The following is a 57,671-nucleotide window of genomic DNA, read 5'->3' on the forward strand; positions in this document are numbered from 1 at the left end:
ACCGCATCTTAACTTTAATCGCTAAATCACTTTGTAAATACGTGGATTCCATATAAGGAAAGGGGCAAAAATGAGCTAGCCAACCTGCTAATTTAGAAGATCGAGCCGACAATACGGACTGTAAGTTTCTGGCCTAACTGATTTATAAATTATCACCTCTACATTAAAACAACCCAAACACATTATTTTTCCCATCTTGTTCAAGGCATTTGATCTGATGGTGCTTTGGTTCTCCACCAAACAATAAAATATACAACTTCCGGTCTTGATACGTCCCCACTACATAGTGGTCTTTTTGTATCACGTACTCGATAGTTTCGGCTTCTTCATCAGTACACAGATATTTAATATCGACCAGCTTCACCCACTTCAAACCGATCACGTTTTCAGCTTCTATAAACCCACCAAATGGTGCCGTAAAGCGATTACCTAGTTTCAAAACCGCATCAATCACCCCTTGGTTCTTCTTACTTACTCCAATTGGACCATCACTGTTGATTTTGAAATGACTGTAGCCAGCAGTCACATGAATTGATTGATACACAGCAATAACCTATTAGCTTTCTTAGCACTTTGAGATAGGAGCCTAACCTGTGCTTTTTGTCCGATATAAAACATTGTTCTACGTTTCAGCTCTAATTATGCTGTTTTTACATACAGTGATTTTAGGCTTTATTATGTCTATCCGCAATTTAAAAGATGGTTCTACCAAACCTTGGCTCTGCGAATGTTACCCGAATGGGCGAACGGGGAAACGTGTTCGTAAAAAGTTTACGACTAAGGGAGAAGCAAAGGCTTTTGAGCTTCACACGATGAAGGAGATTGACGATAAGCCATGGATGGGAAGTAAAACCGATCACCGTAGAATGAGCGAACTGTTAGACACTTGGTGGACCATACACGGTCATACGTTGAAATCGGGTAAACAAGCTCGGGAGCTAATAGCCAAGACAATTGAAGAATTAGGGAATCCAATTGCCTCCCACCTTAAAGAACGAGACTACTTAGACTATCGTGCAGCGCGAATACCCTACCGTGGCAAAAATAAATCTATTAAGATTTCACCAACAACACATAACACGGAATTGATTTATCTAAAGGGAATGTTCAAGAAACTGATTAAGTACAATCAATGGAAATACCCCAATCCACTTGAAGCTATCGAAACAATCAAAACAAGTGAGAAGAACCTAGCATATCTAACCAAGCCACAAATTGAAGAGTTCTTAGTTAACCTGAAAAATTTCAACCGAGTCATTACAGTCTCGATTCCGCAGCTCATTGTAATTTCTAAGATTTGCTTAGCCACCGGTGCCCGTATAAGTGAAGCTCTAACTCTTACCCGTTCACAGGTAGCTGAATTTAAACTGACTTACACCGAGACAAAAGGTAAGAGGAATCGAAGTGTGCCCATCTCACCAGCTTTATATCAAGAGATCTTAGATATCGCCGTGAGCGACCATGAAATTTTTAACACGAGTTACAAGGACGCCTGGCGCTACATTAAAAAAGCTTTACCAGAGCACGTTCCGAGTGGGCAAGCGACGCATGTTCTACGGCATACCTTTGCTTCGCATTTTATGATGAACAAAGGGGATATCTTGGTGTTACAGCGTATTCTTGGGCATACTAAGATTGAGCAGACAATGGCGTATTCTCATTTTGCTCCAGAACATTTGATACAAGCTGTACACCTCAATCCATTAGAGAATTAATGGCGACAAAGTGGCGGCAGACACTGTAATCGACCGTTATTTAGCGGTTTTATTCGTAAAAAAGGCGACATTTTCACTGTCGCCTTTTGCTATTTAGAGCCTAATTTTTTCTATTCCCAATCAAGGATAACCTTGCCAGAAAGCCCACTACGCATAGCATCGAAGCCAGTTTGGAAATCATCAATTTTAAAGTGATGAGTAATGATTGGTGATAGGTCTAACCCTGATTGAATCAAACTTGCCACTATATGAAAAAACAAAAATAACCACTAAATATCAATAGTTTAAATTAATTATCAATTAAGAATGGCGACAAAAAAGGCAACAGTTTTACCTGTTGCCTTCTGATATTCAAAACCGGTAGTATCCTACTCCCAGTCTAAAATTACCTTACCAGACATACCAGATCGCATCATGTCGAAGCCTTTCTGGAAGTCGTCCACTTTGTAGTGGTGAGTAATAATTGGTGTTAGATCTAGGCCAGATTGAATCAAAGAAGCCATCTTGTACCAAGTTTCGAACATCTCACGACCGTAGATACCTTTGATAACCAAGCCTTTAAAGATTACTTGGTTCCAGTCTACTGCCATATCTGATGGTGGAATACCTAGTAGAGAGATCTTACCGCCGTGGTTCATGTTAGTCAGCATGCTGTTGAACGCAGATGGGTTACCAGACATTTCTAGGCCTACATCGAAGCCTTCAGTCATGCCAAGATCAGACATTACGTCTTCAAGCTTCTCTTCCATCACGTTTACTGCGCGAGTCACACCCATTTTCTTAGCAAGATCTAGGCGGTACTCGTTTACATCAGTGATTACAACGTGACGAGCACCAACGTGCTTAGCAACAGCTGCAGCCATGATACCGATTGGGCCAGCACCAGTAATTAGCACGTCTTCGCCAACTAGGTCGAAAGAAAGTGCTGTGTGTACTGCGTTACCAAACGGGTCAAAGATTGAAGCTAGATCGTCAGAGATTTCTGCAGGGATCTTAAATGCGTTGAACGCAGGAATCACAAGGAACTCAGAGAACGCACCAGTGCGGTTAACACCAACACCTGTTGTGTTACGACAAAGGTGAGTACGGCCGCCACGACAGTTACGACAGTGACCACATGTGATGTGACCTTCGCCAGATACACGGTCGCCGATTTCAAAACCACGAACTTCTTGGCCAATGCCAACAACTTCACCCACGTATTCGTGACCTACTACCATAGGTACTGGGATTGTGTTTTGTGACCACTCATCCCAGTTGTAGATATGTACGTCAGTACCACAAATTGCGGTTTTCTTAATACGAATAAGAAGATCATTATGACCCATTTCAGGTTTTTCAACCTCGGTCATCCAAATGCCTTCTTCAGGCTTTAGCTTAGAAAGTGCTTTAATTTTCATAATGTTACCTAGTTCATCTCGCCTAACTGTAAGGCGAGAATCAAAAATCTATATATTCTACTGGGTGTTGCTCTATCTAATTAAAGGATGCTCGTGGCATCCCTTTAAAATTAGATGATACCCATGTCTTTACCAACTTGAATGAACGCATCGATTGCGCGGTCTAGTTGCTCACGAGAGTGTGCAGCAGACATTTGCGTACGGATACGAGCTTGACCTTTTGGTACTACAGGGAAAGAGAAACCTACAACGTAGATGCCTTTCTCTAGTGCGCGCTCTGCGAACTCAGCCGCTACTTTTGCATCACCAAGCATGATTGGGATGATTGCATGGTCAGCACCACCCATAGTGAAGCCCGCTTCTTCCATGCGAGTACGGAAGTGAGCAGAGTTTTCCCATAGTTGAGTACGTAGGTCGCCAGATTCCGCTAGAAGATCTAAAACGCGGATAGACGCAGATACGATTGCAGGTGCAACAGAGTTAGAGAATAGGTATGGACGAGAACGCTGACGTAGCCAGTCGATCACTTCTTTCTTACCAGAAGTGTAACCGCCTGAAGCGCCACCCATTGCTTTACCTAGCGTACCAGTGATGATATCGATACGGTGTACAACGTTGTGGAACTCGTGAGTGCCCGCGCCGTTTTCGCCCATGAAGCCCACTGCGTGAGAGTCATCAACCATTACTAGTGCGTCGTACTTGTCTGCAAGGTCACAGATAGCAGGAAGGTTAGCCACTACGCCGTCCATTGAGAACACACCGTCAGTTACGATTAGTGTGTGACGAGCGCCAGCTTCTTTAGCAGCGATAAGTTGCTGCTCTAGCTCTTCCATGTTGTTGTTCGAGTAACGGAAACGCATTGCTTTACACAGACGAACGCCATCGATAATAGATGCGTGGTTTAGTGCGTCAGAGATGATTGCGTCTTCTTTACCTAGAATTGTTTCGAACAAACCAGCGTTTGCATCAAAACAAGATGTGTAAAGGATAGTGTCTTCTTTACCTAGGAACGTAGAAAGCTTTTGCTCTAGTTCTTTGTGAGAATCTTGAGTACCACAAATGAAACGTACTGAAGCCATACCAAAACCGTGCTGATCCATACCATCTTTAGCTGCTTCGATAAGAGCTGGGTGGTTAGCAAGACCTAAGTAGTTGTTTGCACAGAAGTTTAGTACTTCTTCACCAGTCGAGATAGAAACCGCTGCTTTTTGTGCAGAAGTAATAATGCGCTCAGACTTGTAAAGACCTTCTTCTTTAACTTCTTCGATTTGAGTTTGAATCTGTTGGTAAAATGCAGAAGACATTGTCTCATTCCTTCCTAGTTATTATTTAGCAGCATCGCGCGCCGCTTTATGTAGGGATGTAAACGATCTCAACACGATCATTTACACTGTAAAACTTATGCCTATATTCTAGTTGAACATCCCCGTTCCGATTATCCCTTTAGTTGGAAAAACATTAATGAATCACAGGCACTAATAATAGTTCATCCCAGTGACATAGGGCACATTAACGCCCTTCACTTGCTTTTTTAAACGCCAAATTAGCTATAATTTCCGTCTAATTTCGCTTTCATATCAAATCTCAATTTTTCATCTCAGAATGCGCAGCAGCAACGCCGCTATACAGATGAGCTTCAAACACAACAACCTATCAGAGCAATCACGTCAATCAATTAATGAAATTGATTCACAAATCAAAGTAAATCGCTCACAATGACCATTAAGTTCATCGTTGAAACTAGCTTAACTGGATACTTATGATTAACCCAAAACTCATCGCCCTGCTTCCGGATCTCGCCTCGTTCATTTTGGTGGTTAACGAAGGTAGTTTTACGGCTGCAGCAAAACAGTTAGGCGTGACACCATCAGCCTTGAGTAAGCTCATCACCCGCTTGGAAAAAGCGCTATCGGTGAAACTGTTTGAGCGTACCACTCGTACCCTTATCATTACGCAAGCGGGTCAATTGGTTTATGATCAGAGTGTGGTGATGATCAACGCAGCGCAACAAGCCGTTGAACTGTCTACCTCCGACCATACCGAACCTGCAGGCTCGATAACGGTAGCGGCGCCTGAAGCCTTCTTGAATTCGGTATTGCAGCCTTTCGTTGTTCCATTCTTAAATCAGTATCCAGAAATCCAACTTAAATTGAGAGCGGCTGACGGCGACATCGATATTTTACGTCAAGGCATCGACATTGCTTTCCGCCTGACTGATAAGCCCGACGAAAGCTTAGTATTGAAAGAGTTAGGAAAAACAAACCTCGTGTTGTGTGCAAGCCCTGACTATTTAGATGCCAAGGGGATTCCTCACCACCCTACCGAGCTGTCTGAACACGACTGTTTGTATCTTGCAGAGACAGACAAAGATCACATTTGGGATTTTCTTAAAGATGATGAATTTCACACAGTACCCGTCAGTGGACGTTACGCAGTTAACCACTCGCAGATGCGACTGAAAGGTGTGAAAGAAGGTCTAGGCGTCGGTATTTTCCATGACTTCGTGATTCAAGATGCGTTGGCTGAAGGGTCTGTAGTACAAGTGTTGGAAGATTGGACCATCAAGAGTAATTACCATGGTGCGATTGCGATGCAGTTTGCTCAAACCAAGTACATGCCCGCTCGACTGCGTGTATTCATTGATTACGCCATGAAGCACTTAGGTGACAAGTTGGCAGGAGAAATAAACTGATGCTGAAAGGAATACACCACGCGGCCATAATCTGTTCAAACTACGACGCGTCGAAACACTTTTACACTGAGATTTTGAAACTTGAGATAATTGCTGAAAACTATCGTGAGGCTCGCCAGTCGTACAAACTTGATTTAGCGCTACCTAATGGTGCTCAAATAGAACTATTCAGCTTCCCTAACGCGCCAGAAAGGCCTAGCTTTCCTGAAGCTCAAGGGCTAAGACACTTAGCTTTTTGTGTTGATGACGTTCAACAAATCAAAAGCTATTTGGAAGAACAAAGAATCGAAGTCGAACAGATCCGAATTGATGAATTTACAGGTAAAGCATTTACTTTTTTTGCCGATCCTGACGGGCTTCCGTTAGAGCTTTATGAAATCTAGAGCTTTATCAAATATAGAGCTGTACAAGTCTAACGTCTTCTTAATAAACAGAGCATGTCATCTGAATAATGAAACTGACCTCCTCAAAAAGGAGGTCAGTTTGTATATCAATTAACTCAATGCCGTCTTGAATTTCTCAACGCGTGAAAATAGTAACCAATCCAGCAGCATTGCTGTCACGATCGTCGCTCCCGCCAGTGGAAACAGTACTGAAATAACTATCACGATCACTAAACCTGTCTTCCAAAGCCCTGCATCGCCAAACTTCGGTGGCGTGCCAAGCTTTCTTTGACCTGAAGGTCTACGTATCCACCACATCACACCGCCAGTCACGGACACAACAATGAACGCCAAACAAAACAAAGCATTTAGAAGCTTGTTAATGATGCTGATGTCACCTTGATGCAATGAAATACCTACCGCTAACGTTTTGGCAATGAAGTTATAATCTTGCCATGTCACCTCACCCAGAATACGACCTGAGTATTGGTCGAGGTGCGTAGTACGATCCTGCGTTGGATCGATGATGTCACCGCCCATAGTGTTGGCTGTGACCGTGTAAACACCTGTTTCTGAACGCGGGAAATTCACCTTGTATTGAGTGAAACCAAGTGAGTGCGCTTTTTGGATAACATCATCAATCCCGAAACTGCTTGCTGACATCACATGTTGAGAGTGGTCTTCGCCCATCTTAGAGTGATCATGAGGTTCAGATGCCTCTTCCACGTGATGTACATGTTCTGCAGGCTTATCTTGAGACAACGGCAGCGGTGTTTGTTCTAGATTCCATGGAAGTTCTTCCTCTGAGCCATGGTTAAGCGATGTGTGCGTCTTATCAGACAGCGGAATATCGTCCCACATTTGAGCAGGGAAAGTGCTCCATGCTTGAACAAGCTTACCGCCCCAAAAACCTGTCCATGCCAATCCAGACAGAATAAACAACAACAGAACGAGCGATAACACACCTCCAATGTTCGCATGCAGATCACGCATTAAAATACGCGTTCCTGAACCAAATCGAAGCTTAAGAAAACCAGCGCGGCTCGCGTTATCTCTAGGTAACCATAAGTAAATACCACTGATGAGCAACAGAATAGACAAGCTTATTGCGACTTCAATTAGATAATCACCCCAATCACCAATCAACAAAGTGCCGTGAATGTCATTCGCGAGTTGGTACAGGCTGTCGCTACGCGGAATCTCTCCGACCACTTCGCCCGTATATTGATTTACCGTGGCGAAGACCGATGTGCCGTCTACAAGTGCTACCGAAAAGCGGTTAGCCAGATCAGGAGCTTTGCTCGGAACAAACTGGGTAACCGAACCTTGTGGGTATTGAAGTTGTACTGCAGCTAACTGTTGTGACACTTTAATCGGCTCGCCCGATGCAACAATCTCTAGGGCTTCGTGGTGGAAAGTCAATTCGATTTCATCATCAAACAGCATCACCAAACCTGTAATGCTCAGCATTAACATAAACGGGATAACAAATAGCCCAGCATAGAAGTGCCAGCGCCATGTGAGGAAATAGAGGGTTTTATTGCGGTCTTTGCTTTTTATATTGGTTTCCGAACCGGTTGTTGCACTGCTTTTAGACTGCGAAGTTGCTTGTGCTTTCGCAGGGGTTTGAGATTCATTTCTCAACATTATAATTTCCTTTGACACACGCAAACATACCTTCTGAAAAATCAGAAAGTAATCTGAGCATGTTTAACTTTACTTAATACTTTATTTTTTAATTATTTTAATGGGTTAGGTTTAAGCAATAACAAAGGGAGGGCCGCGCGGGGCTTGCCTCGTGTAGCGTTCGCTTAGAGCCAAAAAAGCGTAGCTGTCGGAGACAATAGAACTCAGTCGAGTTGTCAGTAGTGTAGTGGGAAGTTCATCTTGGTGAAACGTGGAAAAATGGCTAAACGGACACGGCTTTCCTTTATGAGTATTAGGTTCGCCTTCTTCGATTTGAACCAATTCAAAGCCATTGACCGTACATAACGACGCCCATACTCCCGCACTATTACCATGAGCATTGATAACAGGCATTAATGTCACTAGCGCCCAGCTTAATGCTGTTGCAAGTAACATGAAGAAGTTGAACGAGGTTCGGCGCATTATTCCAAGTCTTTATAAATTTCCCTTATTATGAGGGACTTGGAATATAGGTAAACGTAAAGATTAACAGCAAGTTAAAAAATTGAAGCTAACGCACACTCTTTTTCGTTAAATACTGGTTACAACACTAAAGCTAAGAAAGTAATACTCATCTCTTTGCAGCAGGCTTTCGATAAAAGAGACAATAAAAACGCCGCCTTACACCTTCCTCGAAAGAGGGTAATGTAAGGCGGCGTTTTAGAAATCGAATCTTGAGGTTTGCTCTTTGTTACCTATCTAGCAAACGTTCATGATTAACGAATTAACCGAAGATCTTGCTCCAGATGCTTGGGTTACGCTTCTCATGGTACTCTTCACGAAGGCCATCAATAGTACGAAGTTCTTGCTGTGCCGACGCTAAGTCACCTTGGTCTAGCTTCTGCTCAATGCTATCCAGTGATGCACTGATCTTTTTGAAGCCTTCCATGAAGTTGTCTTCTTTCTCGACTGGGTAAACACCCGTTTTCAGCTCGGCCACTAGCGTATCTAAACGAACGATAGGCTTTTGCATCTCATCAATGCTTTGAGCTTCTGCCGCTTGTTTGAACGCAAGCTTCATTTCTTGCATGTTTTTCTTAAGGTCTACATTAGCAAATGCGTTGCCAGACAATACTGAAGCAGCGATTAAGCCAGATAAAAGGATTGAGCGAGTTTTCATTGTTTCTCCAAGTGAAGCGGTGTATTTGAAGTTAGAGCCGTCATTACTGTGGCACTTCGACTTTATTATTTTCGGCTAGTGTATACAAAAATCTTTCAGGCACAAAAATTGATTGTGTCGAAATGCAAACCCGCCGACATTCTCTTAAACAAGATCTGAATATTCTGGGATTTCATTACGACCGCGCAAGGCCAAAAAGGCTAGGAACTGCTTTGGCGAATGGGTAATCACTTTACTCGAATCTACGCCCACTTCATCTAACAATGCTGCGACTAAGTCTAAGCCACCGACATCTAAACAGAAATGCGCATCGCTGCCTGTTGTAATAAATGCACCCTTCGCTTTCGCTATTCTTGCAATCTCATAGCAGCGGTCAACACTGCCAACTCGGCTATTGCCTTTGAGTGTGGTGTTGTTGATCTCAATCGCCACGTTGTTCTCAACCGCACATTGAATAACGGCTTCGAAATCGAAATCAAAATTAGGATTGCCTAAGTGACCAAGCACATCAATTCGACCGCCCTTAATCACATTCAACAATGCTTCTGTATGGGTAGCGACATCCGATGGGCGAAATACTGGCTCATGAAAACTCGCGATCACCCAATCCAAGTTCTTATCCACACTCGGATGAATGTCGATTTCACCCTGTGTGTTCATGATGTTTGACTCAACACCTCGAATAATTGCGACATCTTCAATAAAACGAGGGAGCACACGCTGATTGCTGAAGAACCAATAGTGTGGCGCGCCCGGCATTGATTCTGAATGATCAGTAGTACAAAACATGGCTAAACCATTTTGCTTTGCCGACTTGGCGTTTTCGATCAATGTGCTGTAAGCATGACCACTTGCGTATGTGTGGGTGTGAGTATCTACTTTGAGTTCCATGAATCAATGCCCTCTTCGCTCGGTCAAAATACGTTTTTCAGAAAGTAACTCTGAATCTCTTTCAGGAAAAGAATACTTCAGAAAATGAATGCCTAATGGCAACAATTCGGCCAGTTTATCAGCTGAAAGTGACAATTAGCACCCAAACATAAAGGTTTATTACTGGTTCATTTACACGACACGGGAATACGTGGCTAACCAGAGCCAGCCAGCGCTTGGTCTTATCTAAGTCGAACCGCACACACTCGGTAATTGCGCCAATTTTTTGCAACCTACCCAAGTTCGTCAATACTTAAACTAGCCTACAAACTGGAGTGTTAGATGAGAAGAAGACGATATCCGCTGAGTATCCACATCACTAGCCTTTTCCTAATTTTGACAACACTTGTCGGTGCGGTATTGATTTCGATTAGTTATCGGCACTCCCAAGAGCTGCTGCTAGGCACAGTGCGCGAGATCAGTAATGAGCACCGCGACAAACTGGAATCAGTATTTAAACAAGCCATTGCCCCTGTTATCACAACCTTAAATGTGATGGCGGTGAGCCCGTTTGTTGCTCATCAAGCTTCCGCTGTCGAAAAAGACTCTTGGCTTGCTTCGGTCGATATCATCTTCAAGCAAAACACCAATTTGGTCGCTCTATTTTATGGTTCTGAAGATGGTGACTTCAGAATCTTTCGTCCATTAAGCACCAATAAACAGAGAGCCGAAAACAGCGCGCCCGCTAAAGCGACCATGATGGTCAGCAGCACCAATCTAGACGGTGAAAACTTTATTACCTATCTTGATGGCGCACATCAAGTGATCAGTACTCGACAAGCAGAGAGTAAGTTCAACCCCACCACTCGTCCTTGGTTTCGTAACGCAAAGCCTGATGGCTCAATACAACTCTCTGAGCCCTATCTATTCTATTTCCTGCAAACCAATGGCATTACACTCTCTAGGCGTTCTGCCGATGGCAAGCATGTGGTTGGTGCCGACTTTACGTTGAGTTCCCTCTCTTCTCAGATCAGTGAATTAGCTTATTCTCCGCAAACCCGACTCGCCTTGTTCGATCAACATTTTAATCTTCTCGGTCAGCATCAACTTGAGCTATCAGTACCCAAGCCTGACTCCCAATCTGATGACACAAGTAAAACTGAGCAAACGAACAACCAAACGACGGGGAATCTCTCTGGCAGTGAGCAAGACCAAAGCTTCTTTAATGTGCCCAAACGTGAACAGATGGAAGCATTGAAAGCGTCCGTTATTGCGCCGCTTATCTCTGATGAAGAGAAGTTTAACCTCAATCTAAAAAACGTTGAGTACAACTTAAACACTTGGGCACTAACGCTAACGCCGGTTCAACTGACTCAAAATGTCACCTTATACTTGGCAGAAGCGACGCCACACAATGAGCTGCTCGCTGATCTTATCTCGATGCGAGACAAGCAAGTTGCGGTTGCGATTGGGATGTTGTTCATCTGCTTCGCTATCGTATGGTTTGTTGCTAATCGACTGTCTCAGCCGCTCAATACGCTGATGCAACTCACCGACAACATCGCTCGGTTCGACTTCAGGCGTACTCATTATCCCAAAAGCATGATTCAAGAAGTGGCTAACCTCGCCCACTCGATTGAGCTAATGGAACACACGCTTCATGATCTGATTACCCTACTTCGAGACACCGCCGGGAATCAGGAGTTTTCGATCTTAGCCAAGAACATTGCTCATCAAAGCTATTTAATTACCAAAGCAGAAACCATTGTCCTTTTCACTCAATCCAAAGAGAAAGACGTGTTTGATACGGCAGCCAACCTTGCCATTCTTCCTTTTAAGGCCGACATCAATGACTTCATCAAACACACACCTTGGTTGCTGTGTCAGCTTAAATCTGGTGAGACGATCCATTTGAACAGAGAAGACAATGTTCTCAACTATTACCAAGATTCGCTCTTCAATTCAGACCTGTACCTATTTCCACTATTAAACCGAGAGAAACTGTTGGTAGGGATTGTGGCAATTGGCTATGAGAGACCAATTACCAAGATGCAGGCAGACAAGCACGCCTTTTTAAGAGAGTTGCTCAGCTTTGCGGAAATAGCGAAAGACAACATCGACCAAATGCAGCAACAAAAAGACATGCTTAATGCCTTTATTGAGCTGATTGCATCGGCGATTGATACCAAGTCACCTTATACGGGCGGGCATTGCCAACGAGTGCCTGAGCTCACCAAATGGCTAACTCAAGCAACCATAGATGATGACCGCTATTACCCGCAATTCTCATTGGACAGTAAACAGTGGGAAGAGTTGATGCTCGCCGCTTGGCTTCATGACTGCGGCAAGGTGACCACGCCTGAATATGTGGTAGATAAGGCAACAAAACTGGAAACCATTTACGACCGAATCCACGAAGTGCGAATGCGTTTTGAGTTGTTGAAACAGCAAGCGGAAACCGATTACTGGAAAGCGATGGCGAACGGTGCACTACAAGAAGAACAACTCAAAATACTCGAACAAAGCCTGTCTGAACTGGATGAGGAGTTTGCCTTCGTTGCTGAGTGTAATCTTGGCGGCGAATCTATGACGGAAGAGCAGCTAGAACGCTTAGATCAAATAGCCAAACGCCAATGGAAACGTACACTGGATGATCAATTGGGTTTGTCTTGGTCTGAAAAAGAGAGATTTAATACCCAAAAAGAGTCGGTTGAGAAAGAGAGAACTGAGCCAACAAGTCAGGAAAAGGGTTTGCCTGTCATGGAGCCTCTGCTTGCAGACAAACCGGAGCATAAAATACCTTGGGACAATGGCTTTAACCCTGCCGATGTATGGCAAGAAGCGTTTGTACTTAAGCCCGGAGAAGTTAAATACAACCAAGGTGAACTGCACAATTTGAAAGTACGCCGTGGTACGCTAAACGATGAAGAACGTTTCATGATCAACGATCATATTATCCAAACCTTCACCATGCTCAACAAGTTGCCTTACCCGCCTTACCTTCAAAACATTCCGGATATCGCCAGCGGACACCACGAACGTATCGACGGTAAGGGATACCCAAGAGGCTTAAACGAAGACCAGTTACCTCTGCCGTCCAGAGCAATGGCAATTGCTGATGTCTTTGAAGCGCTCACCTCTAGTGATCGCCCTTATAAGAAAGGTAAACTCTTAAGCGAATCACTCAACATCATGACCGACATGGCCACCAGCGGTCATATCGATCCCAAGTTGTATTTACTGTTTTTGGAAAACAAAATCTACGATAAATACGCTGAGCGATTCCTAGAAATGAACCAACGCTGCGAGATTGACCCGCACGAACACATCGACCGAGTAAAAGAATACATACGCTCATTGTTCTAAGTTTTAAATTAACCATTCAGAGGATAAGCCATAACTCAATGGTTAGCTTTTAGCTGCCGAGTCCAATACCGCAACGTCCACTACAGTCGCTACAGCCACTGTGGTGTGCGGTTTTTGTTTGGCTTTCGCCTTGCTGTGTCTTTTTGCCAGCAATGTATTGGTGATGCTCGCCACGACAATCAGGTTAATGCCAATCATCTGCTGTGTAGAAAACACATCATCAAAGAACAAGCCCTGCCAAAGCGCGCTAAACAGCATGTTAGTAAAAATCAGAGGTGCCAACTGGGAGCCACTGTCTGCAAGCTTATACGCCTTGGAACGGAAGATTTGGGTATTGATGGTAAACATTGCAAGACCAAGTGCTCCGAGAACAATCCAACGTAAGTCATCGAAAGACCACAACGCCGATAAGCTACCTGAGCTTTCAACTACATCAGGAACCGCAGACACTGAAGTAAACACAACCATAGGAATCACAATGATTGCCGCAACTAAAAAGGTCCACGCGTTAAGCTCTGCTGGTGTCAGGCTAGTTTTAGACGCTCGGTACAAACTCACTTGCGAGCCAGAATTAAATACCCCAGCGAGAAGCCCAAGAAGAAGCGCAGGTCTAAAGAACTCCGAACCCAACTCAAACTGCGACCAATCCCCCGCCATCATAACTACGCCAACAAAGGTGACAGCTAAACACACGATCGTCGTTGTATGAATCTTGGTTCTAAATATTAACTTTTCTAACAATGGAATAAACAGAGGACCAGTACTGAACAACACGACCCCTTCAACTAGCGTTAAGGTTTGCAGTGAAGTAAGGAAACACCACTGACACGCCACCATAAAGATCGCCCGCATCACCAAAGGTTTCCACATTTCTCGTGTCGGCTTGCTGATTTTGTAAAAGGTCAGGAAAAGAAATAAAAACAGACTGGGTAACAAAAAACGCACAAAACTGAGTAACGAAGTGGGCATCACTTCAGATAGATACTTGGCCATCAAGCCACTTAAAGACAAACTGAACGTCGACAACAACATGAAAGTCGTCGCCTTGGTAATATCAGACATAATTATCACCTCCTATGACATCTATTTTAGAGGCGTGACGTAATGAAAAATAGCGAGTAATATTAACTATAACTGTAAGGAAAACTTACCAATGAAAAAACTCGTTCCGCTTAAATCCGTTTATGCTTTCATTGCTGTTGCTGAGACTGGCAGCATGACCGACGCCGCGCGGGTATTGTACGTCAGTCACTCTGCGGTAAGCCAAGCGATAAAGTCGTTAGAACAACTGGTCAACAAGCCTCTGTTTCAACGAGTCGGTCGTCGTGTTGTTCTTAATGCCGCAGGTAAGCGATATTACCGCAAAGTTGCTCCCGCACTTGAGCAAGTGATAGAGGCGACCGAAGAGCTTGCCAGAACGCCTAACGACCACCGCATTACCCTCAACATGGTCAATTCGCTAGCGATGCACTGGTGGATCCCACGAGTTCCCGACTTCCAAGCCTTCGCTCCCTCACTTGATATCCGCATTTCGACGCTAACTGGCCCTTTCGATATCGAGCAGGAAGGGGTCGATGTTGCGCTTGTACATGGCAAACCCAACGAGTGGGAACAATATTACAGCGAGAAACTGGGCGACGATGACCTAATCTTGGTGTGTAGCCCTACGATATTAAAAAACCAGACCGGATTGAGCGTCGAACAACTCGTCAAACAAAACCCGACCATTGGCGTTTTTAACCTCAGGCGACAACACGACTGGCAAGTGTGGTGCGACAATTACCAAATCCCAATGCCCACATTCCATAGCAACCTGACATTCGATGTCTCCATTCAAGCAGTACAAGCTGCGATTCGTTCACTAGGCGTATTGGTTACACATCGCTTGTTTGTGAAGGATGACATCAGCCACGGGATGCTTGTCGAACTGGGTAAACCGGTTGCTAACCCGCACCAAGATTTTTACTTTGTTTGCCCAAAAAACAAATTAAAACAAGAAAGTGTGCTAAAACTGAGAACATGGTTAAGACATGAATTCACACGCTCAGAGACAGCACTGAACGATGACATTCAAGAGCAAGACCAAACTATCAATCAATAAGCGAGTGACAGCTCAGCAAGCTTACAAGAGGCCATTATGATTATTACCACCACACAATCAGTCGAAGGCAAGCGCATTGTCGATTACAAAGGGGTTATTGCCGGAGAAGCCATTCTAGGGGTGAACGTTTTCAAAGATATGTTTTCAGGAATTCGTGACTTTGTGGGTGGACGTTCTGGCACCTACGAGAAAGAACTGGAAAAAGCACGTAACTACGCGTTCAAAGAGTTAGAACAGAAAGCGATTGAAGCGGGTGCCAACGCGGTGGTAGGCGTAGATATTGATTACGAAGTCTTGGGAACAGGTAATGGCATGTTGATGGTCTCTGCTAGTGGCACGGCAGTGGTGGTTGCTTAATCAGTGGCAAACCTATCGCTCAATAGCTCTATCCATCGAATAACGGATTCAGTCGCTTAATCGTGTGATTCTTTAAAAAAACGCCCCTTAGCTAAATCGCTAACTAAGGGGCGTGATTGTATGCGTTGCCAAGTTAGATATGAATATCTCTAACTCGCGCGATCTGCGGGCTCAGAGAGCATGGCATCAAAAGAGGCAATTCGAGCCAAAAACTCTTTTCTATCTTTAGGCATAATTGAGCTTGCCATTGGTAAGTTCGCCTTCATCGCATCGACGGCGCGACCACGAACCAATACCTCAAAGTGCAAGTGCGGGCCAGTAATACGACCAGTAGCACCCGATAGCGCAATTTTCTGACCTCGCTTAATTTGCTGACCTTTCTTAACTAAGAAGCGGCTCAAGTGAAGATAACGCGTCGTATATACGCTGTTGTGTTCAATCACCAAATATTTACCAGCATACGGGTGGTCACGAAGTGCCACCACTCGACCATCACCAGTTGAGTAGATAGGTGAACCAACAGGTGTCGCAAAGTCGGTACCATTGTGCGGTGAGATTCGCCCAGTTACTGGGTGTCTTCGTGTCGGATTGAACGAAGAAGTGATTCTTCGGAATTTTCTGTCGACTGGGTATCTATCAAAGGCTTGCTCTAGACTATTTCCCTCTCTGTCATAAAAAAGACCATCTGGTGCTAGAAAAGCTGAGACTTCTCGGTTTCTTAATTGAATTGAGATACCTTGAATTTCTGTTTTACCCGTTAGGTGATCATCCGTGTACTGCTCTTTGACCAATACATTGAAGCTATCACCGGCTCTCAGCTCACGAGCGAAGTTGACTTTGTCTTTTAGTGTGCGGGTGATATTGGCTATCTGGTTAGTAGTTAACCCCGCTTTGTAGGCTGACGTTGAAAAGCTACCGTGAACACTACCCGCATAGAGTTTTTCTTTCCATTCGCCTGGGATCTCGTGGAATTTATAGGTGAAGCTACCATCATCGTTTCGAGTAAAGGCTGCTTGCTCAACCAGACTTTCGTGAAAGACCAACTCTACGAGCTGTTTGGACTCACCATCGACAAGCAGCTCTAAGTGGTCACCAGGTTTTATCGTATCGAGTTTCAAAGATTCAAGATCCGCTTCCATGATCTTATGAACCGTTTCATAAGGCAGATTCCATGACTCGAATATGTTACTGAGGGTATCGCCAACTTTCACAAAATAATGGACCTTAACCAAAGAGTTGGGAGTCGCTTGCGAGTCGATGACTTCCTTATCATTAGGTTGAGAACCTTGGTAAGGTGTTATTTTGATAGAGATTTCTGGTGCTGGTTTGGAGTGAAAAGAGAGCAAAGCAGCAAGGGAAAATGCGCTGATCGCAGTAACGATCAGACCAATACGGAGGAACTTCATAAAATACTTAGCGGTTATAACGAGGAACTTAGAAAGTGTTATAACATAACAATTAAATCAAAAAAATAAATGAAATGTAAGAAACCATAGCGCGATAGGTGTGAAAGTATGGTGAGCATGCAAAGCCCACCACCTTAGTTAACACGGATCTTTACCTCATATTACTCTTCACGAAGTACTTCGAAGCGTTCTAAGCCTCGCAGCATCTCAAAGTCCGGCTCTTCAGTTAGCAGCTCTCTCATGGACCCACTGGCTTCAATAGCGCGCTCTAAGTCATCGATAGCTTGACCTTCTGCCCCTAATCGAGCATAGGCGCAAGCACGTTGATACAAGGCATGAGCATTTTGGTCATCGACTTCTAATACACGGTTACAAAGACTCATTGCCCAGTGGTATTCCTGTATATCCATAGCAGCGTCAGCTTTGGCAGTAAGTGCTTCTAAATCTCCAGGACGAACCTTCAGTATTTCATCGTAGATTTCAATTTTTTGCTCTGCCGTTTGTGCGTTCTGTGCTCTCAACCATAGGTTATGAATCTCATTGATAATTTCAATTTCGCGGTTGTTGTCGGAAATGATTCTGGTCTTGCGCTTAAGATCCCGTTCAAGAACATTAAACTTCTTCTCATAGTCTTGAGCGATAGAATTAAGTCGCTTATCAGCCATGTCTTGAGTTGTGTGTTTAAGCTCTTTGATGGATTGCCAACCCACCAGCGCGATAAGAGAGGCCACACCAGCAATAATGTAGAAGAAGTAGGTTACGGTTACATTGGCGTAATTCAGAGACTTGTCTGCCACAGTCAGTTCCCGGTCAGTCATCTGAATGGTCAAGCGTCTTTCAAGATCCTGCTGTTCCATTCGCAGTTGCTTCAACTCATCCAAGATATAGCGTTCCATCAGCGGTCTATCCAAATACTCTTGTTCCGAGTACTTAACATCTTCGCTTGCAAAACTCATCGTGCTGAACACCGAGATAACTGCAACCAATAAGATTCGAAGCATTATACATTCCTTATATGTTTATATTTAGACTAACTGTATCTCGTAATAGGCATACAAGCTAGGAAGTCGACAAGTTTGCTATGTCCATATTGGAATTAACACTCTAAAACATCATTGATAATTATAAAACACCTGAAGCAATATGATTAATTCGCGATGCGAATATACCGAAAAATGGTTTATTGCATCGAGATGAATCTTATATTAATAACGATCAGAACGAGGTTAATTTGAATAATCCACGATACGATTTAGTAAGCCGTGTACTGCACTGGGTAATGGCTTCTGTAATCATCTATGCAACGATCGCAGGGTATGTGATGCACTATGTCACCAGTCATCCAGAGCTGTTTTCTTTTCTGTCAGTGCTCAACATGTCATTGGCGACCGTTGCGACGCCACTGCTTGTGGTTCGTTATATCTGGAGCCACTTTCGCTCGTCGCCAAGCATGCCAACCTCTGTGCCTGAAGGGCAAAAATGCGTTGCCAAGCTTGCACACTCTTTGATGTATCTTGTGATGTTTATGGTTTTCAGCACCGGCTACTTAATGCTAAAAGAACCGTACTCTTTATTTTGGTTAGTGAGCGTAAATAATCTAATTACCGACTCTGCAATCAACGGCTTCTTTTTCTATTTACATCGTGCCAGTTGTATTGCCCTAGCCTGTTTAATTGTGCTGCATATCAGTGCCGCACTTAAACATCACTTTGTCTCTAGGAACTATGTATTGAAGATGATGCTCTAGATTCAAAGAATTCAAGACAATTTGCACAAACAACAAAAAAGCCATAGCATGTTCGCTATGGCTTTCTTATTTCAATTTGATTACTTGCTGTGAGTATCTATCATCACTTGCCAATATTCGCATTTGGCTAAGAACTCTTTTAAATAAAGCTCTGGGTTAGCAAGCTTCTCACCGCCTTTCACATCAGCGCCAGTCACTCGCCAAAAGCCACGAGTAACAAGATTTCTGTGGTAGATAAAATCGTTAAGTTCGTTTGTTTTTAACGGAAGCTGCTCACCAAAGGTTTGTTCGTACAAGATCAACGTAGCAGCTTGCTCACTTGGTTTCTCTCTTAGAAAGGTATACAAGTCCAAATCGAGTGGCTGTTGTGCTTCTTTCGGCAACGCTTTAGCTAATTTAGAGATCACACTGAACAGAGCCAACTCAACTTTTTGAGACGCTAATAACGATGCACCTAAAAGCGCATGTTCGTTGGAAATATGTTGTTCTGTTGATGAAACGGTTGCTGTTGTCACTGTGTTAACCTCAAATAATCATAACGGGTGTTACTGAACTGGATAGAGTCTTTTCACTAAGCTGAATCTTATTCTTGTTATTAAGAAGAATCTTGCAGCTAAGCAGAGCCTTTCGACTAAGCAGAATCTTTTAGCAGAACACGGTCAGCATCAATAATGGTGAAGCCTGATGCATCTTCATTCTTTTCGACTTGCACTAAACCTTTAAAACCAATCTGCGACAGCTTCTTCGCAAGTTGATCTGGTGCTGTTTCAAAAACAACATTCATAAAAGGTAAAGACTCAGCATCAACAAAACCATGCTCGTTAAACAGTTCCATTGCTTGAGATAAATGGTCTGAGTCGGTTAATTCGATAATTTCTACAACTTCTTCCAACAACATTTTCGATTCCATATTCGCCAGAAAGTGACTGACACAAGCCGGTTCTTTTTGCTTGCATACATCCCGATGCCCTAAGACACCCCTTTAGTAGTAGGGAGATCATAACATATTAATAATCGTAAAATATGTTTTATTTTCCCTAAGCTACTGGGAATACTAGAAAAGAATAGAAATTGGTGAAACATAAGCAACACCAATTCATAGTATCGATAACGGTAAACCTGATTTGAGGTGATCAGGCAACCGTTACTTGAGAATCGCCCGTTTCTACAATCGATTCTTGTAACAAGCCAGCATAAATACCATTGTGTGCCACCAGCTGTTGATGATTACCTTGCTCAACAATTTCACCCTTTTCCAACACCAAAATCGTATCTGAGTGACGAACGGTACTCAAACGGTGTGCAATCGCAATCACGGTTTTTTCCTTGAAAAGGCGCTGCATTGCTTTTTGAATCAGGTCTTCAGTGATTGAATCTACCGAACTGGTCGCCTCATCAAGCATCATCAATTGACCACCCTGTGCAACCGCTCGAGCGAACGAGATAAGCTGCGTTTGCCCTACAGACAAGTTAGAGCCGTTCTTTTCCAAGTGGAAGTCATAACCTTGTGGCAATTGTTCAATAAACTTATCGGCATAAACATAGCGCGCCGCCTGTTCAACCTCAGTTCTAGATAGATGCGTTTTGCCCAGCGCGATATTGAATTGGATGGTCTCTTCAAATAAGTGCACGTCTTGCATCATCATTGAGAACAAATGAGCAGAGTCTTCACTTGAGATCTGTGACAGCTCTATTCCATTCAACAAAATGCTGCCTTCATAATCTTGGTAGGCTTTAGAGATCAGACGCAGAATCGTCGACTTGCCCGAGCCCGTCGAACCCACAAGCGCGATTTGATGCCCTTTCTCCAATACAAACGAGACATTCTTTAGAACGTAGGGAGAGTCGTCTTTGTAGCGGAAGCTTACGTTCTTAAACTCTAGGCTCACAAACTGTTCAAGCTGCTTCTCAACCTTGTTAGATGACAACAGGTTGCGCCCTTCTTCTTCAGTCGGCTCAACAAACAGCTCTTCAATATGGTCAAACGCTGCAAATGAACTCTGAATCAAAGCGATCTGCGAAGTAAAGTCACGAATCGGAACAAACACTTTCTCTAAGGTGTTGATGAACGCAATCAGCACACCCAAGGTGAGCGCCCCTTCTAACACTTGCTCAGAGCCATACCAGATCATAATCGCGATAGTGATGGAGGTGATGCCAGAGATAAACGAGAACAAAATCGCATCGTATTTATTGATCTTCTTCTGCGCTCTTAAAAACTCATCGGTATAGCCTTGGTAGCGTTGCTCGACTTGCTCTTCCGCTCGGTACATCTGAACGGTTTTCATGCCAAATAAGACTTCTTGTAAAAAGCCAATACCGCGAGCGAGAGAAGAACGAGTCACCTTATAGAGAGCACGAAGTCGGTTTCTCACATACACCGTCAAATACATCACTGGCGGCATAATGATCAATACAATCATCGTTAACTGCCAATCAATGAAGAACATCATCACCAACAGAGCAATGGTATTGATGCTGTCTTTAACTAGCCCTACAACCGACTGAACAAACGTCTCGCCGATGGTTTCCAAGTCACTGGTTAATCGTGAAAGCGTTACCCCAATCGGTGTGTTATCAAAATAGCTGCGCGGTAGTTTGAGCACGCGAGCAAACAATACTGAGCGCATGTCAGTTATCGTGTATTGACCAGTTTTACGCAGATTGTACGAATAGGTGGTATCCACCACATAACTCGCCACCAGCACGGCAGCGAGATAGAAGACGTATTCGAGCAGACCATCCATATCCCCGTGACTCAGGTGAACATCGATCACTTGAATGATCAGCCAAGGGAACAACAAGCTCGTGATGACAGAAAGAGGAAGCATAGCGATGCCCAGAATCGCAGAGCCTTTGTATTTCTTAGCAAACTTAAAAAAGTGCTTGAGGTACTTGAGATCAACACGTTTTAACATGCTGCTGCCTCCGTTTCATTCTGCTGTAGTTGCCATGTATCGTAATAGTAATCACAGGTTTTCAATAACGTGGCGTGGTCGCCCTTCGCGATCACTTTACCTTCGTTCAACACGATGACTTCATCCATATATTCAAGGGCATTAACGCGGTGTGAAACCACAAGAACCGATTGATTTTCCAAACGTTTAAACAAACCTTCCAAGATCTTACGTTCTGTTTCATAGTCGACAGCCGATAGAACGTTATCCATGATGATCAGGTCGGTGGGTTGCAATAAAGCACGCGCAATACTTAAGCGCTGCTTCTGACCACCTGACAACATGATCCCTTTCTCACCGACTAAGGTTTGATCGCCGTGTTCAAAACGTGTCACATCACTAGCCAACTGGCTGAGCTCTAGCACTTCATCAACCTGACTCTTTGCCAAATCGGTATCTAGGCTACCAAAGCGGATATTGTCTTCGACGGTTGCTGAAAACAGGTAAGGGTCTTGAGTCACGGTTTTCACGTAACGGCGTAAGTCACTGCGTGAGAAGCTAGTGACATCTCTTTCACCAAGGAAAACAGAACCTTGTGGTACATCCAAGTGGTGGTTTAAGCAGTTCACTAATGTCGTTTTACCCGCTCCGATCCCGCCTAACACACCCACTTTCTTACCTGGTGGAATATCAAAGCTGATGTCATCGAGAATCACGCGTTCTTCACCTGAATAGCTGAAGCTGAGATTGCGAACGGAAAACGTTTCTCCCTTCAGCGATTCAACATCTAATTCAGTAAGCTTATCTTCATCTAGCTCTGGGACTTTGGCATTAAGAATGGTTTGTGCACTTTGGATACCGACCATGCCTCGCTGATAAATGGTCGCGATTCTGCCAAGTTGCATCAATGGCATAGCGAGCAAAACTGAGTAAGTCAGAAAGGCGGTAATCTCACCAAGTGTGAGTTCCTGTCTCATTAACATGTAGCCACCAAGCCCAAGAATGATGATTTTCATCAGGTCATTGGCGTAGTCGAGTACCGGCATAAAGAAGACTTGAATGCGTGTAATTTTAAGGCGGCATTCAAGCAATAACTGGTTCAGTTTTTCAGTTTCAGCTTTCACCCAAGGTGACATCTGCTGGCTCTTAATGAGATCAATCCCAGACAGGTAACTCATTAGCTGAGCAGACAGATTTTGTAGGCGCTTCATGTGCTCTAAATGCAGCGCTTTCATACGCTTGAAGCCCACACGGAAAATCACAAAAGCGATTGAGATAGGAATGATCGAATACAGTGTGAGTTCTGGCGATATGCGCCACATGTAAAGAGGCGTCAACGACAACGCAAGCAAGGCATTGAAGAACTGCAAGAAGCCGACACCAAACAGCAGTCGAATGCCACTAAGGTCATTGTTGATAATCGAGATCAGTCGACCCGAAGCAAAGCGTTCGTGAAAGCTGCTCGGTAAGCGATTCAACTTTTGTAGAAGTGTACTTTTAAGTGCGGCCTCTGTAATTCGCCCCGGATTAAGCGCATAGATACGAGACAGAATTCTCACCACCACCATGGCAACCGACATCCCGACCACAATCCAAACATAGGTTTGAAGCTGTTGGTGGCCAGTTGAAGAGGCATCATCAATCAAATCTATCGCCAATTGGATATAGCGAGGGATCTCTACTTGTAACCAGTTGACGAGAAAGATGAACACAATCGCCAATAAGTACGAGGTGCGATTCATGCGCAGATAATGGGCAATAAACTGTCTTTTATTCATAGTATTCTTTGTTTAGGGTAGGCTCACAGCGAGATTTAACGATATAACCGGGCAGTTAAGCTAGATAGGTTCATCGCTGAGGTAAAGATACATCAAAAACACTTAGTTGACAATATCAACCATATTCAATAATTAGTTTCGGGTATTAAGTTTTAGCATTGCTAGAAACAACTTTGCCGCCAAAAGTGGCGGCAAATAAATAGCTTAGCAGGCTAGTATTGATAACGGCTAAAGCATCTCTTTGGCAATCAAATGCAGCAAAAAGGTTTCACGTTCAATACTCATGCCCTTCTTAGGGCTCTCTGCCATGGTCTTTTCGTTATGAGCGATCGCTTCATGGATATTCATCCACACCGGTTTCATCCCGTTTTTCACTTCATAATCTTCGTAAGCCGTTTCACCAAGCTCACGATCGATCTTGCATGAGTAGCAGTAAGAAATCATGTGCATCATGTCTGCATCATCTTTGTACCAAGGACGAAACTCTTCAAAAATGCCGAACGGCTTGATGCTATGGATATTCTTCGCGCCAGTCTCTTCTTCGAGTTCACGAACCATACCTGCGATCACATCTTCCCCTTCATCCAAACCACCACCAGGAATGGTGTAGTCGTGATAACGCTCTGTATACAGCATCAGAATGTCTTCACCATCTAACACAATGGCACGGGCAGCGTTGCGCTTATAGACCGTTTTATTGTCTAGATGGTCGATATCAGGATGGATGGTTGTTTTTAGGTGTCTCATGATTCTGACTGCTCTACTGAATTTGGCGGCATCATATCATAATCATCAATAGATTCGAGGTTCACAACCGCTAACCAGAACGGATCGGACGGGGATATTCCTACGGTAACTTGAATCCACTTAGCTTGATCTAACACTCAAAAAGTCGTTAAACATGAAGAAATATCAACCTATTTCAATATCTTGACCAAATTAGGACAACCTTTTCTGAAATCTAAAATATACTAATTTCATAGAGCTTCTCATTTGGTTCTGTAGAACTTAACGCATTCGATTATAGAGTTATCACGTAGGAGATAGACATGAAGAAAATTGGTTTGATGGCTGTATGTGCCGTTGTATTAGGCGGTTGTGCAAACGACTATGCAGAATATAGCGAGGGCCAACGTGTTTCAGTCGCTAACCCAGCAGCGGTTTATTGTGTTCAACAAGACGGTGAATTAGACACGGTTACTGAAAACAATCAGCGTACAACTTACTGTGTATTCGATGACGGCGAGCGCATTGAACAGTGGGAGTACTACCGCAATAACCATGAGCAAGATTCAGAAAACCAAAGTTAATCACTGTAAAAAAACACATGAGCCTTCTGGCACAATGTTATGGGCGATGATTACATTCGAGCGGTTAAAAACATCGCTGAAGAAGGCACTGAACTTCTAGCTTTTGGCATCACGAGAAAGAAATAATCACCTATCGCCACCAGCGATGTGTGTGATCCGATTCCGGATCTAAATAACGATTCAATAAAGTCAGGTTAGTATCTAGTAGAGCTAGGTATTCCCTGACTTTTTTTACATCGGTACCCACTGAAGTCTGCTGGATACAGCGCTCCAATGCTGGGAGTAAACTCTCCACAATGTCAAAGTCAGATGAACGTCCAACGAGCTCTTTGGCAGTGATCAATGCTTCCAAAGACAGTCTTTCTGGCTCTCGTCTAACCAACTCTAAATCTCGCTTAAATGCGCCCGCACAAACACCTTCAAGATAAACTCGGTAGGTCGTCAGTACGTCCATCAACAGAAACAATTGCCCCTGAGCACTTTGATGTGGGTATGACACCGCAACATGAGCCTCCAACCTGCGATCTATTTGCTGCTCTACCCCAAGTGCGGAACACTTCTCGATGAGAACTTTAAGCAAACCTTGCTCGCCCATGAGCGATTGAATCTCGAATATACGTTGTAAATGGTAGTCATTCGAAACGAATGTCACTTGCACACTTTGCCCGCGAGTAAACAGCCCGCTTGCAATCATCTCTGAGGCCAAGTTCTGTATGTTCTCGACAGTGTTGGTCGAGTGCTGCTCGAGCAAAATCGCCCCTAAAGAAAACGGATGTTCACGCTGCTTTTCAAGCTTTCTAAAGTACTGGTGCATCGCGTCGGCTTCAGACAGTGTTTGCCCTTTTGTTAGCCCACCACAAAATGCTACCGCAGTTTGCTGATTCGACTCTTCTACCAAAGGCTCCGCCAGATACTCAACCAAAGCATCAACTCGACTGATTCCTTCATCAGTCAATTTATTCTCATTAAGTCGCTTACCCAGCACAATAAGGAGGTGATTAATGCTCATTTTATGTTCAAGTCTCGTTTTGGGGATTAGATGGAGTGAATTATGTATACAATACTTGTTAACAAAAGTATTTTGAAATTCTTATATGTTGCTCGCAATAATGCTCACTATTGATAGCGACATCTTAGGTAATACAAGAATAAACGTGTCGCTTTACAGCAAACATAGCACGCTCTTGTATTTCATCGCTCTATGCTTGTTAGCACTAGTCGATAAAAGAGCCCTTTCAATCAATGAATACGCTCTATCGCATAACTGTTTCACCCACAGAACAGGTTCACTCAAAGAAGTGCAACTAACCAAATACAAATTTTACACAGAGTTCGTCCATCGAACCGTCTTCACAGGAAGTTACTATGCTGTCTATTTTTGATATCTACAAAATTGGGGTTGGACCATCCAGCTCCCACACAAATGGACCAATGATCGCTGGGTTTAACTTTACCAAAAAAATTGATGCTCAGCTTAAGCAAGTGAAGCGTATTCAAATCGACTTATACGGCTCGTTATCATTGACGGGTATTGGTCACCACACAGACAGAGCGACCTTGTTAGGTTTGCTAGGTAACCGCCCCGACACCATTAAAATCACCAGTGCTAACCAAGCAATGCGTAAGGCGATTGAAGATAAATCTCTATTGGTTAGCGGTAACCATGAAATTTATTTCGATGTAGAAAGCGATCTGCTCTTCCACAAGACCAACCTTCCGCTGCATGAAAATGGTATGACTATCTCTGCCTTTAACGAAAGCGGCAGCCTTCTGGATATGGAAACCTACTACTCGATTGGTGGTGGCTTTATCGCAACCGCTGATGAGCTACAAAACGGCAAACAGGAAGCAGAAACTCAAGTTGAGTTCCCTTTCTCTTCTGCTGATCAGTTGCTTGAACTATCCGAACAACAAGGACTGAGCCTTGGTGGCTTAATTCTACGTAACGAAGTTTCATTCCAAGGTATGGATGTGATTGACCAGAAAGCCGACCAAATTTGGAAGGTGATGTCTCTGTGTATGCAGCGTGGCTTTGACACGGAAGGCATCCTTGATGGCGGCCTAGAAGTCACTCGTCGAGCACCTGCTCTGCTTAAAAAGCTTGAAGCGAATGCCTCGATTGAAAACGATCCAATGGAGATCATGGATTGGATTAACCTATTTGCCTTTGCCGTGAGTGAAGAGAATGCAGCGGGCGGTCAGGTCGTGACATCACCTACCAACGGTGCAGCTGGGGTTATTCCTGCGGTATTGATGTACTACCATCGTTTCATCAAGGAGCTAGACACCAAGCAGCTTAAAGACTTCTTGGCAGTCTCTGGCGCAATCGGCATCTTATACAAAACCAACGCTTCGATTTCTGGCGCAGAGGTAGGTTGTCAGGGTGAAGTCGGTGTTTCTTCATCAATGGCCGCAGCAGGCCTAACTGCCCTACGTGGTGGTAGCAACGAACAGATTTGTATTGCCGCTGAGATCGCGATGGAACACTCACTGGGCATGACATGCGATCCGATCGGTGGCCTTGTTCAGGTGCCATGTATCGAACGTAACGCAATGGGTGCAATGAAAGCCATCAATGCATCGCGCATGGCGTTGAAACGTACCAGCAAGTGTCTTATCTCGTTAGACAAGGTTATCGAGACCATGTATCAAACAGGTAAAGACATGAACAAGAAGTACCGTGAAACTTCTCTAGGCGGCCTGGCCGTGATTCACATGGCACCCCCGTGTGAGTAACAGACAGGAACACGAGTAGAGAAAGCCTCTATAGAGACGGCATTCTTGTAAACTTAGTTTTCAATATCTCAACAAAGCCAGCCACCAAGCTGGCTTTTTTATTGGCTAAAGCCCAGCAGACAATTGAAAGTGATACTCACTCAAAATAACTTATAGAATGACTACCTCTAACTTTCCCTTTATTAGTTCATTACTTAGCCACAAATGATGATGGCTAAATTTCATACCGCCATGCATCCACTTGCAAAATCTAACGTTGCAAACCTCATTCATGAGAAATATGAATGCACTCATAAGAAAAGATATATCGAGTAAAGTTCTGTTTGGGACAGATATTTCATTTTATGTATTACTACTAATGATATTATAATCGGATAATTACACTACATATTAATACAAACGTGAGAATAAAATAATGTGGAATAGATTAAACAAATCAATGATGTTCTGCCAAATGATGTTCGGACTTTCGTTCTATGGCGTCATGGTGATCTTGACTCGTTTCTTCCTTGAAGATCTGAACTACAATGAAGCCGACACCATGATGGTTGTTGGTGCTTTCTCTGCAATCGGACCGCTATTTGCTATCGCAGGTGGCTTTATCGCCGACAAGTTTTTAGGCGCTTACCGATCTTTAACCATTGCCTTCCTAGGGTTCGCAAGTGGTTACGTTCTACTGGTACTTGGTGCAGCAGCAACCAATGTTCCGATGGCATTATGTGGTATTGCGTTAGCAAGTTATGCACGTGGTTTGATGTCCCCTTCTTACCCAAGTCTTTACAAACGCACGTTCAAAACTCAAGAAGATTTTGAGAACTGCTACCCAATCAACTACTCAGTAAACAATATTGGTGCTCTGTTAGGCCAATACCTGTTCCCAATGCTAGTACTTGTTGTTGGTTTCCACGGTGGTTTCCTTCTTTCAGCGGTTCTAGCCGGTGCTGCGCTTCTGATGATGATCTTTGTTCGCAAAGGCCTTGTTGAAGCAAGTGCTGAAATCGACCAAAAACCAGTAAGCACTAAAAACTGGGCAGCGTTCCTTGGTCTTTCTGCAGCAATGATCGGCTTGGTATTCTTCATGTTCTCTAACATGGATATTGGCCAAAACATCGTGTACGCAATCGGTGGTGCAGCGATCATCTACTTTGTCTCTTTGATGATGAAATCGAAGAAATCAGACATGCTAAAAATGGGGACTATCTTAATCATCACATTCCTGACGACATGTTTCTTCGTGTACTACGGTCAGATGATGACTTCGATGACAATGGTAGCGATCAACACAATGCGTGGCGATCTATTTGGTTTCATCCCTGTCGCACCTGAAGCTTCAATGGCAATGAACCCACTATGGTGTATGGTTGCTGGCCCTATCATCGCGGGTATCTTCTCTAACCTAGAAAAGAAAAACATTAACTTCTCAACTGCAACCAAAGTCGGTTTCTCTTTCATCCTTACGGCTATCGCTTTCGGTATCCTTACGATGGCAGTAACGACAGTTGGTGACGATATTCTGATCCGCCCAGAAGTCTTCCTAGCGATTCACTTCTTCCTAGCATTCGGTGAAGTGATTGTAGGTTCAATGGTTGTAGCCTTCATCCTGTCTGTTGCACCTAAGCACATTGAAAACTTCTCAGTAAGCTTGTTCTCTGTTGCTATCGCACTATCAGGCATTGTTGGCGCGGTATTCTCAACGTCTATTGCACTAGAGAAAGGTCAAGAGATCACACAAGAGATCGTGCAAACGGTTTACGGTGATTACTTCCAAATGCTGACTGTTCTTGCCGTCGTGATGGTAGGTATCGCAATGGCAGCATCGTTCATTATTCGTAAGATGCTAGAAGCTGCGAAAGCCGCTGAAGAAACGATTGAACTAGAGCAAGCAAACAGCTAATTCTGTTCGCTGAGTCAAACCAATCCTAAGAGCCCTTTAGTTTTCTAAAGGGCTCTTTTTTGTAGGATCCGTTTCCCAATAGGATCTGTCGTATAAGTTAGGTAGTACATGTGTAAATCAAAGTAAATGATAACTATTAGTATTGAGTGTTTTTTAGTTCAGGATTATGATGTGGAAATCCAAATCTAAGAGAGCCTTATATGAGCAAGCCTAGCCCTATCACATTAACCGTTACTCAAACCTCAACAATTACTCCAAACATGCAGCGCATAACGCTTAGCGGTGAGGGATTAAGTAAATACCCAACAGAATGTGCCGGCGGCTACATCAAGCTTTTATTCTCGCCACTTGGCACGACTGATTTAAGCCAGCTAAACGAAGGTGAGCGCCCAACCATGCGCACTTACACCATTCGTCAGTACAATCCTGTAGAGCAGTGGATTGAAGTTGATTTTGTTCGCCATATCACTACAGATTTGCAATGTGGTTTTGCGGCTCGATGGGCAATGAACGCAAAAGTGGGTGACACGGTTTCAGTGGCTGGCCCTGGTTTAATTCAGGGGCTTAACCTAGAGTCAGACTGGTTCTTCTTAGTTGCAGACATGACGTCCCTACCTGCGCTTTCTGCAAAAGTAAAAACGCTCCCAGAAACAGCAACGGGGCACGCTATCATTCAGATCAACTCAGCAGCAGATAAGCAGGTACTTGAGACTCCTCAAGGTATCAAAGTAACCTGGTTGATTGAAGATGAAACCTCAGAGTCACTTTCACAAACCGTGCGCAACACAGAATGGTTAGAAGGTCAGGTTTCAATATGGACAGCGTGTGAATTTGAAAGCATGCGTGAGCTAAGACAGTACTTCCGCAACGAAAAAGAAGTCGCGAAAGAGAACATCTACATCAGTAGTTATTGGAAACGTGGCGTCACTGAAGATGGCCACAAAGTGTTGAAGCAACAAGATGCTCAAGCTTTAGCAGGTTAAACCTGTCACTACATATATCTTCTTGCTAGATAAATAGAAAACGCCCTTAACGAAGTTTGTTTCGCTAAGGGCGTTTTTTCATTTAACTTAATAGAGATACCTATTCACAAATCCCCAATCACTCAGGCGATCTTTTAAGTCAATGAGATAACTAAGCCAGCAATAATTAGAGATACGCCTACACCGCGAGTCGCGTGCCACTTTTCCTTTAAAAAGTAGATCCCCATCACTACGCCGAAAATGATACTCACTTGCCTAAGAGCAACAACCAAGCTGACATTTTCAGTCATGGTCATCGCAAACAGCACTAAGCCATAGGTCGAAGCCATCATAATGCCTGCAAGCGTGGCTTTCTTTCGCAGTATCCAAGCATTAGTAAACTCGATTCTTTGGTTGGTTACGAATAACCAAACACTCAACGGAATCACAATTGCCCAGAACTGGATACCTAGGTAGAAAATCGCGGTGTGCTTGTTAGTTATAACTGGTGTGCTCAAAGGATCGAGTAACAGAAGCGCTTCTTTATCAATGATGGAATAGCCCGTGGTACCAATGGCCGCGATTAACGCCCACAGTACGCCAAGGTTGAGATACGCTTTTAACCTAAGATCTGAAAACTTCTTAAGTGGTACAAACAAACAACCCAAGGTAATCAAGGTGAAGCCAAACCATTGATTAGGTGACAGCTCATAGCCTATCAACACCGTGCCTAAACCCACCATCAACACGGGCAGCGCTCGTGCCATCGGGTAAATCACCCCAATATCGGCCTGCTTGTAGGCTACACCTAAGCCGATTAAATAGATGATTTGGCAAATACCACTTAAAAGAAGTAGTTTCCAGAATAAAAGCGTGATATCCACAAAGCCGACACTGTAAATGAACCAAATCAAATAGGGAGTCAATATCGCAGCAGCGGCAAAGCCAGAGGCTAAGAAGAAAGACGAGCCCGATCCTTGATTCGATTTACCTAGAACGTTCCAACCCGCGTGAAGCAAAGCCGAAATAGTCACGATGACGATGGCAGAGAATTCCATTTCATTCCTAAATTATAGATGAATTAGCACAACGGCTGACAACAGGTGATAAAAAAAGGCCTCCGAATAAGAGACCTTTGAACTTTTCAATTGGGCAATCCTGCATAATTGCAGATATGCTAACGTTCTAACGTATGACTAGCGCTCTAGCTGCGCGATTGACTCAATACTGATCGCGTCATGACGCCAATACTCAATATCACAGTCAATCAGATCGCCGTTTTGATTGTAGTTAACACGCTCAACAACCATTGCAGGTGAGCCAGAAGTCGCACGCAGGGCTTGCGCTGTCTCGCCAAGTAAAGACGTTGTGCTCACTCGGTAACGGATCTTCTGATACACCACACCAAAGTGTTCGCGGTAGATGTCCGTCAACGATTTAGACAAGTCATAATCAAGCAAGTTAGGGAACAACTCTGGTCGAATGTAGTTGGTCACATACACAACCGGCCTATCTTCAAGATAACGAACTCTGTCTACTCGATAAACGTCCGAGAAAGGTTGTAACTCAAGAAGCCGAGTCGCCTCCTTGGTTGCTAACATTCCTTTCGCCGCCACCAACTCAGTTTTCGGCTGTCGATTCTGCGATAGAGCCATATTGGTGAAGTTCAGCGTTTGTGTTGGATCGTAACGAAGCGGCTCGGGAGAGATAAACCAACCACGTCGGTCTTCTCGATAAATGCGCCCTTCCGCTTCAAGTGAAGACAAGGCTTCGCGTAAGGTAACTCGAGTCGTATCAAACGATTCAGCCAGCTTACGTTCCGCAGGCAGCTTCTGTCGTGGTGTTAACATCCCCGACTCTATCTGCTCTACGATGACATCTTTGATTTTTACGTACTGCACTTCATTTCCTTTCATTCTTGTTCTTGTCGTCAGCCACTCCTTGGCCAACTGCAATATAAGTGGTTCGCTAGCGTTTACGCCAAGCTTGGGTGCGCTTATCGAATAACTTGTTGATTAGCATATGAATCAACTTCGCACTCGCTGCAGATATCATGATCATCACCGCCATCGCTGCTGCTGCACCGGTTTGACCTGCATCGTCCATATTCAGTACTGATACTGACGCTGGAATCGTATTGGTAGAATACAAGAATACTACCGCAGATGTCGTGGTAAGTGCATTAATAAACAGGTATGTCGCAATATCTAAAATCGCCGGCAGACAAACAGGTACCGTCACCTTAAAGAACAGCTTGTATTGCGGTAAGTTTACCGAAGCCGCTGTTGCTTCAATTTCGGAAGGCAGTTGTTTCAATGCCGTTAACGCCGTCATGTGCCCTACCGTGTAGTAGTGAACCACGGTATTAATCACCAAGAACGCCATCGTGCCATACAAGAAGTTAAGTGGGTTACTCAAATCATTGAAGTAGAAGATATAACCCAAACCCAGCACCATACCCGGAACGGCCATCGGAACAACGCTGAGCATTTGCATCGCTTGACGAACAGGACCAAATGCTCTGCCCTTCTCAATGCAGTACGCGCCTAAGAAAATCAATACGGTACCGATAATCGCAGTCCAAGCACCGAGGGTTAAAGAGTTGAAGAATGGCGCCCAACCATAAGTACTCATTTCTGCGAAGTTGTAGTTGTTTAGCGTCAGCGCTTTGTTCCAAGGCCAGAAGGTGACCATCGAACCGTATATCGCCATGCCCAACACAATAACCACAGCAGCAGAGATGATGGTGCAATAAAGGAAACATAAGCCATCACGTAGTGAACTAGGTTCAGGTTGGTACGCGACAGAACGAGTATCAAACAAGCTCTTTTGTTTCTTTTGAACCCAGCGGTCAACGGTAAACGCAAGCAACGCAGGTAATAGCAGCAAGATACTGGTTACTGCACCCATAGAGAAGTTCTGTTGACCAACCACCTGCTTAAAGATGTCAGTCGATAACACGTTGTAGCTACCACCTATCACCTTTGGCACACCAAAGTCACAAACCACCAGCGTAAACACAACGATCAGGGTACTGATCAAGCCGTATTTTGCCGCAGGTAACGTCACCATAAAGAAAGTTTTTAACGATGAAGTATTGAGTGCACGTGCTGCCTCATAAAGGCGAGCGTCAGAGGTTCTTAATGAGGTGGTCAGAATCATCAAGGCGTGTGGAAACGTCCAAAATATCAAGCCCAGTGAGATACCAATCAAACCATAAACCGAGTTGCCCCCCAAGACTTCTTTAGCGATACCTTGGTTACCAAATAAGAAGATAAGACTGATTGCAGGAAGCAGTGACGGAGCAAGAATAGGCGCAGAACCCAGTACTTGAAAAAGCCCCTTAAAAGGCATGCATGAACGAGTTAGCGCATAGGCATAACCAAACGCCAAGACACCCACGACTACGGTCACTAGCAATCCAAGCGTGAAGGTATTGCCTACCGACTGCCACAGGCTTTGAGACGCAAAATACGTAGCGAAATTCTGTAAACCTACAAATTCACCGTCTGCGTTCTGAACACTCTTTTTCAACATTGCCCACAGTGGCATCAGGATAAACAACGTCATGACCACAGACAAAAAGGCCAACAGCCCAAATAGAATTACGTTGTCTTTGCTTAACCGAGCCAGAAAAGGTTGTACTCGTCGTTGAATTAGCAGCTTAGATTGCATCATTTGAGTCGATTCCATGATTGATTACGCCGCCTCGTCTTTCATCACTTGCAGGCTTTTCGATGAGTAAGCTCTAAGGCCTTCTTGATCAAACGCCACGTAACGAATATCACTGCGACGCAGCTTCAATCGGTTGAACTCTTTGACGGGTACATCAACGATGATCTCTTTCGCCGTTGAGTCATGTTGCAATTGACACTCAACACGATAAAACGCCCCTAAGAATTCGCTTGATACGATTCTCACTGGCAAGGATTCACTAAAACGATCAACAAACTGGATTTGCTCTGGACGAACGGCAATATCAAAAACATCACCCAGATTTGGCGTGAGATTATCTAAGCCAGGTAACGGCAGCATTGACTCAGCAATACGCATCTTGCCTTGAGCCGCAACAGAAGCTTGAATAAAGTTCATGCTACCAACAAACTCAGCCACAAAACGACTGACAGGTTTTTGGTAGATCTCTTGAGGAGCACCGACCTGCTCGATAACACCATGATTCATCACGACAATACGGTCTGCCATCGTTAACGCTTCATCTTGGTCGTGCGTCACCATAATAGTGGTGATACCCAATTTGCGTTGCAGTTGGCAGATCTCATCACGTAGGTGTGTTCTTACCTTCGCATCCAACGCAGAAAGCGGTTCATCGAGTAGCAACAAGCCTGGAGACAAGGCTAATGCGCGAGCCAGAGCAACACGCTGCTGCTGTCCACCAGATAGCTGATTTGGAAATTTCTGACCAGACGTTGGTAAGCCAATGGTCTCTAACCAAGACTCAACCGTCTCAAGGGCTTCTTTGGTCGACATGCCTTGGTTTTTCAGACCAATCGCAATGTTTTCTTCCACAGTGAGGTTTGGAAACAAAGCGTAAGATTGGAACACGATGCCAAAGTCGCGCTTTTCTGGTGGCAAGAAGGTCGTATCATTACCGTTCTGCTCAATAGAACCTGACGTTGGTAAGTCTAGGCCTGCAATCGCACGTAATAAGGTGGTTTTTCCACAGCCAGATGGGCCAAGGAAGCAGACGAACTCGCCTTTATCTATCGATAGGGAGATGTCTTTTAACGCTGTAAATTGGCCAAATTGCTTTACAACGTTTTCAATATTCAAATAAGTTTGGTTGCTCATACTACAGCACTCTCTATATGGTATATACCAAATTTATACTGAGAATATTGCAGTTGAGTGACAAATTTATAGAAGCTAAATGACAGTTATATTGCAGATATAATAAGCATTAAAAATTGCTATTTGTTCAACATTGAAAGTTAGTTCAACGTTGAAAGCCCTCAGTGACTTGCCCATAAATCACTGAGAGCCTCAATGTAAACTTCTAATTTAAACGCTAGATTAATCTATGATTCAACCTTGTCGGCTTTGCCCGCTGCACCTGCGAGTTTGGATAACTGTTTATCTAGCCACAATGGCGTGTCACCCGAATCTTCCGCGTTCTCTTTTCTTCGTACCGCATCACGCACCATCATCGCACCTATCCAACGAAATGGCTCTGGCGGGAAGTGCCCTAATGGGCCTTTAGTTAAACCGCTTCGTGTCCAAGTATTGTCGATATCGAGTACCATTGCTGACAAAATCTTCCCGCCCATACGGGTTTGAGCAACGCCATTTCCAGAGTAACCAAGCCCATAATAGATGTTGCTTTGGCCTTTTAGGTTACCGAAAAATGGCAATCCGGTAACCGAACGATCTGAGCCGCCAGACCAGTTGTAATCGAATTCACTTTGTTCCAATTTAGGGAACAATTTTTGGAACGATTGATTGAGAATCGGCAGGTAGTTAGTCGTTTGGTTAAACATGCTTTCAACTTGATTGGCAAACGAGAATTTATTGCCGCCTTTGCCCAACATGAGTCGTCCGTCCTGGGTATCTCGGTAGTAGTGGACAAAGATACGCGAATCCACCACCGCCGCCCCTTTCTCTGGGCCAAACTGCTTGAGCTTTTCAGGAATGGGCTTGGTCACCACCATATCTGAAGAGACAACCACAATGCTGCGTTTGAACTCTTTAAAGTGATCGAGCATCCACGCATTGAGTGCCAAAATCACTTTATCCGCAAATACTGACCCGCCTTTGGTTTGAATTCGAGCGGGAGAGCCATAGTCGAGTGATGTCATCTCTGTGTTTTCGTGAATTTCGACACCCAGTTCAAGCGCGACTCGGCGCAAACCTCTAGCCAATAACGCTGGCTGCACACTACCCGCAGCTTCTGAGTAGTAACCCTCAATATGGCGTTCAGATCCCGCTTTATCAGCCAAAGAATTGTCGCACTTCTTCCAGCTATTGATACCCTGCTTAACCAGCTCATTAACAACAGGCTCCATTCCACCCTTTTGAGCTTCATTGGTCGCCGTGTAGTAAGTTCCGCTGCGATATAGATGCGCGTCAATCTTGTGTTCGTTACAGAAGGATTCGATCTCGTATATAACCTTTTCCGATTCCTTAACCAACCATTTCGCTTGTTCTTTTCCATAGAGCTTTTTCAGCGTCGGATACTTGGTTGACCACGTCAGCATGCAACCGCCGTTCGCACCAGAAGCACCGCTACCACATAGGCCTTTTTCAATCACGACAACATGCTTTTCGGGTTGCTGTTGTTTGATTAAAATCGCCGTCCATAAACCCGTATAGCCACCGCCAACAATGGCGATATCACAGTTGACATCTTTTTGGAGCGGCTTAGCCGAATCTAGCCCCGCATTGATGTTGCCAAACTCTTGTTCCAACGCTTGCTTGAACCAATATGAGTAGTGCTTTGTCATTTGTTGTACCTTACTTAAAACCTGAAGGCGTAAAACTAAAAAAGGAAGACCGAAGCCTTCCTTTACTGATTTCTAACTTCTAATGAACTAAATAGTTAAGTAACTGACTAGGTCGTCAGATTAAGATTTTGGCTCTGATTTAGCGTCAAACTTGTCAGACCATGTTTTAAGAACGTCGGCACGTTCGCTGCCCATGCGAGCGAAGTCCATTTTTGCCATGTTCTTTTCTACATTAGGGAAGTTCTCTGCTTTGCCTGTCACATCTTTGTGACCAACAACTGGGTACATTTCGATGTAAAGCTCATTTGCCGCTTTAGAAATAGACCAATCGATAACACGTTGTGCTGCATCAGAAGGCTTAACAAGACCTACCGCTTCAGATTCCCAGCCGATGCCTTCAGGCGTAATCACTGAAAGTGGAGCGCCTTGAGTTTTCAGCTTAGCGCCACGGCTCGCCATAGAAATACCGATAGCGACTTCACCCATGCCAGCTTGAACACATGGCTTAGAACCAGAGTGCGTGTAGTGAGCAATATTTTGGTCTAGCTTCTGCATGTAGTTCCAACCTTGGTCTTCACCCATGTTTTGTAGCCAAGCCGAAACCTGCATGTAGCCTGTACCAGAAGACGCTGGGTTTGGCATAGCAATATGGCCCTTGTAGATAGGCTTCGTTAGGTCATCCCAAGACTTAGGTGCCGGTAGGTTCAATTGCTTAGCCACTACTTCGTTAAAGCAAACTGCATTGAAGAATGCGTCATTGCCATACCAAGCTTGAGTAGATTGTGGGTCGTTAAGGCTAGCGCGTAACGCTTCTACACCTTGAGGCGTATAAGGTTTCAGAATGCCTTCTTCTTTAAGTAGTGCCATTGAAGAACCAGCAAGTCCCCAAACTACCTCAGCGCGAGGGTTGTTTTTCTCGGCCAATAATTTTGCCGTCATGATCCCTGTTGAATCACGCACCCACTTGATGTTGATGTCTGGGTTTTCACTTTCGAAAGCATTTTTGTATTTAGCCAGAATGTCAGTTTCAAAAGCAGTGTAAACCGTCACTTCCTGTGCTGCATAAGCGTTACCAGCTAGTAGAGTTACTAAAGCTGCAAGTGATCCTTTCATAAAACGGTTTTTCATCATTTTCTCCAGTCAGGCCCAACTCTAGAGTGAGAAGTTGCCAAAATTAAAAATTGCCAAAGTTAAAGTTGTTAAAGCTAGAAGCCCTATCGAGAGGCACCTATATTCAAAAATTCATTCCAGTTGTTGGCACACACCCCTCACGCTGGTATGTACCAGATTTCGATTATTAAGCTAACTGGCTTTTGTGACGATTAAATGAACGAAAAATGGCAATTTAAAGATCGAAAACTTTCTCAAGACAAGTGACCATTTTTAATATGAAGCTTTTGTGAAAATGATGTTTGGGCTATTTACGACCGTTTAAATTGGTTGTTAAAGTAACTCTAAATATTGGTATAGTCCAAAATTAAAATCACGAGAGTTGAACATGAGAAACGAATACTTACTGCTGACACCGGGCCCTTTATCTACTTCTGAAACCGTTCGCCAAGCGATGTTAAAAGATTGGTGTACTTGGGATGATGAATACAACAAAGACGTTGTTGAAGTGATTCGTAGCAAGCTAGTGACTTTAGCGACTAAGCAAGCGGGATATACAAGCGTATTAATGCAAGGCAGCGGCACCGCTTCAGTAGAAGCAACAATCGGTAGCGTTATCTCTAACAACGGTAAGCTTCTTGTTGTTGATAACGGTGCGTACGGCGCTCGTATTGCTCAAATCGCAGAATACTTAAACATTCCATGCCATGTCGTTTCCCCAGGTGAAACATCACAGCCTGACTTGAACGAAATGGAAACGGCATTGGCCATGGATTCAGACATTACTCACGTTGCGATTGTGCATTGTGAAACCACGACAGGCATGCTGAATCCAATTGAAGACATTGCCAAATTGGCAAAACAGCACAACAAAACCGTCATTCTCGATGCAATGTCGAGCTTTGGTGGCATCCCTATGGATATCGCTGACTTAGGTGTCGATTACATGATCAGCTCAGCAAACAAGTGTATTCAAGGTGTACCGGGGTTCGGCTTTGTTATTGCGAAGCAATCGGAACTGGAAAAATGCAAAGGCCAGGCTCGTTCACTAAGCCTTGACCTGTTTGACCAATGGTACTGCATGGAAAGCAACCATGGTAAATGGCGCTTCACCTCTCCAACTCATACAGTGCGAGCTTTCTACCAAGCTCTACTTGAATTGGAGCAAGAAGGTGGCATCGAAGCTCGTCATAATCGCTACCAAACCAACCAAACTACCTTGGTTGCAGGTATGCGCTCTCTTGGCTTTGAGCCACTGCTTAATGATGATCTTCATTCACCTATCATTACCTCTTTCTATTCTCCAACTCATAGCGATTACCAATTCAAGGAATTCTATGACCGTTTGAAAGAACAAGGTTTTGTGATTTACCCGGGCAAGGTTTCAAACGCCGACTGTTTCCGAATCGGTAACATCGGTGAAGTGTATCCGTCAGACATTGAAGCTCTAATTGGCGCAATTAAGAATGCTATGTACTGGGACATCAAATAATGACGATGGCCAATCAAGATTCTGTTCTAAAGGCGACACACTTTCGAAGCGAAGGCGATGTGAACACCACGCCAGCGCGTGAGAAATGGAACGAGTCGCTAAACGATGATGCGACTCAAGCGATGTTAAAACGTGACTCTGACGTATTTCTTCATCAAGCGATGTCAACGCCTTGTCTAGACACACTTGAAGCAGCTGAAGGCATCTACATTCAAGATGCGACGGGCAAGAAGTACATGGACTTTCACGGTAACAATGTTCATCAATTGGGTTATGGCCATCCACATATCATTAATAAAGTGACTCAACAAATGGCTTCATTGCCGTTTTCACCACGTCGCTTTACCAATGAAACAGCCGTTCAATGCGCTGAAAAGCTGACACAGATCTGCGGTGGTGAGTTGAACCGCGTGTTGTTTGCTCCCGGTGGCACATCAGTGATCGGCATGGCGCTAAAACTAGCTCGACATGTCACCAATAATTTCAAAGTAGTGTCATTGTGGGATTCATTCCATGGCGCGTCACTTGATGCGATTTCAGTGGGTGGCGAAGCGTGTTTCCGCGAAGGCATGGGGCCATTAATGGCTGGCGTAGAACGCATTCCACCAGCGGTTTCCTATCGTGGTGCTTTTCCGCTTAATGTCTCTTTATCGCGTTGCGGGCAAAACTCAGGCGATAACAATGAGACGGCATGTGATGTGCACTATGCCGATTACCTTGAGTATGTGATTGAAAAAGAAGGTGGCATTGGTGCCTTCATTGCGGAAGCAGTGCGTAACACAGACGTTCAGGTTCCAAGCAAAGCTTACTGGAAGCGCATCCGTGAGATCTGCGATAAGCATAACGTCATGTTGATCATCGACGACATTCCAAACGGTATGGGTCGTAGTGGCGAATGGTTCACTCACCAGGCCTTTGATATCGAACCTGACATTCTTTGTATCGGTAAAGGTTTTGGCGGGGGCTTGGTTCCAATTGCAGCCATGGTCACTAAAGACAAATACAACACGGCAGCGCAAGTATCACTTGGTCACTACACCCACGAGAAAAGTCCTATTGGCTGCGCGGCGGCACTGGCTACGATGGAAGTGATTGAGCAAGAAAATCTACTTGAAAAAGTACAAGCGGACAGCGCATTCGTGCGTGAACAACTGCTTCAAATGAAAGAGAAATACCCAGTCATTGGTGACGTTCGCGGCATCGGTCTGCTTTGGGGAGTGGAATTGGTCACTGACCATATCACCAAAAACCGAGCGTTCGATGAAGCAGAAGCAGTACTTTACCAATGTCTGAACGATGGCCTGAGCTTTAAGGTTTCACAAGGTAACGTGATTCAATTGAGCCCACCATTGATCATCAGCCGTAGCGAGCTAGAAGCCGCTCTATCTGTATTTGAAAACGCGATAACAAAAGTCTGCAAAGATTTTGAATACCTTTAATTCTCGAAATCAACATTTAAACCAATAACCTTAAACAACCATTTGTTTCCCAGAACTTTGAACTGGGAGTGACACAAAAATAGGACACTATTATGAACACGACATCACCTATCCAAGCGGTTATCTTTGACTGGGCCGGCACTATCGTTGATTTTGGGTCGTTTGCTCCAACTAGCATCTTCGTTGAAGCATTCAAACAAGGTTTCGACTTTGACATCGACTTAGCTGAAGCGCGTGAACCTATGGGGATCGGCAAATGGGACCACATCCAAGCAGTGGGTCGAATTCCAGCTGTTGACGCTCGTTGGAAGGCTCAGTTCGGACGCTCCATGACAAGTGAAGACGTTGACGCGATCTACGCGGCATTCATGCCTCTTCAAAAAGCGAAAGTAGCCGATCACGCAGCACCTATTTTGAATGCGATAGAAGTGGTCAATAACCTAAAAGAGAAGAACGTGAAGATCGGGTCTTGTTCAGGTTACCCACGTGAAGTGATGGATGTTTTAATTCCTGCTGCTGCAGATTACGGTTACCGACCAGATAACGTGGTAGCGACCGATGACTTACCTCAAGGTGGTCGCCCTGCTCCATTTATGGCACTGAAAAACGTAATCGATCTAGGTGTAACTAGCGTTGCTGCGTGTGTAAAAGTAGACGACGCAGCACCGGGGATCGATGAGGGTCACAACGCAGGCATGTGGACAGTTGGACTTGTATTATCGGGGAACGAAGCAGGCTTAACGTATCAAGAATATTTAGATGCAGACGAGACAACACTTGCAGCTGCACGTGAAAAAGCAAGCGTTAAGCTAAACAAATCAAACCCACACTACCTAATCGATACCATTGCAGACCTACCAGGTGTCATTGCAGATATTGAAAAACGTTTGTTAGCTGGTGAGCGCCCATAACGGTAATCACCTAGATTACCCAACCAAACATTCCGTACACATGAAAATGAAACCTCGTATCGCCTAAAAATGATACGAGGTTTCTTCGTTTCCAACATTTGAGACAGCAATTAATTGACAAAAACCTCTGTAAATAGCACCTTAAATATATAATTTTTAACAATTTCATTGACCATAATAAGCAACTGTACTAACAATGTAATAACAGTTCCAAGATAGGTTCGACCGGAATCTACGCCTTGAACGATCTACTGTTGCAGTGTCCCAATCAGTAAGTCGTCGCTTTAAAGGCTCATTCAGATAACAATAAGAGTTAATCCAAGGATAAGATTATGAAAAAATTGTCAAAAATCATGTGTGCTGTGATAGCTGCTTCAGGTTTCGCTGCTGCTCCATCAATTGCCGCAACGACATACGTAGGCGCAAAAGTTGGCATGGGTTGGCTAGATAGCGCTTGTGTCGACAACATTGATTGTGAAGATGATTCAGTGGCGGGCGGTATTTACGGTGGTTACAACTTTACCGATAACATTGCTCTAGAATTGAATGCAGATTACTTAGGTGATTATGACACCAGCTTTAACAACAACGGAGCGACTCAAAGATACAGCGATTCTATCGTAGCCATTTCTTTAAGCCCAATGTATCGACTAGCGATTAAACAAGAGTTTGATATCTTCTTTAAAGCAGGTCCTGCTTACATCATGCACGATGACGAAGACGACGTTGTTTTAGCCTTAGGTATCGGTGCCGAGAAACAGCTTTCAGACGATTGGGCGCTGAGAGTGGAGTACCAATACTTCGATGATTTTGACGATAAGATCATCCAAGACCTAAACTCCAACCTTGTCACAGTAGGTCTTAGCTACAATTTCGGCACGGGTAATACAACCGCATCAGCGGCTGCAGCTTCTGCGGCGGCTGTAACTCAAGCACCTTCTGAACCAATCACAGAGCCAGAAGCTGTGGTCGTTGAAGAGGAAGCGGAGGTAGTGGTTACCAAAGCGCAAACTGAGAGTTTCTCTCAAGGTACATTTGCGACTAACAGCACAGAACTTTCAGACGAAGGTAAAGCCGCTATACAGCCAATTGTGGAAGTCTTACAAACATACCCTCAGTCTACCGTTAACATTGTTGGTCACACAGATTCAACAGGTGCAGCTGAGTACAACATGATGATCTCTAAGAAACGTGCGGCAGCAGTAGCAGCATACATCGAAGAGCAAGGTATCGAAGCTGAGCGTATCACTGCTACTGGCGAAGGTGAAGAGAACCCAGTTGCATCAAATGATACAGCTGAAGGTCGTGCTCAAAACCGTCGTGTTGACGCAACGATCCCTGGTTTCGAATACCAAGAAGAAGTACAAGTTGAAGAAGTTATCGTAGAAACTGCTGAATAACAGCACTCTACCTTAGCCGAAATAATAAGGGCGGAGCACTCAAAGTGCTCCGCCCTTTTCTGTATCTGTCTTTACTAATAAGCCGTAAGCCGAAAAGTACCGGCCCCAAGCTAGGCTGTACAAACCGAAAACTAAACGATTTCCCAGCTGTGAGTCATTTCTACGCCAGCACCTAACATTAGACATACTGAACAGTATTTTTCTAACGAATCAGCACATACTTTAGCCACTAACTCAGGATCTAGGTTGTCACCAGACACTTCAAAGTGAATGTTAATCACAGTAAAGATTTTTGGTGCTGTTTCACGACGTGTCGTTTCAAGTTTTGCATTACAGCCTGTGATGTTCTGGCCTGCAGATTTCAAACCATCGACGACATCAACAGAGCTACAACCACCAGCGGCCATAAGGACCATTTCCATTGGGCTTGGCGCGGTTGCACCACCACTGCCATCCATTACTACAGAGTGGCCAGATTGAGATTGACCCAGGAATTTAAAGCCTTCGACCCATTTAACTTCTGCTTGCATGTTGTTCCTTAGATGTACGATAACCGCCATCGCTGTCTATTATTGGATATCAATACTGACACCCTACTACTGGCGGCATTTATGAGCAAGATTTTCTCGGCGACATATTTTTTTGTGAATGATGCAATTTTTTCCATCTAAAACCTGTCTCTATTCGTACATTCAAAATCGAATGAGAAGAACGTCAAGATGAGGTATCTATGAATAAATTATCTAAAATATTGGTATCACTCGTGGTTGCGCTACCACTGATTTCGCTGTTTGTAAGCCAGACTGGCACTGCCAATACAATGGATAAAACGGCTAATTCAGGTAAAAGTGAAATCGCGACACTGGCTGGTGGTTGTTTTTGGTGTACAGAATCCGACCTAGAAAAGCTGACAGGCGTCACCGACGTTATCTCTGGGTATTCTGGCGGTGAACTAGAAAACCCAACCTACAAACAAGTATCCTCAGGCAAGTCGGGTCACATCGAAGTGATAAACGTGACTTACAACCCTGATGTTGTTAGCTATGAACAGGTTCTTGACCAATTCTTCAGACACATCGACCCAACCGATGACAAAGGTTCTTTTGTAGACCGAGGCCGTCATTATCGACCAGCTATTTTCTATCATAACCAAGCACAAAAAGATGTTGCTCAGAACTTCATGATGGAAATCGACAAAGCTAATATCTTTGGTGAACCACTAAAAACAGAACTGATTGAATTTGAAAAATTCTGGCCAGCGGAAGACTATCACCAAGACTATTACAAGAAGAGTAAAGTTCGTTATAACTACTACCGCTATGCTTCTGGCCGCGATCAGTACCTAGATAAAATCTTCGGTGATGATAGAAAGGACAACCCTAAAACACTACGTCAGATCATCGACAGTAAGAATGCGACAGCGAATGCTAAAACCTACGTTAAACCTTCTGATGTAGAGATCAAAGCGAAGCTTACAGCACTTCAATACGATGTAACGCAAGAAGACGCTACTGAGCGCCCATTTGACAACAAATACTGGGATAACAAAGAGGAAGGTATTTATGTTGATATCGTTACCGGTGAGCCTTTGTTCTCATCAAAAGACAAATACAAATCAGGTACGGGTTGGCCGAGCTTCACCCAACCAATCAGCGAAGCTTATGTCGTTACAACTACTGACTACAAGCTGCTTTACCCAAGAACAGAGGTCCGAAGTAAGTTTGGCGATTCCCACCTAGGGCATGTATTCAAAGATGGTCCAAAACCAACTGGGTTACGTTACTGCATGAACTCAGCCGCAATGCGCTTTATCCCTGCGGATAAATTAGCAGAAGAAGGCTATGAGGAATACGTTGAGATGTTTGAGGGATAGGCATTCAGCAATTAACGATCAGCCTATGACAACAAAGCCAGCATATCGCTGGCTTTGTTTTTATTTACAGAGCTTTATTTATCAGCCCATGGACCTAATTAACCCGTTAACACCGTGTCTTCAGGGTATTTCAACAAGGAAGGTTCTGGGCGAGCTAGCATATAAGCCAAGGTCAGGGGGCCGATACGTCCAATCACCATAACCACAATCATGATGTATTTACCTGGCTCAGTCAGGTTTGCGGTTAAGCCAGCTGTTAAACCAACCGTTGCAAAGGCAGAAATCACCTCAAACATGACTCGATCAAACGCTGCCTTTTCAGTAAGCATTAACAAAAACATCGCGGTGGTTAATAACGCCCCACTTACCACAATAATGGCCAATGACTTTGTTACCGCTTGCCAAGTCACAGTGCGCTTAAACATCACCACGTGCTTTTTCTGACGGAGGAAGGTCCACGTTGCGACAAAGGCTACTGCAAAGGTCGAAACCTTAATACCACCACCTGTTGAGGTAGAACCTGCACCAATCAACATCAGTACAATCATTACCAGCAACGCAGGCTGTGTGTACTGAGACAAATCCACACTATTAAAGCCAGCAGTACGAGCACTTGCCGACTGAAAAAATGCGGCTAGCCACTGTCCTTGAGTCGATAACCCTTCCATGGTTGCTGAGTTATTTCTTTCTAGCAGCCAGAACAATACCGTACCTACCAACAATAGAGTCGGAGTGGCGGTTAGCATAATCTTGGTGTGTAAATGAAGATGTCGAAAACCTTTACGCCAGTTACTCGATAGGTCGCCGACGACTGTGAAGCCTAGCCCACCGAAAATAAACAAGCCAGCTAAGGTGAAGATCACCAGCGGATCATCAACAAAACTCATCATACTGTCTGAAAACAGTGCAAAACCTGCGTTATTGAATGCAGATATCGCATGAAACAGTGCATAAAAACTGCCCGTTGACCATCCCATCTCAGGTACCCAGCGGAAGCAGAGCAATACAAAACCGATAAATTCAGCCACTAATGCAAAGATGATGATCTTCTTAACCAATTTACGAAGGTTAATCTTACGATCTTGGCCAAGCGCTTCTTTCGCGAGTGCTTGTTGTTTAAGGCTTAACCTAACACCGAACATGTAAAGCAGTACCGCAGATAGAGTCATCTGCCCTAACCCGCCGACTTGCATCAAGAACATCAGTAAGATTTTACCCGCCAAGGTGAAATGCTCACCGGTATCGACAACACCTAATCCTGTCACACTGATCGCCGAGGTTGCTGTAAACAGTGCATCCGTAAAACTTAGGCCTGTCACAGAAAATACAGGCATCGTCAACAATATTGCAGAGGGGATAAGTACGCCTAAGAAGCTCGTAAGGATAATCTTAGGTTCAGAGCCTTTACGTGGCTTTTTATCACTCTTAAGCGTGTAGAAAGTACCTTTTCGTTTTAACGAATTCATACTGTTACCTTATTGCCAATTACCAATTGCGTAGCTTTCTAGATAAGGTCTCTTTCGGCCCAGCGATGATCACCACATCCCCAATTTCTAAACTCACATCCAATTCTGGTGCTTTAGTGAGGTTCGGCCCTCGCTTGAAGCCAAGTACCTCAACACCATTTTCTTTACACAGCTTAAGATCGCCAAGTTTCTTACCCAACAGTTTAGAACCAATAACAATCTCCGTCATCGCTAAGCCACTGCCAAGGTCGATAAATTCGAGAACGCGTCTGTCCAGCATCTTACGAGCAACACGAATACCCATATCGCGCTCGGGCATGATGATATGGTCAGCACCAATCTTAGAGAGGATCTTGCCGTGGAACTTATCATTCGCCTTAACCCAGACTGCTTTTGCTCCAGATTCTTTCACCACCAAAGTCGTTAGAATGCTTGAGTTAACGTCAGAGCCTATCGATACCATCACCATATCGTAATCATCGAGTCTTAACTCTTTCACCGTCTCTTCGCTCGTGCAGTTCGCAACAATCGCTTGTGAAACAAAAGCCGCTGCTTCTTTCACTCGCTCTTCATCAATATCGACGGCCAGTACCTGTGCCCCTGAACTTTGTAGCTCTTTGCAAACAGACAGACCAAATCGCCCTAAACCGATAACTGCATATTGTTTGTCGCTCATTTGAAATCCTGTTTAGAAATTTTAATTACACGGGATAGCCAAACCTACATTAGTTTCTATCTCAAAAAAAGTTAGTTCTGCAAGAATAAGGTTATACTATTGTCATAATCGCTTGATTTATAAAGGTAGAGAACAACTCGAGTTTCTGCTAATTTCCAATTCATAATTTCTGCGGCAGCACACACAATGAATGAATTCATAACCCAAGTACAAACCTACATCAACCAGAGCCATAGTGATTGGGCAAACAGCGTCCTATTCATCACTATGGCGAGTTTTCTCGCTTGGGTAGCTTGGCGAATTATCCATAATCGCTTAGAAATTCTGGTTCAGAAAACCCCATTCCACTGGGACGATCTACTGCTAGAAGCACTAAAAACCCCTGTCAGCACGTTACTTTGGTGTTGGCCTGCTACAGTATCTGTCGGGCTCATCCTTCAAGACCAGTTTGGCAATGAAATCAACTGGTTAAAAACACTTAAGCACATATTAATTATCTGTACCTTCGTTTGGTTTACCTTACGAATGATCACTAACACAGAAGCCTATGTCTTAGAGCAAAAAAACAGAGACGAAACCACAGTACAGGCAATTGCGAAAGTCGCTCGCCTGTTCTTTATGGTGATGGGCGGCCTAACCATTATGCAGGCATTTGGGCTCAGTCTTTCCGGCTTACTCACCTTTGGTGGTGTTGGTGGTTTAATTGTCGGTTTAGCTGCAAAAGATCTACTGTCGAATTTCTTCGGTGGCATGATGATTTACTTCGACCGCCCTTTTAAAGTCGGTGATTGGATACGTTCTCCCGATCGTCAAATCGAAGGCACTGTCGAACGCATTGGTTGGCGCATGACGATCATCCGCACTTTTGATAAGCGTCCTTTGTACGTGCCAAATTCGGTGTTCAGTAGTATTGTGGTAGAGAATCCATCGAGAATGTTGAATCGTAGAATCAATGAAACCTTTGGTCTTCGTTATCAAGATGCAGACAAATTGGCGCTCATTGTTGATGATGTAAGAACCATGCTCGAGACCCACCCTGATATTGATGCCAAACAGACGTTGATCGTTAACTTTGACAAATTTGGGCCATCAACGCTCAACTTCTTTATCTATACCTTCACAAAAACAGTCAACTGGATCAGGTACCACAAAGTGAAGCAAGACGTTCTGTTACAGGTTCTGGCGATTATTCATAAACACAATGCAGACATCGCGTTCCCAACACAGACACTCAAGATTGACCCTCAAGACTTTTCTAATGTTCAAGATCATAACAGCGTTCAAAGCCTAGGTGATAATCAGAATATTAGCGATCCCAAAGACATGTTGAACTCCCCTACGGAAGGTCATCGATAGTCATATCCTTCTTGGTTATCGATAAGTAATAAGCGTGAAGCGTGGTAATATGCTGGCAGTATTCTAATGCACCTAATTACCACGCTATGATTTTACCTGTCATTCTAGCCGGCGGCTCCGGAAGTCGTCTCTGGCCACTGTCTCGCGAGCTTTACCCTAAGCAATTTCTCAATATTGCCGGCGACCAGTCAATGCTTCAGCACACACTTCAACGCCTGCAAGGCCTTGAAGAGCACTTGATGGATAGTAAATGCGATGCCCCATTCATTATCTGTAATGAAGAGCATCGCTTTATTGCCGCTGAACAAGCTCGATCAGCTAACATTCAACATAGTGGTATTCTGCTAGAGCCAGTCGGTAGAAATACAGCCCCAGCCATTGCGCTTGCCGCCCTAAAGGCTTTAAGTAAACCACCGCTTAATGAACAAAGCGCATCCGACCCTATCTTGTTAGTGCTGGCTGCTGATCATCACATCGCGAAAACCTCTGAATTCCAACAAGCGATTAGTCGTGGTGTTGATTATGCAAAACAAGGCAAGCTGGTGACATTCGGTATAACACCTAGCTCCCCAGAGACTGGCTATGGCTATATCAAGCAGGGAGAGCCTCTTTCCTCCAGTGCTCAAACTGATACTAATGGAACAGAGCAGCCAATCAATCACGCCTTCGCCATAGAATGCTTTGTAGAAAAGCCAGACACAGCAACAGCAGAAGAGTACATCCGCTCAGGACAATACTTATGGAACAGTGGCATGTTCATGTTTAAGGCATCACGCTATGTTGAAGAACTCGCCGAACACCACCCTGAGATAGTAGCGGCTTGTAAACTCGCTCTTGCAACGCAAAATACCGACCTCGACTTTATCCGTATAGACGCTGAAGCATTCAAAAGCAGTCCAAGTGATTCAATCGATTACGCCGTGATGGAAAAGACCTCGCACGCCGCGGTGATCCCGATGGATGTCGGCTGGAACGATATTGGCTCATGGTCCGCGATCTGGGATGTAAGCGAAAAAGATCAGCACAATAACGTCATTGAAGGTGATGTGTTAACCGTCGACTCTCAACACAACTACATCCATGCTGAAAATAAGCTGGTTGCGACGGTAGGTGTCGACAACCTGATTATTGTCGAAACCAAAGACGCTATATTGGTTGCAAATAAAGACAGGGTTCAGGGTGTTAAATCGATTGTCAGTCAACTAAATCAAGCGGGTCGCACAGAACATGTGCATCATCGTGAGGTGTTTAGACCTTGGGGTAAATACGATGTTATCGACCTAGGCAAGCGCGACAAAGTTAAACGTATCACCGTTAAACCCGGTCACAAGTTGTCGTTACAAATGCACCACCATAGAGCGGAACATTGGGTAGTCGTGGCGGGTACTGCGAAAGTGACCAACAATGAGAAAACCTATCTGGTTGAAGAAGATCAATCCACTTACATCCCTTTAGGTCATATTCACAGCCTAGAGAACCCAGGGGATCTCCCACTCGAGATGATTGAAGTACAAACAGGCAGTCATTTAAGTGAAGGCGACATCATTCGATATCAAGACAGTTATGGGCGAGACGTGCGCAAGCAACAAGTCCACTCATCAAAGCACAACCAAACGAAATAAAGCAGCGACAAATCGATGAAACCAACATTAGACCTAAACTGCTTTAAGAACAACGATATCCGCGGCGTCATTGGTAAACAAATCAATGAGCCACTCGCCTACCTGCTCGGTAAGGCATTTGGCGAATACGTCCTATCCGCTAAGCCTGAAACCTCACTCGATGGTTTGGCGCAGGTAGTGATTGGTCGTGATAACCGCAAAACCTCCCTGTCATTACAAGAAGCCATGACCAAAGGCTTAATCGAGTCAGGGATTACCGTCATTGATCTAGGTATGACTGGCACTGAAGAGGTCTACTTTGCGACTCGTTACCTAAAAGCGATTGGCGGAATACAAATCACAGCCAGCCACAACCCAATCAATTACAACGGCATGAAAATGGTCGGTGTAGACGCTAGCCCTATCAGTAAAAACAGTGGTTTAGATGAAATCAAACGACGCATTGAAGAACTTAATCAAGAGCTGAACTGCAATTTACCGTTCGTTCATGCACAACCAAGTAACTCTAGTAGATCGAACAGTATTCTTGCTCCGTACGTCGAGCACCTACTCTCGTACATAACCCCATCAAAGCTGTCACCGATGAAGATTGTGGTTAATGCTGGGAACGGTGTTGCAGGACATATCATTGATGCTTTAGATAATAAATTTAACGAACTCGGTGTCCCTATCACCTTCATCAAAGTTCATCATAACCCTGATGGAAACTTCCCAAATGGTATTCCAAACCCTTTGATTAGAGAGAACCAAGCAGCCACTCGAGATGCCGTTTTAGAGCATTCTGCCAACCTTGGAATTGCTTGGGATGGAGACTTCGACCGATGCTTTTTCTTTGATGAGCAAGGCGATTACATCGAGGGTTATTACATTGTAGGGTTGCTTGCTGAAGCATTCTTGGTCAAACAGCCTAACACGACTGTATTGCACGATATGCGCATGACCTGGAACACAATTGAAATCGCAAAAACGCATGGTGGAAAAGCGATTGGAATTAAAGCAGGACACGCACTGATCAAAGAGAAGATGCGTAAAACGAATGCCGTCTATGGGGGCGAAATGAGTGCACACCATTATTTTCGTGATTTTGGATATTGCGATTCAGGCATGATTCCTTGGCTATTGGTTATCGAGCTGATGTCGAAAACTCAACAATCTCTTCACCAATTAACGAGTACTAGTATAGATAGATTCCCCTCTTCCGGGGAGATCAATCGAAGAGTCTCAGACCCAGAGCAGGTCATGGCTTGCGTGTTATCGCACTACCAAAATAATGCCGTTGAGATCGATCACACAGACGGAATCAGCATGAATATGGGCTCATGGCGCTTCAACTTAAGAAAGTCCAATACCGAGCCATTAATACGCCTTAACGTTGAAACCAAACAAGATAAAGCTTTACTGTCACTTAAAGTCGACGAGTTACTGTCTTTTCTCATTTAAGAATACAGACACTTCCAGTTTTCAACTAAGATCCACAAAAAAGCCCTTATTAGCTGTTGCTAACTAAGGGCTTTGAATTTTCAGTAGCTTAATCGCTGACTGTAATTAGTCTATTTGTTACGACGAGCTTCAACAGCGTCTGCCAGCTGGCGAAGTACTGTTTCAGTGTCTTCCCAACCAATACACGCATCAGTAACAGATTGGCCGTACGTTGCAGCTTTGCCCTCAACCAGGTCTTGGCGACCTTCAACAAGATGAGATTCAATCATCACACCAAAGATAGCTTTGTCGCCACCAGAAATTTGTGCGCTTACGTCATCAGATACGTTCATTTGACGCTTAAACTGCTTAGAGCTGTTTGCGTGGCTGAAATCGATCATCACTTTTTGTGGAAGACCAGAAGCTGCTAGCTCTTCTTTAATCTTACCAACGTGTTCTGCGCTGTAATTTGGCTCTTTGCCACCACGTAGGATGATATGACAATCAGGGTTACCTGCTGTTTCAACGATAGCTGAGTGACCGTACTTAGTTACTGATAAGAAGTGGTGAGAAGCGCTAGCAGAGCGAATAGCATCTGTTGCAATCTTGATGTTGCCATCAGTACCATTCTTAAATCCAACTGGGCAAGATAGGCCAGAAGCCAGTTCGCGGTGAACTTGAGATTCTGTAGTACGTGCGCCGATTGCACCCCAGCTGATTAGGTCAGCAACGTATTGAGGCGTGATCATGTCTAGGAATTCGCTTGCCGTTGGCATGCCCATGTCAGTTAGGTCCAGCAGTAGCTTACGTCCTAGACGAAGGCCATCATTTAGCTTGAACGTATCGTTCATGTACGGGTCATTTATTAGACCTTTCCAACCAACAGTTGTACGTGGTTTTTCAAAGTAAACACGCATTACGATTTCAAGGTTATCACCAAGTTCGTCGCGCAACACTTTCAAACGTTTACCGTACTCAAGAGCAGCTTCTGTGTCATGAATAGAACATGGGCCGACAATAACAAGCAAGCGATCATCGCTCTCTTCTAAAATATTGTGGATCGCTTTGCGGCTTTCAAAGGTTGTAGAAGAAGCAACTTCTGTCGCTGGAAACTTTTCTAAAACAGCAACAGGGGGTAATAACTCTTTTACTTTGTTAATTCTTACATCATCAGTCTGGAACATTGCTTACTTCTTCCTTTTTTCTATCCTTGAGCTGAATGTACGTTGTCTCACGTCACTTTCTATCAGCACTAATCTTCTTGTTCCCTGTAACTTAACTAGTAAAAACTCTAGTTTCAATCACTAATTAAAAATAAACGCAATTTTTTTTGTGTTTTATATTTAAAACACCCTGTATACCATTATTTACACGCTATCGATTGCGTATTTTATAGCAAGGTAAGAAGAGCCATTCTTCAAGCTACATCATGCATGTAAAATTGTGTCGAACTCAAAAACAAAAAAGCTCACGTGATCAGCGTGAGCTTTTATTTAATTACATTCTTTTCAATGGCTTGACGACACTATCAAGCCCTTCAATTTTCAGAGCAAGGCACAGTTTCAATAAATCGCCGAGTTCACCAGACGGGAATCCCTTTTTATCAAACCACAGCAAATATTCTTCAGGTAAGTCAATCAGTGTACGACCCGCGTACTTTCCAAATGGCATCTGCATTCGAGCCAACTTAATCAGGTTCTCTTTCTCTAGCATTATTCGGTCTTTACTATGCGTCATCTATGTTGTGTAGAGTATCACCTAAACGTTCAACCCAATAGTTGATCGCGTCTTTGGCATCATCCAGCGAATCAATCATGGTTGAAAAATCTTTGTTACCCGCTTCACGGTCGATGGCTGCAAACAGTGGTGTGCCCTCTTGAGCATCACTGACCAATAACTCTACACTCGCACTCCCAACATTGGTGTGCTCACCAGTCGTGACCTTAGATATGGTTGACATCGCAAGACCAAACGGCAGAACGCTGCTCGTTACAGCTAAGAGCGGATTGGGCGTTTCAACGTTACTCAGAGCGATACTCAAGCGGAGCGTTTTTCCTGTCGGTTCATCGACGATCGTTTTATGAGGCGATATTTTATCTTCCAAGCGCGCAACCATGTGCTCAGTGAGTTCCTGAATCTCTTCCTGATCCAACGAACCTTCTTCTGCTAAAACAAAAATTTGGTCGATCACTACAGAGTCGTAATCATCTAACTTGGATTTCAAACGCTGTGAGTCACGTAGCCCAACCCTTGCCCAAACCTAGTCGACGCCTCCGTCAGGCCCAGCCTGAAAATCTTCGTAGCTGGTAAATTTAGTAGCGGTTCTAATTGGGCCGCCTGCACAACCAAACAAGAAAATGCTGGTTGCAACAAGCAAAAGGACTTTTAAAGAGTTCATACCGCACTTAGCTAAAATTAAGGAATCTAACTAAGTATGCCATACCCTATGTGAAAAGGTTGTAGAAAAAGGGGGGTAAAAATCAGAGCTAACTCTAAAATTAATCATGTTGAACAGTGTGTGCGTACTCTACAATTACCTGATTTCCTTCGATATAAGCATTTTGGATCTCACCATCAACACTCATTCTACTTTTCAGGTAGACCACTTTAGGCCCAGACTCATTGCCCTCTTTCAGCGAGGGGAATACATTCCTTGGTTCCAAATGAAGTAAACGACAAAAATGACTAATGAAAGACATGGTTAATGGCGTCTCCCCTCTTAGCACTCTTGAGAAATCAAGCTGGTTCATGCCTAGCTTTTTTGAAAACTCCATCTGCGTAATTCGCATTCTCGATTTTTGTGACATCCACGTTTGATACAACGCGTCTCTGTCTAGTTCTGTGAATTCCATACCGGCTCCTTTATATAATTCATACCAATCAATTGTCCGGTTTTTCATACATGGCGTGTCAGGGTTCGGTTAGTGGAAACCAAAGGTTTGGTTTTGATATGGGGATAACCTTGTTTAATCTGTACAGAGCTATCAGAGCAAATAATGATCCGCCAACAAAGCAACAAACAAGATCATGAGATGATAGATGGAGAACTTAAAGGTCTTCATCGCCATATTGGGCTCATCACGATATTTAAGTAGCCAAGCGTGATAAACAAACCCGCCGTTGAGCACCAATGAAGCGCTCAGATATATCCAGCTGCTCATGCCAACCAATACAGGCAATATACACACGATGCTAAGCAAAAAGGTATACAGAAAAATAGACGTCTTGGTGTATTCGATTCCGTGAGTCACAGGTAACATGGGGATGTTCACTTTGGCATACTCATCACGACGATGAATTGCCAACGCCCAGAAATGAGGAGGTGTCCAAATAAAGATGATCATCACCAACAACCAAGCATTTGAATGCAGTTCATTGGTAACCGCCGTCCAGCCCAGTAGCGGAGGCATTGCACCAGCGATCCCTGCTATCACAATGTTTTGCGGCGTTGCTCGCTTCAAGTACATGGTATAGATGACCGCATAGCCCAATAAACTTGCAAAGGTTAGCCAAGCGGTGAGTTGATTGACCCACACCACTAACGTAGCGAACCCAAATAAGCCGATACCTGCTGCAAAGCTAAACACACGCACACTACTCAGCTCACCGGATGGTAAAGGGCGTCGATTTGTTCGAGTCATCTGGCCGTCGATCTTTTTATCGATCAAATGGTTAAACGCAGCCGCTGAACCTGCCATTAACCCTATCCCAATCATTCCGAACAAAGTTTGTTGCAAAGGCAATCCATTCGGCACGGCCAAACACATCCCAACCAATGCTGTCAGCAACATCAAAGCCACCACTTTAGGCTTAGTCAGCGTTAAATAAACTTTCCAAGTGGCTTTGTTTTTTTCAGCCTTTTCGTTACTTAAAGTTATGTCATTATTGGCTGTTATCTTATGAGTTAAGGCTGCGTCTTGAGCCACCACTTCATACTGTGTCGACGTTCTACTGACCATGATTACCTCCTTGTAATACACTGTTCTTCACCAAGCTCTCACTCGGTTTGCGTTGCCACACCACAAAATTGGTTACAACCATGCTGATGAGCAACATTGCTGCGACTAGGTTATGCAAAACCGCAACTGAGATTGGCAGGTGAAACCATACATTACTGATCCCAAGGCTGATTTGAGTAAACAATACCAATGCGACAATCACGCTCAGCTTTTGGTGAGGCACTTGGCCAAATTTCCATAGCTGGTACACGATCATCAGCACCATTAACGTCGCCACAATAGCCCCGAACCGGTGCATGACATGGATGGTAAGCCTTGCGGGATATTCCAACACACCAAACTCATAGTTATCGTGTCCATGTTGAGCAAAATCGAACGCATTTTTGAAGTCGAGGAAGCTCATCCAGTTACCTTCACAAATCGGTAATTGAGTACACACCAAAGCGGCATAGTTTGACGATGTCCAGCCACCGAGCAGTATCTGCCCGATTACAATGAGTAATCCGAATAGTGCCGAGACTTTAAGTGGTGAAGAATAGGTAGCCTCACCAAAACGGCTTTGGAACTGAGACAAACGACAGTAGAGCAGACACAACAGTGACAGCAACGTGAAGCCCCCCATCAAATGCGCCATAACCACAACGGGCATCAACTTGAGAGTCACCGTCCACATTCCAAGAAAAGCCTGAAATATCACGGTTGCAGAGATAAGTAACGGAAGACCAGCAGCTGTTATATTCTTTTTAATACACCAAGCAACAACGACAAAGATAAGCAGCCCTAATGTTCCTGCAAAGTAGCGATGGATCATCTCTATCCAAGCTTTGTCTGCTTCGAGAGCTCGTTCTGGAAATTGTAGATTGGCTTGATTAACGGCTTGGGTATTCGAGGGAACGGTGATCTTTCCATAGCACCCAGGCCAGTCAGGACAGCCGAGGCCAGCATCAGACAAACGTGTATAAGCGCCGAGAACAATCACGGTAAGGGTTAACATGATAGTTAATCTCATCACGAGCATCAGTAAATCAGGGGCTTTATTCTGCATCACTTATCTCCCTATACTTATTTCCTTTCGCTGGTAACACTCAGCATTAACGCAATCTGCTAAAGCTTATAAACTACCCAACTCGTGATAGCTTAAGTAGCTTTCTTAAATCATGAATCATGCCTTTGGATTGCCCGACTAGCTGCGACGGTTCCGAAACGCTTTTGTACTCCATAACCAACTGTCCTAGCGGGTCAATAATGACAATGGAAGCCGGCGAAAACTCGGTGCTTAACTGATCACCACCAGCTAACAAAGATAAATCAGGCTTGTTGAGCGAACCCGACAACGAGTTACCTTCTGAGACGAAAACAACGGCGGTCACTCGCTCTTTGTTTTTCCCTAACGCTAAGTAGCTTTGATTCAAATAATGAAGCTGTTGTTCACACAAGCTTTCGCACTCCATCGGTGCGATATACCCCACAACCCAACCCTCTCCTGCCATGGGTACCGTTACGCCAAAATCCGCTAGTGTAATTCTTGGTTCTACCAATTCGCCTGAGTTAGTGACACCTGACGTATACCAATTCTGATCCAACACAGTTTTGGCGATAATGGCTGGCAAAGCGAAAATTAAAACGAGTCCGATTAATACCAAGCGTCCTTTAGTACGACGGCTTCTGAGCTCAGCCATGTTTGCCTCGGTAATTTCCCTGTTCACTTGTGCTTGAGATTTATCCATCCTTATTCCTCGTGATAGGTGTTGCTTTTAGGTACCGATAGCCAATCAACAACATCAAAAACAAAAGTACCGCAGCCATAACAAACCATTGAAATGAGTAACCAAAATGCTTCTCAGACCTCATCGCCGTTGGACGCCATAACATTTCATAGGGCCATGAATCTAAACTCTGAGGTTGGAAGACAAAGGGCAGCACTTCTTGTCCTGTATACTGTGATAACGCTGCTATGTTTAGGTTTTGGATTCTATTCGGTGTCGTATTTTCTAAACCCAACTCATGACTTAAAGGATTAATTGAGCGTGTATACAAGCGCCCTGACATTTTGGTTGGTACAGTGATACT

General features: G+C 44.2%; 51 protein-coding genes and 2 pseudogenes (1 of these 53 running past the window's edge). 19 read left to right on the plus strand and 34 right to left on the minus strand.

Annotated features, from left to right (window positions below; translation table 11 throughout):
• Nucleotides 1-163 precede the first annotated feature (163 nt).
• Complete coding sequence (locus AB6E78_RS01745; protein WP_016800220.1) at nt 164-544, minus strand: hypothetical protein; 381 nt, start codon at nt 542-544, stop codon at nt 164-166.
• A gap of 133 nt (nt 545-677) precedes the next feature.
• Between AB6E78_RS01745 and AB6E78_RS01750 the strand changes: the two genes are divergently transcribed.
• On the plus strand, nt 678-1,715 hold the full coding sequence (locus AB6E78_RS01750) for a tyrosine-type recombinase/integrase (RefSeq protein WP_029203706.1): 1,038 nt from the start codon (nt 678-680) through the stop codon (nt 1,713-1,715).
• 110 nt (nt 1,716-1,825) lie between these two features.
• Here the strand turns inward: AB6E78_RS01750 and AB6E78_RS01755 are convergent.
• The 3 genes and pseudogenes from AB6E78_RS01755 to AB6E78_RS01765 form a co-directional block, all read right to left on the minus strand.
• Nucleotides 1,826-1,960: pseudogene (locus tag AB6E78_RS01755) on the minus strand (L-threonine 3-dehydrogenase); the annotation flags it as partial.
• A 123-nt stretch (nt 1,961-2,083) separates the two neighbouring features.
• The gene (gene tdh / locus AB6E78_RS01760) at nt 2,084-3,115 is read right to left on the minus strand and encodes an L-threonine 3-dehydrogenase (protein ID WP_017059546.1); all 1,032 of its coding nucleotides are present in this window, start codon (nt 3,113-3,115) and stop codon (nt 2,084-2,086) included.
• Between the two features lie 110 nt (nt 3,116-3,225).
• Nucleotides 3,226-4,419, minus strand: coding sequence for a glycine C-acetyltransferase (locus AB6E78_RS01765; protein ID WP_102332044.1), 1,194 nt, complete (start codon nt 4,417-4,419; stop codon nt 3,226-3,228).
• A 455-nt stretch (nt 4,420-4,874) separates the two neighbouring features.
• Between AB6E78_RS01765 and AB6E78_RS01770 the strand changes: the two genes are divergently transcribed.
• Nucleotides 4,875-5,807 (plus strand): LysR family transcriptional regulator, encoded by a 933-nt coding sequence (locus AB6E78_RS01770; protein ID WP_065584581.1) that lies wholly within the window; start codon nt 4,875-4,877, stop codon nt 5,805-5,807.
• On the plus strand, nt 5,807-6,190 hold the full coding sequence (locus AB6E78_RS01775) for a VOC family protein (protein WP_017069423.1): 384 nt from the start codon (nt 5,807-5,809) through the stop codon (nt 6,188-6,190). The genes AB6E78_RS01770 and AB6E78_RS01775 overlap by 1 nt, the downstream gene beginning before the upstream one ends.
• A 111-nt stretch (nt 6,191-6,301) precedes the next feature.
• Here the strand turns inward: AB6E78_RS01775 and AB6E78_RS01780 are convergent, their stop codons facing one another.
• The 4 genes from AB6E78_RS01780 to AB6E78_RS01795 form a co-directional block, all read right to left on the minus strand.
• The gene (locus tag AB6E78_RS01780) at nt 6,302-7,837 is read right to left on the minus strand and encodes a PepSY-associated TM helix domain-containing protein (protein WP_372111612.1); all 1,536 of its coding nucleotides are present in this window, start codon (nt 7,835-7,837) and stop codon (nt 6,302-6,304) included.
• Between the two features lie 111 nt (nt 7,838-7,948).
• The gene (locus AB6E78_RS01785; RefSeq protein WP_017064798.1) at nt 7,949-8,299 is read right to left on the minus strand and encodes a hypothetical protein; all 351 of its coding nucleotides are present in this window, start codon (nt 8,297-8,299) and stop codon (nt 7,949-7,951) included.
• A 301-nt stretch (nt 8,300-8,600) separates the two neighbouring features.
• Complete coding sequence (locus tag AB6E78_RS01790; protein ID WP_372111610.1) at nt 8,601-8,996, minus strand: cytochrome b562; 396 nt, start codon at nt 8,994-8,996, stop codon at nt 8,601-8,603.
• A gap of 144 nt (nt 8,997-9,140) precedes the next feature.
• A complete protein-coding gene (locus AB6E78_RS01795; protein WP_372132452.1) occupies nt 9,141-9,887 on the minus strand; it encodes a phosphatase in 747 nt (248 codons plus the stop codon).
• 321 nt (nt 9,888-10,208) lie between these two features.
• On the opposite strand from AB6E78_RS01795, the gene AB6E78_RS01800 reads away from it, so the two are divergent.
• Nucleotides 10,209-13,232 carry an HD domain-containing phosphohydrolase gene (locus tag AB6E78_RS01800; RefSeq protein ID WP_372132454.1) on the plus strand — a complete coding sequence of 1,008 codons (3,024 nt, stop codon included), beginning with the start codon at nt 10,209-10,211 and terminating at the stop codon, nt 13,230-13,232.
• A 42-nt stretch (nt 13,233-13,274) separates the two neighbouring features.
• Here the strand turns inward: AB6E78_RS01800 and AB6E78_RS01805 are convergent, their stop codons facing one another.
• The gene (locus AB6E78_RS01805; RefSeq protein WP_372111606.1) at nt 13,275-14,294 is read right to left on the minus strand and encodes a DMT family transporter; all 1,020 of its coding nucleotides are present in this window, start codon (nt 14,292-14,294) and stop codon (nt 13,275-13,277) included.
• Nucleotides 14,295-14,385: 91 nt separating this feature from the next.
• Here AB6E78_RS01805 and AB6E78_RS01810 point away from each other — a divergent pair, with 91 nt between their 5' ends.
• Nucleotides 14,386-15,333, plus strand: coding sequence for a LysR substrate-binding domain-containing protein (locus AB6E78_RS01810; protein WP_102428808.1), 948 nt, complete (start codon nt 14,386-14,388; stop codon nt 15,331-15,333).
• A 36-nt stretch (nt 15,334-15,369) separates the two neighbouring features.
• On the plus strand, nt 15,370-15,690 hold the full coding sequence (locus tag AB6E78_RS01815) for a heavy metal-binding domain-containing protein (RefSeq protein WP_004730185.1): 321 nt from the start codon (nt 15,370-15,372) through the stop codon (nt 15,688-15,690).
• Nucleotides 15,691-15,839: 149 nt separating this feature from the next.
• On the opposite strand, the gene AB6E78_RS01820 is transcribed toward AB6E78_RS01815, so the two are convergent.
• Together AB6E78_RS01820 and AB6E78_RS01825 are read right to left on the minus strand one after the other, a co-directional pair.
• Nucleotides 15,840-17,096, minus strand: a complete 1,257-nt coding sequence (locus AB6E78_RS01820) for a peptidoglycan DD-metalloendopeptidase family protein (protein ID WP_372111603.1) — start codon at nt 17,094-17,096, stop codon at nt 15,840-15,842.
• A 161-nt stretch (nt 17,097-17,257) separates the two neighbouring features.
• Entirely contained in the window at nt 17,258-18,097 is an 840-nt protein-coding gene (locus AB6E78_RS01825) for a tetratricopeptide repeat protein (protein ID WP_017067625.1), read from the minus strand.
• Between the two features lie 230 nt (nt 18,098-18,327).
• Between AB6E78_RS01825 and AB6E78_RS01830 the strand changes: the two genes are divergently transcribed.
• On the plus strand, nt 18,328-18,843 hold the full coding sequence (locus AB6E78_RS01830; RefSeq protein WP_082151303.1) for a cytochrome b: 516 nt from the start codon (nt 18,328-18,330) through the stop codon (nt 18,841-18,843).
• 80 nt (nt 18,844-18,923) lie between these two features.
• Here AB6E78_RS01830 and AB6E78_RS01835 read toward each other — a convergent pair whose 3' ends face one another.
• The 5 genes from AB6E78_RS01835 to AB6E78_RS01855 all read right to left on the minus strand — a co-directional run bounded on the left by AB6E78_RS01835 (nt 18,924) and on the right by AB6E78_RS01855 (nt 24,265).
• Nucleotides 18,924-19,358 carry a hypothetical protein gene (locus AB6E78_RS01835; RefSeq protein ID WP_372111601.1) on the minus strand — a complete coding sequence of 145 codons (435 nt, stop codon included), beginning with the start codon at nt 19,356-19,358 and terminating at the stop codon, nt 18,924-18,926.
• Nucleotides 19,359-19,474: 116 nt separating this feature from the next.
• Nucleotides 19,475-19,741 (minus strand): hypothetical protein, encoded by a 267-nt coding sequence (locus AB6E78_RS01840; protein WP_017059525.1) that lies wholly within the window; start codon nt 19,739-19,741, stop codon nt 19,475-19,477.
• Nucleotides 19,742-19,976: 235 nt separating this feature from the next.
• Entirely contained in the window at nt 19,977-21,761 is a 1,785-nt protein-coding gene (locus tag AB6E78_RS01845) for an ABC transporter ATP-binding protein (RefSeq protein WP_372132457.1), read from the minus strand.
• Nucleotides 21,755-23,518: an ABC transporter ATP-binding protein gene (locus AB6E78_RS01850; protein WP_372132460.1), complete on the minus strand. Its 1,764-nt coding sequence runs from the start codon at nt 23,516-23,518 to the stop codon at nt 21,755-21,757. Before AB6E78_RS01850 ends, AB6E78_RS01845 begins: the two co-directional genes overlap by 7 nt.
• A gap of 228 nt (nt 23,519-23,746) precedes the next feature.
• Nucleotides 23,747-24,265, minus strand: a complete 519-nt coding sequence (locus AB6E78_RS01855) for an NUDIX hydrolase (RefSeq protein WP_017059522.1) — start codon at nt 24,263-24,265, stop codon at nt 23,747-23,749.
• A gap of 302 nt (nt 24,266-24,567) precedes the next feature.
• Between AB6E78_RS01855 and AB6E78_RS01860 the strand changes: the two genes are divergently transcribed.
• The gene (locus tag AB6E78_RS01860) at nt 24,568-24,828 is read left to right on the plus strand and encodes a DUF333 domain-containing protein (RefSeq protein WP_017059521.1); all 261 of its coding nucleotides are present in this window, start codon (nt 24,568-24,570) and stop codon (nt 24,826-24,828) included.
• Nucleotides 24,829-24,958: 130 nt separating this feature from the next.
• On the opposite strand, the gene AB6E78_RS01865 is transcribed toward AB6E78_RS01860, so the two are convergent.
• Complete coding sequence (locus tag AB6E78_RS01865) at nt 24,959-25,837, minus strand: YdcF family protein (protein WP_372132463.1); 879 nt, start codon at nt 25,835-25,837, stop codon at nt 24,959-24,961.
• A gap of 356 nt (nt 25,838-26,193) precedes the next feature.
• Between AB6E78_RS01865 and AB6E78_RS01870 the strand changes: the two genes are divergently transcribed.
• From AB6E78_RS01870 to AB6E78_RS01880, 3 genes are all read left to right on the plus strand, one after another.
• The gene (locus tag AB6E78_RS01870; RefSeq protein WP_137001340.1) at nt 26,194-27,564 is read left to right on the plus strand and encodes an L-serine ammonia-lyase; all 1,371 of its coding nucleotides are present in this window, start codon (nt 26,194-26,196) and stop codon (nt 27,562-27,564) included.
• Nucleotides 27,565-27,979: 415 nt separating this feature from the next.
• Entirely contained in the window at nt 27,980-29,458 is a 1,479-nt protein-coding gene (locus AB6E78_RS01875) for a peptide MFS transporter (RefSeq protein ID WP_080582209.1), read from the plus strand.
• A gap of 200 nt (nt 29,459-29,658) precedes the next feature.
• Nucleotides 29,659-30,441 (plus strand): siderophore-interacting protein, encoded by a 783-nt coding sequence (locus AB6E78_RS01880; protein WP_372111588.1) that lies wholly within the window; start codon nt 29,659-29,661, stop codon nt 30,439-30,441.
• 134 nt (nt 30,442-30,575) lie between these two features.
• Here AB6E78_RS01880 and AB6E78_RS01885 read toward each other — a convergent pair whose 3' ends face one another.
• The 6 genes from AB6E78_RS01885 to AB6E78_RS01910 form a co-directional block, all read right to left on the minus strand.
• Nucleotides 30,576-31,478 (minus strand): multidrug transporter, encoded by a 903-nt coding sequence (locus AB6E78_RS01885; RefSeq protein ID WP_017059509.1) that lies wholly within the window; start codon nt 31,476-31,478, stop codon nt 30,576-30,578.
• A gap of 138 nt (nt 31,479-31,616) precedes the next feature.
• Nucleotides 31,617-32,321, minus strand: a complete 705-nt coding sequence (gene phnR / locus AB6E78_RS01890; protein WP_029235340.1) for a phosphonate utilization transcriptional regulator PhnR — start codon at nt 32,319-32,321, stop codon at nt 31,617-31,619.
• A gap of 67 nt (nt 32,322-32,388) precedes the next feature.
• Entirely contained in the window at nt 32,389-34,098 is a 1,710-nt protein-coding gene (locus AB6E78_RS01895; protein WP_372132466.1) for a putative 2-aminoethylphosphonate ABC transporter permease subunit, read from the minus strand.
• A 21-nt stretch (nt 34,099-34,119) separates the two neighbouring features.
• Nucleotides 34,120-35,229 carry a putative 2-aminoethylphosphonate ABC transporter ATP-binding protein gene (locus AB6E78_RS01900; protein ID WP_017067332.1) on the minus strand — a complete coding sequence of 370 codons (1,110 nt, stop codon included), beginning with the start codon at nt 35,227-35,229 and terminating at the stop codon, nt 34,120-34,122.
• Between the two features lie 227 nt (nt 35,230-35,456).
• On the minus strand, nt 35,457-36,878 hold the full coding sequence (locus AB6E78_RS01905) for an FAD-dependent oxidoreductase (protein WP_372132469.1): 1,422 nt from the start codon (nt 36,876-36,878) through the stop codon (nt 35,457-35,459).
• 120 nt (nt 36,879-36,998) lie between these two features.
• Nucleotides 36,999-38,009: a putative 2-aminoethylphosphonate ABC transporter substrate-binding protein gene (locus tag AB6E78_RS01910; RefSeq protein ID WP_372132472.1), complete on the minus strand. Its 1,011-nt coding sequence runs from the start codon at nt 38,007-38,009 to the stop codon at nt 36,999-37,001.
• Between the two features lie 367 nt (nt 38,010-38,376).
• Here AB6E78_RS01910 and phnW point away from each other — a divergent pair, with 367 nt between their 5' ends.
• The 4 genes from phnW to AB6E78_RS01930 all read left to right on the plus strand — a co-directional run bounded on the left by phnW (nt 38,377) and on the right by AB6E78_RS01930 (nt 43,230).
• Nucleotides 38,377-39,480, plus strand: a complete 1,104-nt coding sequence (phnW, locus tag AB6E78_RS01915) for a 2-aminoethylphosphonate--pyruvate transaminase (RefSeq protein WP_136999165.1) — start codon at nt 38,377-38,379, stop codon at nt 39,478-39,480.
• A complete protein-coding gene (locus tag AB6E78_RS01920) occupies nt 39,480-40,919 on the plus strand; it encodes an aspartate aminotransferase family protein (protein WP_372132476.1) in 1,440 nt (479 codons plus the stop codon). The genes phnW and AB6E78_RS01920 overlap by 1 nt, the downstream gene beginning before the upstream one ends.
• Nucleotides 40,920-41,011: 92 nt before the next feature.
• On the plus strand, nt 41,012-41,830 hold the full coding sequence (phnX, locus tag AB6E78_RS01925; protein WP_050649212.1) for a phosphonoacetaldehyde hydrolase: 819 nt from the start codon (nt 41,012-41,014) through the stop codon (nt 41,828-41,830).
• A 332-nt stretch (nt 41,831-42,162) separates the two neighbouring features.
• The gene (locus AB6E78_RS01930) at nt 42,163-43,230 is read left to right on the plus strand and encodes an OmpA family protein (protein ID WP_372132479.1); all 1,068 of its coding nucleotides are present in this window, start codon (nt 42,163-42,165) and stop codon (nt 43,228-43,230) included.
• 131 nt (nt 43,231-43,361) lie between these two features.
• Here AB6E78_RS01930 and AB6E78_RS01935 read toward each other — a convergent pair whose 3' ends face one another.
• Nucleotides 43,362-43,760: an OsmC family protein gene (locus AB6E78_RS01935; RefSeq protein ID WP_017068628.1), complete on the minus strand. Its 399-nt coding sequence runs from the start codon at nt 43,758-43,760 to the stop codon at nt 43,362-43,364.
• Between the two features lie 200 nt (nt 43,761-43,960).
• Here AB6E78_RS01935 and msrB point away from each other — a divergent pair, with 200 nt between their 5' ends.
• Entirely contained in the window at nt 43,961-45,103 is a 1,143-nt protein-coding gene (msrB, locus tag AB6E78_RS01940) for a peptide-methionine (R)-S-oxide reductase MsrB (protein ID WP_372132482.1), read from the plus strand.
• A 98-nt stretch (nt 45,104-45,201) separates the two neighbouring features.
• On the opposite strand, the gene AB6E78_RS01945 is transcribed toward msrB, so the two are convergent.
• Nucleotides 45,202-46,569, minus strand: coding sequence for a TrkH family potassium uptake protein (locus tag AB6E78_RS01945; protein ID WP_017065604.1), 1,368 nt, complete (start codon nt 46,567-46,569; stop codon nt 45,202-45,204).
• Between the two features lie 19 nt (nt 46,570-46,588).
• Nucleotides 46,589-47,245, minus strand: a complete 657-nt coding sequence (locus AB6E78_RS01950) for a TrkA family potassium uptake protein (protein ID WP_019820412.1) — start codon at nt 47,243-47,245, stop codon at nt 46,589-46,591.
• A gap of 186 nt (nt 47,246-47,431) precedes the next feature.
• Here AB6E78_RS01950 and AB6E78_RS01955 point away from each other — a divergent pair, with 186 nt between their 5' ends.
• The 3 genes from AB6E78_RS01955 (at nt 47,432) to AB6E78_RS01965 (ending at nt 51,663) form a co-directional block, all read left to right on the plus strand.
• Complete coding sequence (locus tag AB6E78_RS01955; protein ID WP_017064827.1) at nt 47,432-48,601, plus strand: mechanosensitive ion channel family protein; 1,170 nt, start codon at nt 47,432-47,434, stop codon at nt 48,599-48,601.
• A gap of 86 nt (nt 48,602-48,687) precedes the next feature.
• Nucleotides 48,688-50,223: a mannose-1-phosphate guanylyltransferase/mannose-6-phosphate isomerase gene (locus AB6E78_RS01960; protein ID WP_372111561.1), complete on the plus strand. Its 1,536-nt coding sequence runs from the start codon at nt 48,688-48,690 to the stop codon at nt 50,221-50,223.
• A gap of 15 nt (nt 50,224-50,238) precedes the next feature.
• Complete coding sequence (locus AB6E78_RS01965) at nt 50,239-51,663, plus strand: phosphomannomutase CpsG (RefSeq protein WP_372104299.1); 1,425 nt, start codon at nt 50,239-50,241, stop codon at nt 51,661-51,663.
• Nucleotides 51,664-51,773: 110 nt separating this feature from the next.
• Here AB6E78_RS01965 and aroG read toward each other — a convergent pair whose 3' ends face one another.
• From aroG to AB6E78_RS02005, 8 genes and pseudogenes are all read right to left on the minus strand, one after another.
• Nucleotides 51,774-52,826, minus strand: coding sequence for a 3-deoxy-7-phosphoheptulonate synthase AroG (gene aroG / locus AB6E78_RS01970; protein WP_017061746.1), 1,053 nt, complete (start codon nt 52,824-52,826; stop codon nt 51,774-51,776).
• 313 nt (nt 52,827-53,139) lie between these two features.
• Nucleotides 53,140-53,355, minus strand: coding sequence for a DUF3820 family protein (locus tag AB6E78_RS01975; RefSeq protein ID WP_004730103.1), 216 nt, complete (start codon nt 53,353-53,355; stop codon nt 53,140-53,142).
• Between the two features lie 13 nt (nt 53,356-53,368).
• Nucleotides 53,369-54,040, minus strand: a pseudogene (locus AB6E78_RS01980) (DUF3313 domain-containing protein).
• 100 nt (nt 54,041-54,140) lie between these two features.
• Nucleotides 54,141-54,494 carry a hypothetical protein gene (locus AB6E78_RS01985; protein ID WP_017061749.1) on the minus strand — a complete coding sequence of 118 codons (354 nt, stop codon included), beginning with the start codon at nt 54,492-54,494 and terminating at the stop codon, nt 54,141-54,143.
• Nucleotides 54,495-54,626: 132 nt separating this feature from the next.
• Nucleotides 54,627-55,601: a heme o synthase gene (cyoE, locus tag AB6E78_RS01990; RefSeq protein WP_372111559.1), complete on the minus strand. Its 975-nt coding sequence runs from the start codon at nt 55,599-55,601 to the stop codon at nt 54,627-54,629.
• Nucleotides 55,591-56,646, minus strand: a complete 1,056-nt coding sequence (locus AB6E78_RS01995) for a heme A synthase (protein ID WP_372111556.1) — start codon at nt 56,644-56,646, stop codon at nt 55,591-55,593. The genes cyoE and AB6E78_RS01995 overlap by 11 nt, the downstream gene beginning before the upstream one ends.
• 73 nt (nt 56,647-56,719) lie before the next feature.
• Complete coding sequence (locus AB6E78_RS02000) at nt 56,720-57,328, minus strand: hypothetical protein (RefSeq protein WP_017061753.1); 609 nt, start codon at nt 57,326-57,328, stop codon at nt 56,720-56,722.
• Nucleotides 57,321-57,671 carry the 3' portion of an SURF1 family protein gene (locus AB6E78_RS02005; protein ID WP_102428788.1) on the minus strand. It continues 597 nt past the right edge of the window, so the window shows 351 of its 948 coding nt (coding positions 598-948); the start codon falls outside the window, past its right edge; the stop codon is at nt 57,321-57,323. Before AB6E78_RS02005 ends, AB6E78_RS02000 begins: the two co-directional genes overlap by 8 nt.

The sequence above is a fragment of the Vibrio sp. 10N.247.310.98 genome, from assembly GCF_041467395.1.
GTDB classification, from domain to species: Bacteria; Pseudomonadota; Gammaproteobacteria; order Enterobacterales; family Vibrionaceae; genus Vibrio; species Vibrio crassostreae_C.

Excerpts from the sequence above, each read along its gene's own strand:
- aroG (WP_017061746.1), bottom strand. The coding sequence starts at position 52,826 with ATGTTCCAGACTGATGATGTAAGAATTAACAAAGTAAAAGAGTTATTA.
- phnX (WP_050649212.1), top strand. The coding sequence starts at position 41,012 with ATGAACACGACATCACCTATCCAAGCGGTTATCTTTGACTGGGCCGGC.
- AB6E78_RS01875 (WP_080582209.1), top strand. The coding sequence starts at position 27,980 with ATGTGGAATAGATTAAACAAATCAATGATGTTCTGCCAAATGATGTTC.
- phnW (WP_136999165.1), top strand. The coding sequence starts at position 38,377 with ATGAGAAACGAATACTTACTGCTGACACCGGGCCCTTTATCTACTTCT.
- AB6E78_RS01790 (WP_372111610.1), bottom strand. The coding sequence starts at position 8,996 with ATGAAAACTCGCTCAATCCTTTTATCTGGCTTAATCGCTGCTTCAGTA.
- AB6E78_RS01910 (WP_372132472.1), bottom strand. The coding sequence starts at position 38,009 with ATGATGAAAAACCGTTTTATGAAAGGATCACTTGCAGCTTTAGTAACT.
- AB6E78_RS01820 (WP_372111603.1), bottom strand. The coding sequence starts at position 17,096 with ATGAAGTTCCTCCGTATTGGTCTGATCGTTACTGCGATCAGCGCATTT.
- AB6E78_RS01810 (WP_102428808.1), top strand. The coding sequence starts at position 14,386 with ATGAAAAAACTCGTTCCGCTTAAATCCGTTTATGCTTTCATTGCTGTT.
- AB6E78_RS01920 (WP_372132476.1), top strand. The coding sequence starts at position 39,480 with ATGACGATGGCCAATCAAGATTCTGTTCTAAAGGCGACACACTTTCGA.
- AB6E78_RS01850 (WP_372132460.1), bottom strand. The coding sequence starts at position 23,518 with ATGAATAAAAGACAGTTTATTGCCCATTATCTGCGCATGAATCGCACC.
- tdh (WP_017059546.1), bottom strand. The coding sequence starts at position 3,115 with ATGAAAATTAAAGCACTTTCTAAGCTAAAGCCTGAAGAAGGCATTTGG.
- AB6E78_RS01950 (WP_019820412.1), bottom strand. The coding sequence starts at position 47,245 with ATGAGCGACAAACAATATGCAGTTATCGGTTTAGGGCGATTTGGTCTG.
- msrB (WP_372132482.1), top strand. The coding sequence starts at position 43,961 with ATGAATAAATTATCTAAAATATTGGTATCACTCGTGGTTGCGCTACCA.
- AB6E78_RS01965 (WP_372104299.1), top strand. The coding sequence starts at position 50,239 with ATGAAACCAACATTAGACCTAAACTGCTTTAAGAACAACGATATCCGC.
- AB6E78_RS02000 (WP_017061753.1), bottom strand. The coding sequence starts at position 57,328 with ATGGATAAATCTCAAGCACAAGTGAACAGGGAAATTACCGAGGCAAAC.
- AB6E78_RS01985 (WP_017061749.1), bottom strand. The coding sequence starts at position 54,494 with ATGGAATTCACAGAACTAGACAGAGACGCGTTGTATCAAACGTGGATG.
- AB6E78_RS01865 (WP_372132463.1), bottom strand. The coding sequence starts at position 25,837 with ATGAGCATTAATCACCTCCTTATTGTGCTGGGTAAGCGACTTAATGAG.
- AB6E78_RS01895 (WP_372132466.1), bottom strand. The coding sequence starts at position 34,098 with ATGATGCAATCTAAGCTGCTAATTCAACGACGAGTACAACCTTTTCTG.
- AB6E78_RS01975 (WP_004730103.1), bottom strand. The coding sequence starts at position 53,355 with ATGCTAGAGAAAGAGAACCTGATTAAGTTGGCTCGAATGCAGATGCCA.
- AB6E78_RS01795 (WP_372132452.1), bottom strand. The coding sequence starts at position 9,887 with ATGGAACTCAAAGTAGATACTCACACCCACACATACGCAAGTGGTCAT.
- AB6E78_RS01780 (WP_372111612.1), bottom strand. The coding sequence starts at position 7,837 with ATGTTGAGAAATGAATCTCAAACCCCTGCGAAAGCACAAGCAACTTCG.
- AB6E78_RS01770 (WP_065584581.1), top strand. The coding sequence starts at position 4,875 with ATGATTAACCCAAAACTCATCGCCCTGCTTCCGGATCTCGCCTCGTTC.
- AB6E78_RS01845 (WP_372132457.1), bottom strand. The coding sequence starts at position 21,761 with ATGTTAAAACGTGTTGATCTCAAGTACCTCAAGCACTTTTTTAAGTTT.
- AB6E78_RS01775 (WP_017069423.1), top strand. The coding sequence starts at position 5,807 with ATGCTGAAAGGAATACACCACGCGGCCATAATCTGTTCAAACTACGAC.
- AB6E78_RS01885 (WP_017059509.1), bottom strand. The coding sequence starts at position 31,478 with ATGGAATTCTCTGCCATCGTCATCGTGACTATTTCGGCTTTGCTTCAC.
- AB6E78_RS01900 (WP_017067332.1), bottom strand. The coding sequence starts at position 35,229 with ATGAGCAACCAAACTTATTTGAATATTGAAAACGTTGTAAAGCAATTT.
- AB6E78_RS01860 (WP_017059521.1), top strand. The coding sequence starts at position 24,568 with ATGAAGAAAATTGGTTTGATGGCTGTATGTGCCGTTGTATTAGGCGGT.
- AB6E78_RS01800 (WP_372132454.1), top strand. The coding sequence starts at position 10,209 with ATGAGAAGAAGACGATATCCGCTGAGTATCCACATCACTAGCCTTTTC.
- AB6E78_RS01805 (WP_372111606.1), bottom strand. The coding sequence starts at position 14,294 with ATGTCTGATATTACCAAGGCGACGACTTTCATGTTGTTGTCGACGTTC.
- AB6E78_RS01995 (WP_372111556.1), bottom strand. The coding sequence starts at position 56,646 with ATGCAGAATAAAGCCCCTGATTTACTGATGCTCGTGATGAGATTAACT.
- AB6E78_RS01750 (WP_029203706.1), top strand. The coding sequence starts at position 678 with ATGTCTATCCGCAATTTAAAAGATGGTTCTACCAAACCTTGGCTCTGC.
- AB6E78_RS01955 (WP_017064827.1), top strand. The coding sequence starts at position 47,432 with ATGAATGAATTCATAACCCAAGTACAAACCTACATCAACCAGAGCCAT.
- cyoE (WP_372111559.1), bottom strand. The coding sequence starts at position 55,601 with ATGGTCAGTAGAACGTCGACACAGTATGAAGTGGTGGCTCAAGACGCA.
- AB6E78_RS01840 (WP_017059525.1), bottom strand. The coding sequence starts at position 19,741 with ATGTTGTTGGAAGAAGTTGTAGAAATTATCGAATTAACCGACTCAGAC.
- AB6E78_RS01930 (WP_372132479.1), top strand. The coding sequence starts at position 42,163 with ATGAAAAAATTGTCAAAAATCATGTGTGCTGTGATAGCTGCTTCAGGT.
- AB6E78_RS01905 (WP_372132469.1), bottom strand. The coding sequence starts at position 36,878 with ATGACAAAGCACTACTCATATTGGTTCAAGCAAGCGTTGGAACAAGAG.
- AB6E78_RS01785 (WP_017064798.1), bottom strand. The coding sequence starts at position 8,299 with ATGCGCCGAACCTCGTTCAACTTCTTCATGTTACTTGCAACAGCATTA.
- AB6E78_RS01960 (WP_372111561.1), top strand. The coding sequence starts at position 48,688 with ATGATTTTACCTGTCATTCTAGCCGGCGGCTCCGGAAGTCGTCTCTGG.
- AB6E78_RS01870 (WP_137001340.1), top strand. The coding sequence starts at position 26,194 with ATGCTGTCTATTTTTGATATCTACAAAATTGGGGTTGGACCATCCAGC.
- AB6E78_RS01935 (WP_017068628.1), bottom strand. The coding sequence starts at position 43,760 with ATGCAAGCAGAAGTTAAATGGGTCGAAGGCTTTAAATTCCTGGGTCAA.
- AB6E78_RS01765 (WP_102332044.1), bottom strand. The coding sequence starts at position 4,419 with ATGTCTTCTGCATTTTACCAACAGATTCAAACTCAAATCGAAGAAGTT.
- AB6E78_RS01945 (WP_017065604.1), bottom strand. The coding sequence starts at position 46,569 with ATGAATTCGTTAAAACGAAAAGGTACTTTCTACACGCTTAAGAGTGAT.
- AB6E78_RS01825 (WP_017067625.1), bottom strand. The coding sequence starts at position 18,097 with ATGCTTCGAATCTTATTGGTTGCAGTTATCTCGGTGTTCAGCACGATG.
- AB6E78_RS01855 (WP_017059522.1), bottom strand. The coding sequence starts at position 24,265 with ATGAGACACCTAAAAACAACCATCCATCCTGATATCGACCATCTAGAC.
- AB6E78_RS01815 (WP_004730185.1), top strand. The coding sequence starts at position 15,370 with ATGATTATTACCACCACACAATCAGTCGAAGGCAAGCGCATTGTCGAT.
- AB6E78_RS01880 (WP_372111588.1), top strand. The coding sequence starts at position 29,659 with ATGAGCAAGCCTAGCCCTATCACATTAACCGTTACTCAAACCTCAACA.